This is a genomic window from Lentilactobacillus buchneri, assembly GCF_018314255.1.
Taxonomy (GTDB): Bacteria; Bacillota; Bacilli; order Lactobacillales; family Lactobacillaceae; genus Lentilactobacillus; species Lentilactobacillus buchneri.
The window spans coordinates 1,499,455-1,557,125 of sequence record NZ_CP073066.1 but is presented as its reverse complement, the minus strand read 5'-3'; the positions used below and the strand labels follow the sequence as shown (position 1 = coordinate 1,557,125).

The following is a 57,671-nucleotide window of genomic DNA, read 5'->3' as shown; positions in this document are numbered from 1 at the left end:
TAAAATGCTTTTTCTTAGCACTTGCAACACTTGTAACTCTACTCGTTGGATCCGCTCCAGCCTTAGGAGCTACACCATCATCTTCGGAAGACGATTCATCCCCACAAATTATACTTGTAGCTACATATTCTGTTTCGGATTTGGACAACGATACCTTAAGCAATATACAAAGTTTGCCACTAGAGTATCCCAACATTTCAGTCAGATTACTCAATAATCAACTTCGTGTTGAAATGACCATGCCACAAAATGATTCTGAGCAAGGAACACCTGATTTGCTGAGTTCAAATAAAGATCTCAGTTCAAGCACCAGCGTTGCATCAAGCTCTCCGAATGTAAGAGTACTAGACTATTCAGATGTCATACAGAACATGGATGAAGCAAATGGAGATTCAAATACTCCTAATGGAACATTATTAGGTGCATATCCAGGCCAAAATGTTGGTGACCATGTTTCTACTGGAACCCACGTGCATTGCAATAGATTTAACGGTCCAAAATCTGACCATCGATACTGGAGTCACTCAAGTGCTAAAGGACTTGCTGACTTTGCAGGCAGTGACTGTTATTGGCATCTTGCCGAATATGGGTGTTATGAGTATTCCATGGGACGTTGTGACGGACTCAATCATAAAAATAAAGGAGTTCATGATTGCTCTTCATGGTCGGGTGGATTATTCCATTCAAACTGGCCCAAAACTGCCTGGTACAGATAATATTGCTTTCCCTATCAGTCAACAGAAGGGCATCAAATGTGAGGCCCTTTTGGTGTATCCCCTTTGATCATTTGTTTCGATCCCACAAATCAACTGCCCCGATTGCAATCGCTAGAACCAGCAGCACAACAATGATCGGAAATAAAAAATAATTTCCTGAGATCACCTGCTGAATACCGGGAATCAAATTGACAACGAATAGCACTGCCGCAAGAATTATTAACACGGAATGGCGATATGTAAACAAGCGAACAATTCCACCAACTACGTTCATTCCACCGGCAAATATCAGCCAATAAACAGCGGCCATGCCCTTGGATATTGGTAACGGGCCCAGCGAAAAGATGTTGAGAAAGATCGCAATACCGCCAATTAGAATGAACAATAAGCCAATCAAAATCTGTGATAACTTCCTGCTACTCGTTTCCATGTTATTCTCCCCCAACAGATAAGTATGTTGCTAGAACTGCATCTAACTCATAATTCAGTTATATCGCTAATCTGTCAAAAAACAAGCTCGAGGAACGGAACATCACTTTTGAACTTCAGGTCGCTTTCTACAATCCCAATCAAAAAGACTTTGTTACTGAACGCTAATCAGTTCAGTAACAAAGCCTTTTTAGACTTCATCATTAATGATGCGGATACTGATGCCCAATCTCATACACCATCTCAGGCTCTTGGCTGATCCGAGTGTTCCGGTTCAACCCATCCACCTGTTTTATTTCATCTTCGCTCAACTCAAAATCATAGATGTCAGCGTTCTGCTTGATCCGTTCAGGATGAACTGACTTGGGAATGAATGAATCACCACGTTGAAAATGCCAGCGCAAAATGACCTGGGCGGCTGATTTACCATGCTGATTGGCAATTCTGACAATCACTGGATCATCAAAAATCCGGCCGCGACCCAACGGTGCCCATGCTTGAGTGACAATGTGATTTTCACGGTCGAAATCAATCATAGCCTGCTGTGAGAGGTATGGGTGGACTTCCAATTGGTTGACGACTGGCATCTCATTAGCTTTGGTTGCCAAATACTGCAGATGCAGCATGCCGTAGTTGCTAGTGCCAATCGACTTGACCAACCCCTGCTCTTTAAGGCTTTCAAATGCCCGCCAGGTTTCAAAGAAGTGGGTGTGAATTGGCCAGTGAACCAGTAGTAGGTCCACGTAATCCAACTGCAGTTTCTTCAATGATTCTTCGACTGAAGCAATGGTCTGATCGTATCCTTGATTCTCTTCAGCAACCTTAGTCGTGACAAAAATGTCCTCCCGGGCAACATCCAAGTCTTTGATGGCTTTGCCAACCGCAGCTTCGTTGCCGTACATTTGAGCGGTATCAAACAACCGGTAACCATCATCATATGCGGATTTAACCGACTTAATTAATTCATCTTCATCAGTCATCCGATAAACACCCAGTCCTTCTTGGGGCATCGTATGACCGTCTGCTAATTTGATTCTACTGCCAATATTCTCTTTACTCATCAAAATCCTCCAGTATTAATTAAGATGTTTTAAGATTCTGGCTGGATTGCCGCCAATTAGGACGTTGTCACCAAACGATTTTGTAACCACCGCTCCGGCTGCCACCACAACGTTATCTCCTAATGTGACTCCCGGAACGATTGTCGTGTTGCCGCCAACCCAGAGATTATCTCCTATTGTAACATTCCCAGGATATTCATAATTGGCGATCCGTTCCTTGGCTCCAAGGGGATGATTGACAGAATAAATCGAAGTGTTCGGTCCCAGCATGGCGTTCTTACCAATTGTAATCTTACCAACGTCGATAAATGTACAACCGTAATTGGCAAAAAAGTTCTCCCCGACTGAAACAGTGTAGCCATAATCACATTGAAAGGGGGATTGAATATCCACCTTTTCACCAGTTTGATGAAAAATTTGCTTAATCAATTGGCTCCCTTGCTCAGGATCTTGGCGGGCAACCCGGTTAAATTTATCTACCAGCAATCGGTTACGGTGCCGGTCCGCTGCCAATTCGTCATCCGTATTCAGGTACCGTTCTCCAGCTAACATTTTCTCTTTTTCACTACACATCATCAATTTCCTCCTATATATAAGCGCTATGTACAAAACGAGGTCGAGGCAAACGCAAATTTGTCTCAACCTCATTTTAGTTTTATGAAGTCCCGTCCGAAGCCTCTCGGGGGCTTTGTTGTTGGACTTTATGTTGAGTAATCTCTCGGGGTTACTCGGGTGGTCGTTTTAGGCTACCTAGTCGAAACGTGTTCCCTGGGGCAACAACCTACACCTAAGCCGGTTGTCAACCCCCCAGCTCACACTCTGCTGAAATGTGTTCCGTGAGCCAGATGCTAACTTCTAAGTGCACTTTAATTAAAGTCCCAAACCCAGGGACTTCAATCAAAGTACCCTTAGAAAACGCATCTCCCGGCTCACTTCACACTGTGCTGAAACATGTTCCGAGCAACTGAGGCTAACTTCTAAGTGCACTTTAATTAAAGCCCCAAACCCGGGGACTTCAATCAAAGTACCCTTAGAAAACGCCTCACCCGTTGCTCTTCACACTCTGCTACTTGATATCGTTAAACGTCAAGCCAAACATCGTAGCTAAGTCTTGGAATTGTGTCTCAGTAGCATTGAATGTCAAGACAGTGTGGTGTCCACCACCATCATGGATCCATTGAGTAGCACCATTCTTCAAGCCCATCTTTGGTGTCCACATTTGTTTTGCAACTGGCAGATGTGGAGTTGGCTTTGGAGCCTTGTGACCTTCAACAGCGTAACCGATCATGCGGTATTCATTACCAAAGTCTGAGATGGTAACATCCATTGCGTCACCTTCACGGCCGGTAAATACCAAACGTGCAGGATCTGCTTTGCCACCAATGTCCAATGGGTGAACTTCGACACGTGGCTTGTCGCTGGAAATGCCAGGGTCAACTTCAAGCATATGTGATCCAAGGATAGCTTCTTGACCCTTTTGTAATTCAAGAGTGTAGTCTTCCATGAATGCAGTAGCCTGATTATGAGTCATGATTTTAACTAAGCGGTCAAGGGCAGCTGTCTTCCAGTCACCTTCAGCACCGAAGCCATAACCATCAGCCATGAGCAATTGTGCTGCCAGGCCAGGTAATTGTTCCAAACCATAAAGGTCTTCGAAGTTGGTTGTGAATGCTGAGTAGTTACCTTTGTCTAAGAAGTTCTTGATTCCGAAGTATTCACGGATTTGGTAACGAACTGAGTGCTCGTACTTGTCCTTGTCATTGTCGCCTTGAACAAATTCGTACTTGTCTTGTAATTCCTTGTACTTGGCATCAATATCACTTTCAGAAACAGCGTTAACTGATTCTACCAAGTCGCCAAGTGCGTAGTAATCAACAGTCCAGCCAAATTGGATTTGGGCTTCAACTTTGTCACCTTCAGTAACAGCAACATTACGCATGTTATCACCGAAGCGGGCAACCTTGATCTTGAAGCTTTCGTCATAAGCGACAGCAATATTTTCCCAGTCAGCAATTTCGTCTTGAACTTCTGGATCACCCCAGTAGCCGTAAACAATCTTGTTGTTCTTACGAAGACGAGCATTGATAAAGCCGTATTCACGGTCACCATGAGCACTTTGGTTAAGGTTCATGTAGTCAAAATCAATGGTGTCATATGGAATGTGATCCAAGTATTGAGTTGCCAAGTGGAGTAATGGCTTTTGAAGTAACTTAGTACCACGGATCCAGTTCTTAGCTGGTGAGAATGTGTGCATCCAAGTGATAATTCCGGCTACTTTATCATTGTAGTTAACATCTTTCATTAATTGAGTGATGCTGTCTGCAGTGGTTGCAACCATCTTGAACACGATTGGGTAAGGTAATTTGCCAGAAGCATTTAACTTATCAACCATGTCTCGTGCATCTTTTTCAACGGATTTCAGTTGTTCTTCTCCGTAAAGATGTTGACTACCAGTAACAAACCAAAATTCATAATCAGGTACTTGTAACATAGTTTTCTCTCCTCTTGATGATTTATTATTTTTAGACAAAATGTCTAAAATTGGTTAACTATTTTGTAACGTTTGACGCAACGTCTTCTCCGGCAGCCTTATGAAGGTCAAGTTCGATCTCTTCAAGTGACTTACCACGAGTTTCAAGGAACTTGCTGTGGCATACCCAAATGGCAATTCCACAGATAACTGCGTAGAACAGGAAGGCATTGTCCAAGCCCCATGAGCTAAGCATCATTGGGAAGGTCAATGAAACGATCATATCAGCTGCCCAGTTGGTTGCTGAACAAAGTGATGTTCCCAACCCACGAATGTTCAATGGGAAGACTTCACCAATCAGAACCCAGGTAACTGGTGCCCAAGTTGTTGCATAAAAGGCAATGTAAACGGTCAGTGCCAAGGCACTCACAATAGCGGCAACGTGTGATCCATTATCGAACTTGAGGACGGCGTACATAACGACCAGTGAAAGGCCCATTCCTGCAGCACCAAACTCAAGCATCTTCTTACGATCAACTTTATCCATCAGTAACATAGCAACAACAGTTACGATAACGTTAACAACACCGATTCCGATATGGGCAAGTAATGCGGCGATAACTCCCCAGCCAACATCAGTAAAGATGGTTGGCGCATAGAAGATAACACTGTTACTACCAATAACCTGCTGGAAGATGGCAACGCCAAGTCCAGTAATCAATGCGGGACGAACACCCTTACCAAATAATTCTTTCCAGCCGCCAACTGGTGCTTTGGCAGTTTCTTCAATTTCAGTAAGAGCAACATCAACGGCTTTGGCATCATGCTTGTTGGTGTCCATCAGGACTTCGCGAGCTTCGTCAGTCTTACCAACCTTAACTAAGAATCGAGGACTTTCCGGAAGGAAAAGGGCTCCGAAGAAAAGAATGAAGGCAGGCAATGCAGCGAATCCTAACATCCAACGCCAGCCGGTATACAGATGAGCAAATGAGTAGTTCAAGATGTATGCCAACAAGATACCAATCATAATCATCAGCTGGAACATTGTAGCAACCGCACCATGCATGCTCTTTGGTGCCAATTCATGCAAGTAAGCTGGAATCAATGCTGATGTAATACCAACACCAATACCTAATACCACACGGGTAGAAACAAGTACCCAGAAGTCAGGCGCAAATCCTGATGTTAAAGCTCCAATGAAGAAGATAACCGAAGCCCAGATCAATAATTTACGACGTCCATAAGTATCCAAGAACTTACTTGTTGCCAAAGCACCGATAATCGCACCGATTAATACGGAACTAACAACCCAACCTTGTTGCCATGGTCCTAAGTGAAGTTGCTTTTCAATAAACAGAATCGCACCAGAAACTGACGCAATATCGTAACCGAAGAGCAAACCACCTAAGGCTCCAAACGTATATATAAAGCCATTATTTGTGACCTTTTTCAAAACGAGCACCCCATTCGTATTTTATTAAACCAATTATTGCAAAAACTTTGTGCGCACCTGTAAACGGTTTCTGACATCGCTTACAAAAAGAGTATAAAATATTTATACGCATAAATCAAGATATATTTTATTTGTTAGCACAAAATTTTTCTGGAAAATAAAACACGGACGGGAAATCCGCCGTGCATCACCTCCTTTCAAGCGAAGTGATCTTGGAATTTATTTTCTAAAAGCCGGATTAAATGCTTTTAGTGGAGGCTCGAACAATCAGATCCGAGTCTAAAATTTTTGAACTGCCATCCTTGCCATCCAACATATCTAATAATAGTTGGGCAGCCGTGTGGCCCATTTTTCGTTTTGGATGATCCATCGTGGTCAGCGTTGGATCAATATATTGAGAAATCTGATAATCATCAAATCCCGCAACCGAGATTTGATCCGGAACTTGAATGCCTTCTTTGCTTAACATCCCAATGACTTCAATGGCCAATTGATCGTTATAGCAGACAATCGCCGTCGGCAGGGCATTCATCTCAACCTGAACCCGGGTCTTGATCTTATCCAAGACGTCATGAATGTCATCGCTGGAACGATACATCATGATATCGCCCGAAGTTGAGACGTTGGGATGGGTCTGGTAGGACTTGATGAAACCGTTCATTCGATGGACGCCTTGGAGATCATCTACTTGAAAGACCCCCAAAACCCGTTCATGACCATGATCCAACAAATAGTCGACCAAAGTCTTTTCGGCATCCGTATCGTTGGTTTCAACGTATGGGAAATTTAATTGTGGATAATGGGCGTTAATGAACACCGCCGGCTTGCCGGAATCGACAATCATCTGGTAGACGTCGAGGTTCGGGTTGTCCAAGGTACTTCTGGTTGGTTCAATAATGAAGCCAACCACATCATTGTCCAGCATATTCAATAAGTTATGACGTTCTTTTTCATATTCATCATGGGTATTCCCAATGAGAATCGACAAGCCTTCATCAGAGATCACCTGATCGATGCCGCTGATGATGCTTGGGAAAATATAATTGGCAATGTGAGTTGTGACCACGCCGACGTTTTGATTGGATCGGTCAGAAGAGACCTTATTGTTGATCCAGTCGTTTACATACATACCGCCGCCTTGAACCCGATAAATATAGCCTTCATGCTCCAAGTCGCCAACTGCACGGCGGACCGTGTAGCGGCTGACCTTATACATTGCCATCAACTCGGACTCGGTAGGGATTTTATCGTTAATCTTGTATTTCCCGTTAATGATGTGTGATTTAATGTTCTTCTTGACCATGACGTACTTTGTTTCCATGATGAGATCCCCCCGCGTTCAAATTGATAAGTGTTCTACGTTAACATTAACAAGCCAAAAGTAATGAAGACACAAACGATTGCCCAGATACCAAAATGGTGATTGGGCTTCGTCTGATCTTTTCTGGCGAATTCATACATTGCCATAAAGATAAAAGCAATAATTAATAAATCGGTAATCCCCGATAAAACATACAAAATTGTCGTCATAATATAACCTCTCGAATTTAAATAAAATACTCCAGTAATAAAAATATCATACTTTGAGTAAAATTTATATAGAATTATACGGATAAATTAAAAAATTGGTATTGCATCACCGTACAAAAACATATTATAATACAGATAAAAGCGGTTTCACAACCGTAATTTATTTTCGTAAGGAGAAAGATGCTATGAATACCAAGAAAGAATTGTTCGATAAGTTAGATGGTCAAGACATTGAAAAGTTCACCATTACCAACGATCACAACGTTTCTGTTTCAGCAATTACCTTTGGGGCAACCCTGGAAGAATTCAACGTTCCCGGACCTGACGGCAAACCAACCAATATTTTGGTCAGTGTGCCCAGCAGTGAAGAATTGATGAAGAATCAATACTTCTGCCAAGCAATCGGTCGAACCGCCGGCCGAATCACCAACGGTACTTTCAAGATCAAGGGTCAGGAATACCACGTTGATTCAAACGAAGGCACCACGACTTTGCATGGTGGCCCCCACGGGTTCAACACCCAAATCTGGGACGGATCATTTGATGGTGACACCATCGTCTTCACCAAGCACATCGACTCTTCTGAGGATTCATTCCCCGGCAACATCGACGTCAAGATTACTTTCTCACTCAATAACGATAATGAATTAACCGCTACTTACAGTGCCAAGAGTGACGCCGACACTTTGTTCAACCCAACCCAGCATATGTACTTCAACTTGAGTGAGGGTGACAGCATCAACGGCCAATCACTTCAAATCAACGCCGACAAGTACCTTGAATTGAACAAGGACAAGACACCAACCGGTAAGAAAGTCGCCGTGGATGACACCCCATACGACTTCCGCGATAACCAAAACCTCAAAGTCGGTATCGCCGACATGAAGGCCGAAGTTGGTCACAGTTATGATGAAGTCTTTGAAATCAATGACCATCAAGACGACGAACCAGTCGCAACCTTATCCGATCCCGAAAGTGGCCGCAGCATTTCGATCAGTTCCAAGCGCAATGCATTGGTTGTCTTCACACCGGATGATTTAACCGGCACCAACTATCTCCGCGGAAAAGGCGGCCCATACATGGCAATTGCTTTGGAAGCCCAAAACTTGCCAGACACCCCTAACCACGAAGACTTTGGTGATGTCACCTTGCCAGCTGGTGAAGAAAAGACCTACAGCATTAAGTACAAGGTTGAATTCTAGACCCATCATTAATCAAACATTTCTCAAACAACTCAAAGAGCTCCAGATAAGAACGAAACCGTCCTTATCTGGAGCTCTTTATTGATGGAAAAATTCACTTGTTAGCCAATTGTGCTCTGTGCTTGCTGCTTCTCATATTCACGATCAAATTTTACGAGGTAAATCACACTAGCGACCAGAATGACACCAAAGACGCCGATAATCACCAACCAGTTCGTTGCATCAGGTACTGCGCCCGAAGCAATATCAGGTTGCCAATCAATCAAGAAGTGCAGGGCAATCGGCCAGATCAAAGTATTGGTCGTCACGCGAATCACAACCAACAAGAGGCCTAGCACGACTGTATAAACGACTTGCTGAATCACGCCTTCGATGTTGTCCTGACTCATATTCATCATATGCAGGCCGCCAAACACCAGCGAGGAATAGATGGCAGCTTTGGTGAATTTCAGGGAACGCCGGTGGTTCTTGGCGTTTTGTAGGAAGGCGGAAAACACCAATCCTCGGACCAGACTTTCTTCAAAGAATCCGGCTGTCAGAGCAATCAGAGTGTTAACCACAACGTGTCGGGTCGTCAAAGTGGTGACGACGGTCGCTGGCAACTCTTCCAGTAACAGCATCCCGATCACCGTGGCAGCAAAAATTGCGAACCACACCTTCAAATTAGTGGTTAATTTCAACCGGGTGGTTGTTACCTTATACGTTCCCACCTCCACGTACACGAAGGCAAAGACGATCAAACCATAAACCAGTTGGATCACCGAAAAAACAATTGGTGCCGTATGTTGAAATGCCAGCATCTCAATGACGTAGACAATCAGGAAGAAAATCGCCATCACGATTTGTTCAATCCATGACCGACGGCTTTTGATAATCAATAAAATCACTACTTTCTCAAAAAATGTTGACTACCTGCCGAAATGTTTAAAAGTATCAGCAGGCAGCCCGGTGTAACAGAATCTGCCACCGTTGCGCATGCTGAGTTCCCCCTCGCTTTGCATGCCATAATTAGTAATTACGCAATTTTCTTTCGTGATTTTTATTTTTTTGATCTGAAAGCCAAAAAATCTCCTCAGGCTAAAGGACTTCCTTTAACTTGAGGAGAATTTCATTTGTTTTATTTGAAACAATCGACCGATCTATGAGTCTTAAAGGGCTGCGGCCACATCCCGGACCATTGCCAACTCTTCATTAGCTGGAATTAAGAGGATTCTGGCTGATGAATCTTTGGTGCCCAAGTCGCCGGGCTTTTGCTGCTCGTTAAGGTCGCCGTCCAATTTGATGCCGAAAATTTCCAGCTTCTTAACAACCTGTTCGCGAACCCATTTGTCATGCTCACCAATCCCACCAGAGAAGACGATGGCATCGACACCACCGAGTTCAGTGATGTAGCTGGCGGCATACTTAACCGTTCGGTTGACAAACATATCCAAGGCTAATTTGGCACGGTCATCATCAGAGTCTTCCAAATCACGCATATCAGAGGAAACGCCAGAGACGCCTAATAGGCCGGAACGCTTGTTGAACATATCAATGACTTCTTCAGCACTGGCACCCATTTTCTTCATAAAGAAAGGTACCAAGGCTGGGTCGACATCCCCGGAACGAGTCCCCATCACAAGACCGTTCATCGGCGTGAACCCCATCGAAGTGTCATAACACTTGCCGTCTTTTTCAGCAGCAACAGAAGCCCCTGAGCCCAAATGAAGGGTCACTAATTTAGCGTGGTCATTGCCCAACGCCTTTTCAGCTTCTTGTGTAATGAAACCATGGTTAATCCCATGTTCACCATAGCGACGAATGGTAAATTTCTTGGTCAGTTCATAGGGAATCCCGTAAATCGAATTGACTTCCGGAACGTCTTTAAAGAAGGCACTGTCAAAAATCGCATACTGATCAGTGTCCGGCAAAATTCTGCGGATAATTTCAATGTATTCAGCTTCGACTGGATTATGAATCGGCGCAATATCGCCCAACTCAACAATTTGTGACAAACTATCATCGTCGATTTTGACGACTTTATCAAAGATGTCACTTCCAGCCACAACTCGGTTACCGATTGCGTCAATATCCCGTAAATGATCGATGACGCCAAGATCTTTAAGATTGTTCAACATAATCCCCGCCGAACGCTCGTAATCAATCTTATCTTCTTCGGCTTTATAGACTTCACCGTCGCCATACTTGATTTTGACTTTGGAGCCGGGCATGTTCAACCGCTCAACCTCACCGTCAGCGAGCACCTTTTCTTGGGGCATTTCAAACAATTTGAATTTTAATGATGAACTTCCTGCGTTGACAATCAGAACTTTGGACATAATCAGTACCTCCGTTGTTTTTATTGGATATTTCCATTCGAAATGAAAACGTAACCACAACTAAAAGTATACTATTTGTTAGGAGTTTGTGACAATATTAGCTATTTTAATTTTCCAAAATCACTACCAAATTGGGTGAATCATCGCACAACCAAAAAAGCGCCAATCCATTTCGCGCAACCGGCAGAAACGAATTGGCGCCTCAATCCAATTATTCATCAGTATCTGAAAATTCACGTTGATACTCCGCAATTCCTTCATATTCTTTAGAAAGATCGCGACTGAGCCGCAGATAAATCGGCATCAGGGTTCGATAACGTTTAAAGACGTCCTCGTTTGGTTCATACACGGTTTCCTTGCCCATATACTTCTTAATGTCTTCAAGGTTGTCTTCCAATCCCAAAGCCATTTTGGCAAGAAACATCGCTGCCAAACTACCACTCTCGTAAGATTCAGGAATGACAATATTGTGCTCGAAGATATCGGCCATCATCTGGGTCCAAAGAGTTGACCGCGCGAATCCGCCGGCAGCCAGAACGGCCTTGGGTTCGCCGGTAACTTCTTTCAGTGCCAAGGTAACTGAGTACAGATTGTACATAATCCCTTCCATAACCGCACGAATCATGTGGGCGCGGGTATGCTTGCGATTAAGGCCGAAGAACGACCCGCGGGCATTGGCATCCCATAATGGGGCACGTTCACCGCCAAGGTATGGATGGAAAATTAAGCCATCAGACCCAGCTGGCACCGTGGCAGCAATCTTTGAAAGCATGTCGTAAGAGTCGATGTGCAGCAGTTTTGCTGCTTCAACTTCACCGCCAAACAGTGAATCATGGGCCCAGTTGAGGACAATGCCACCATTGTTGATCGGGCCGCCAACCAGATACTTGCCCTTCATGACTGGGTAGCAGTACAAACGGGCTTTGGGATCCACCCGCGGTTTGTCGACGAAGGTCCGAACGGCAGCCGAAGTCCCGATGTTGATTGCCAGGACGCCGGTTTGAATCGCGCCGACACCAATCGTTGATAATGCGCCATCAGTAGCGCCCATGACAAAATAGACGTCCTTGTCAATGCCAATCACTTTGGCATACTCTGGCTTAATTCCTTGGAATTTATCAGTCGTATCAACCAACTCAGGCAGTTGTTTTTCAGTGAGGCCGGTTTCTTTGAGTGCTTCCTCGTCCCATTGGGCAGAATTCATGTTCAACAGGCCGGTTGCGGCAGCCATTGAGACTTCTTCTTTGAGCACCCCGGTATACTTCCAGATGATATATTCTTTGATGCCCACCCAATAGGCGGCCTGGCCAAAGATTTCCGGTCGTTCATTTTTAAAATAAAGCAATTTGTAGAAAGGTCCCATCGGGTGGATTGGCAAACCGGTTCGTTTGTACATTTCCATCCCGCGGCCATTCTGTTTGTATTCCGCCGCATACTTCTGGGAACGGTTGTCAGCCCACGTCAACGACCTGGTCAGCGGCTTAAAGTCCTTATCCAAGGCAATCAAGCTGTGCTGTTGGGCAGACCAGGAAATGGCAATCACTTTGCCATCCGTTATGTTGGCTTTTGCCACCACTTCCTGCATGGCAGAAACCGTCGCGTTGAAAATCTCATCCGGATCTTCTTCGGCCATATCAGGGGTGTCTTGATAAAGCGGATAGCCCTTATTGGCCTTGCCATAAATATTGCCGTCGGTATCATAAATCAGCGCTTTGGTGCTGGTCGTCCCAACGTCAATTCCAATAATATAATCCATCATCACATTCTCCGTTTCAGGTTCTCGGGTTGTCATTTATATAACCGGAACGCGTTAATCGTCCAAGTTATGAGTCAACTCACGTCCCGGACGTTTGCCGGCAACAATTGCCTTAACATCGCTGACACATTTTTCGCCCATGCCGTGAAGACATTCATAAGTATAAGCAGAAGTATGTGGCGTAACCAGGATCCGGTCGTTCTTCAAGAATGGATGGTCTGCCTTAACCGGTTCAACTTCCATTGCATCGGCAGCGTAGCCGGAGAGCTGACCAGACTTGATGGCGGCGCTGATGGCGTCTTCTTCAACCAGGGCACCACGGGCATTATTACAAATGTAAGCACCCTTCTTGAGGCTCTTAATGGTCTTGGAGTTAATCATATGAAGGCTGGTGTCATCCAGAGAAGCATTCAATGAAATATAATCACAGCGGCTAAGCAAAGTTTCAAGGTCAACGCGTTCAACGTTGTTGTTGGTAAACCATTCCGGTTCAGTTGCCGGATGTGGATCGTTGACTAAGACTGGTCCACCAAAGATACTGAACAATTCAGCAACTCGGCTGCCGATGTTACCACAGCCAATCACACCAAATGTCTTACCACTGAATTCGTTACCCATGAATTGGGCACGGTCTTCATAACGGCCGGCGCGTTCGCGTTCTGATGAAGGAACAACTTGGCGAACCAAGGCCATCAAATTGGCGAGTTCGTTTTCAGCAACGGAATTTCGTTCAACCTTTTGTGGGACGATGGCAACTTGAGTGCCATGTTCTTTGGCAGCGTGTAAATCAACGTTGTTAAAGCCGATTCCGTGACGGGAAATTAACAAAAGTTCATCTTTGTTATCGAAGAATTCTTTGTTAAAGAACGGGGTCACACTGGCAATAATGACGTTAAAGCCGTGAAGCTTTTCAGCTAAAGATTTACCGTCAATGTCGGTTGGCAGCATGAACCGCTTAACAGTCCCAATGCCTTCCAATTCCTTCCAATGCTCTGTGAAGACCTGACCAAAACTATTTGAATTAACAACTGCGATATTGTATTCCATGATGTTCTCTCCTTAATTTTAAATCATAATTGTTGGTGCACTAACATACTAGTTCTGCGATTTGGTTAATCTCGATCAAAGAAATGGAACTGATCGTGGGCATTATTATATGAAATATCTTCAACAATTTTGCCCAAGTAATCTTCGTCATCTGGTGCTTGGCCACGTTCAGCCCATTCACCAATGACATTACATAAGACGCGGCGGAAGTACTCGTGACGTGGATATGACAGGAAACTCCGCGAATCGGTCAGCATGCCGACGAAGTTAGGCAGAAGACTTTCTTCAGCCATGATCGTCAACTGTTTCTTCATCCCGCTGAAGGTGTCGTTAAACCACCAGGCAGCTCCCAACTGCAGCTTTTGAACGCCGTCTTGCTGGAAATCACCCATTCCGGTTGCTAATTCCATCCAGTCATTTGGATTCAATGAGTAAATGATCATCTTAGGGATTTGGTCCTCTTCCTGCGCATCCATCAAGAGTTTCATGAATTGCTGGGCCAAATCAGGCTGGGTTCCCATGGAGTCAAATCCACCATCAGTCCCAAAGCTCTTCAGCATGGGCTTGTTAGCGTTTCGGATGACATTCATGTGGAACTGCATCGTCCAGTTGAATTCTTTGTTCAGATGCATCAGGGCTTCAACCAGCATGGTTTGATACTGGTCGATTTCAGTCTTGGTGAGTTGCTTATTATTGCGGGCTTTGTCGATGATATCGTTCATTTCATCGTCTGAAGCTTTTACAAAGTGGAAGAAGTTGAGACCGTGGTCTGACAATCGGCCGCCCAGGCTTTCGAAGTACTGGAACCGTTGCCGAAGGGCGCCAACCAGGCTCTTAAATGAAGTAATCTTTTTGCCGGAAACTTTTGCAAGTTGGTCAAGATAATCGCCGTAACCGTCATCAGTCAAGTTGAACGCCTTGTCCGGACGCATTGCCGGCAATACTTTGAAGCCATTTTGGTCTTCTTCTTTTTTGAGCAACTTGTGGTACTTCAAATCAGAAGCGGGGTCATCAGTCGTGCAGACAACTTGAACATTTGAACGCTTAATCAAATTGCGTGGTTTAAAATCATCGGTGGCTAACAGCTGATTGGCCTTTTCCCAAATGGCAGGAGCGGTCTTGGTATTAAAGACATCATTAATCCCAAAGAAACGGCGCAGTTCGAGATGAGTCCACTCAAACAGTGGGTTGCCGAGGGCTTTTTCAATCGTGCCGGCCCATGCAAGAAACTTCTGGTAATCATCGCCGTCGCCGGTAATCAAATCTTCTGGCACACCATTTGCGCGCATCAACCGCCATTTATAATGGTCGCCAAAGTTGCCTTCGTTAATCCAAATTCGACTGATGTTCTTGTAATTTTTGTTTTCATAGATTTCCTTTGGATCCAAATGACAATGGAAATCGATGATCGGCATTTTTTCAGCATGATCATGGAACAGCTTTTTGGCCATTGGCGTGGTCAATAAGAAATCATCATTCAATAATGACATGGTTTGTCTCCTTAGTTAATTTGTTTAGCGTACTTTGATAACGTGTCTTCAAGCGTCTTGCGAACTGCACCAACCCCGCTGATTTGTGAGGTAAAGTAGCCTTCCACAACGTCGCCCAGGCCAATTCCATATAAGTCATGACCGAAGATCTTCTGATTGGATAAGATGTCTTTCAAGTGGGCATGAACGTCGGTCTTTTCGCCGAGCTTAATGTCTTGGACCTTTGGTTGGAGTTCTGCCAAGAGTGGATCGCGGCTTGGTTCAAATGGTTTGCCTTGGTCGTCAATGGCCATCAGGTAACGGCACCAAGTTGCGAGAACGAGTGGAATGAAGTGGAGGTCTTTTGGATCACGTTTGGGATCATCAATGTAATGCTGGATGGTGACGCCATAACGGATTGACAGCTTCTGTGACGTGTCGGCAGCGATTCGCTGCGGCATATCCGGAATGTATGGGTTAGGCAGACGCTTGTTCACCAACTGGTCGATAAAGGTCTTGGGGTTGATAACCTTAGGATCCTTAACAACCGGCAGCCCCTCAACGTAACCAATTTGTTTGATCAGGTTCAGCATGTCTGGATCGCTGACTTCTTTGGCAATTGAGTCAAAGCCAAGCAGGCTGCCGTTCACAGCCAACGCGGTGTGCAATGGATTCAAACAGGTGGTAACCTTCATCTCATCGGCATCATTGACGGTGTCGCGATCAGTCAGGGTGACGCCAGCGACTTTGTCCAAGGCTGGCCGGCCATTTGGAAAGTCGTCTTCAATCACCAGATAATGAACTTCTTCAGTGTTGGTGAAGGCAGCGATATTGGTGTGGCCAGGCGTATGGAAAATTTGATAGTCTTCAAAGCCGTCAGCCTTGAGCTTTTCTGAAACGGCTTCTGAAGGATTAGGCGTAATTCGGTCGATCATTGACAATGGGAAGCTAACCTTGTGGTCGTCTTTTAAATAATCAACGAAGGCTTCAGGCACCAACCCGTTTTCCTCCCAGCCTTCAGCGATAGTCAAAACACTTTTTTCGAGTTTTTCACCATTTTGAGAGAAGTTATCAGTGCTCAGTAAGGCCATTGGGTATTTGCCGGCTTTAAAGCGGGCAAACATCAAAGCAGTCAGGGAAGCCATGTTATTCTTGGGGGCCTCTGGACCGTTCTTGATATCATCTTCGATGGCTGGCAATAAGTTACCCTTGCTGTCCCACAAGTTGTACCCTTTTTCAGTAATTGAGAAAGTCGCCAACTGAAGAGCAGGATTTTCAAAAATCTTGAATAGTTTGTTCCAACCATCGGGATTGCTTTGGTCAAAGAACAAGGCATCGGCAACTGAAGCAAATAATTCTTTTTCAAAGTTACCATCCTCGTGGGTAATCACCCGGAGAATTTTATCGTTAAATTTTTTATAGGCGTCTTGGACAACGTCCTTGTCATGCGTTTCAGCAACGACCACGCCGGCATCCAAATCACCGGATTCAAGCAATCGATCGGCAATAGCAGCGTGGAAAGCTCGGAATAAGTTACCGCCACCGAAGTGAACCCATTTTGTGGCGCCCGTTTTTTGTTTAATATCATAAGTTGGAACCTTAATTCCAGCGTCAGCAAACCCCTGTTGATTGTTCAGGTAATCGTCAGTAATTTTTACCATTAATTAAACCTCCTGTATTGCGTTGCGTGAGCCAAACATGAACGTATGCCAGCTGGCTTAAAACAAAATAGTACACCAGTCCGCTGAATACGCTTTCGGTTTTATTATATTCTGATATATCAGATTGTCAATACCCCAGTTTTTTCAAGGATCTTCGTTAACTTTTTCACCAAAATATGCTAATATGATGATATCTAAAGGAGACTTATTATGTTGGATAATATGCGCAGTGACGCTTACAATGAAATTAAATATCGCATCATCCACTTCGACTACGTACCGGGACAGAAGATTTCCGAGAAGCTGATTTCCCAAGAGTTAAATCTTGGCCGAACCCCAGTCAGGGAAGCCATCATCCGTATTGAACGTGAAGGTTTGATCGAAGTGATACCTCAGAGTGGCACCTACATCACTAAAATTGATATGGCAGATGCCAAAAATGCCCGCTTTGTTCGTAGCTGCATTGAGCCCAAGATTATGGTGGACGCCGCTGTCAATATTTCTGATGAGGCCATCGCCACTATTCAGAAAAATTTAGATCAGCAACAGCAGACCGCCCTTAAGAATGAGCCGGATAACTTCTTTGATCTGGACCAGGAATTTCATCACGCTTTTTATAAGGTCGTCGATAAGGATACGGTTTGGAACTGGCTGCAGATTAATAACACCCAGCTCAACCGATTCCGCCGACTACGGTTGAAGGAAACTGAATTGGATTGGGATACGTTAACCAACCAACATACCGCAATTTTTAATGCCGTTAAGAATAAGGATATCGACGATTTGAGCTTCCTGGTTACCCAGCATTTGCATTTGATGCTGCTGGAAAAGCAAAAGGTTGTCGATGCGTATCCGGATTATTTCAAAAATTAGTGTGCGACGAGCAACGGGTGATGCGGTTTCTAAGAGGGCTTTGATTAAAACCCCTGACTTTGGGGATTTAATCAAAGCCCTTTTAGAAGTTAGCATCAGTTGCGTCGGAGCATAGCTCGAAAGCCGAAGGAACCTGTCAATTCCATAACTCCTGCCTACCTATGACAGGATATTCCTTGGAAAAAGATCGACATAAACATGATTGGAAACCAAAGAGAATCAGACCATGATGAACGTTTTATTCATCGTGGTCTGATTCTTTTTTGTACAGTAGGTCCCTGGGTCGTCGGAGCATAGCTCAAAAGCAGAAACCCCAGTAACTTCCACCCCAAAACAGCCTCCCACAGTTCATTTGCCTCAACCCTTACGAATACTATAATGATAATAGCATCACAAGGGGGGGACTCATCATCACTAAGAAACAAAAACCATACCGAAAAACATCGTGGTGGCTGCTAATCAGGTCACTATTACTGTCACCGCTCATCGTTGGTTCTGTTGGCGTCTACGGAATAACTTCGTCAGGTTGGGCTATGCTGCCGGCATTGTTCTTGAACGCAGTCTATTGGTATCGCTACAATCGCAAGAATCAATTTGCCAATTATCATCGCCAAATTTGGGCATTGCTGGTTGCCTTAATTTACTATTTCGGTTCACTGACGGTCGTTCTGGCAGCCGCCCGTTACAGCTACTTAGACACGGCCATCTATTATCCAGCCGCCATCCTTCCATATAACCTTTCTGCCCTATTTTTAGCATGGGGGCTGTTCTACCACAATCTCGGCTGGATGTTTGTCGGTACCTTTTGGTCGGCAGTCTTGGGGATTTTCATTTATCAGTGGCAAGCAAAGGAGCTGCCAAAGCTTCATCGTGGTCAAATCATGGGATTAATCATCATTTTTTTAATCAGCGGTTTGCCGATCTACCAAAATTTTGCAAATAGTCTGAAATATACTGATACATACGGTTCAAACTCGCTTAACTTGAACAAATACCGGCCATTCCGCAATAGCAGATCGCTGGCAAAGTTGAACCACCCAACGTCGGTCAAAATCACTGCCAATTATCCGCGGTTAAACGGTGCAACCGCCCTTTATCCCATGTATTCAGCGATTGCCCAAACTCTGTATCCGAAGGTGTCAACTAAACAAGGATCACAGCTGGTAAGAGTTGACTCAACGCCTAAAGCCTTTGATAGTCTGTTAACCAAAAAAGCTGATGTCATTTTCATGGCCAGTCCGTCAAAGGCCCAATTCAGAACCGCTAAACGACACCACGTTTATTTAAGATTGACTAAAATCGGTACCGAAGCATTCGTCTTCTTTGTGAACCAAAAAAATCCAGTCAAGACGCTGTCAACTGGACAAATTCAATCGATCTATCAGCGAAAAACCATCTTCTGGTCAAGTGTCGGCGGGCGATTTGCTTCTATCCAACCGTTTCAACGGCCAGAAGGTTCTGGCAGCCAAACGGCGATGGAGCAGATGGTAATGAAAAAGCACAAAATGGTCAAGCCCTTACGCTATCAGGAATTTGACGCCATGGACGGCGTGTTTGATGGGGTCGCTGGTTACAACAACCGGACCAATGCGATTGGCTACTCATTTAGATTTTTCGCGACGCAAATGATGCACAACAGACAAGTGAAATTATTGAAAGTCGATGGCATTGCGCCAACTGCAAAGAACATCCGCAATGGGAAATATCCCCTCATCGCCCATTTCTACGCCATTTCACGTGACCAACCATCCAAAAATTCTCAACGGCTAATCAGCTGGTTGAGAACTGATGATGGCCAAACTTTGATCAATCGAACCGGATATGTGGGCCTCAAGTGAGTGACACGCTATAATCAATAATTGAAGGGGGATTATCATGCACAAGAAATTCACGCTGGCCATCCTGGCTGCGGGGCTGCTGACAGGGTCAATCGTTTCAATTCAGTCAACACCGTCCGCCAGTGCCAAAACCAAAATTACCACTAACAAAACATTTAAAAAGACATCATTTCTGACCAACACTCGCAAATCAGTCTACGTTTGGAATGCGAGTTACACCAAGAAGCTCGCCAATCTGAAGAACTACCCACACACTAATCTTTATTCGACAAAGCGGGTCACAATTCGGACGAGCAGCTATTATGGTAGTTATTACTATGTCAAAAGTGCCAACCATAAGATCAAAGGTTACGTTTGGCATGGGAGCTTAGTTCCCGGCTCCTACATTAAAGGTGGCGGCTATCGCTATCCAACCAAACATGTGTTAATGTCGAGTACCCCATACAATAAGAAGGACTGGTCCACTTCCAACGACATCCGTCAAACCGGGCGGGTATTTGGCGTCATGAATGCGACTTCAATGAAGCCATACCTCAAGGTGCCAACCACTAGTCAACAAAAGCAGGTTATCAATTTTCTTAAAAAGAAGAATCCAAACGTTCCCAAGATGATTGAAAATCGCGTTTCTAGAGGGGTCCGCATCTCAATGATGAAACTATATATCAGCGGCCAAACTGTTGAACTGCCGATGATTGAAACGTATCCTTATCATTATTGGATGGACGTTAATTCATTCTATCCAGTTCTCCAACTCTCCAAACTGCCAAATCGAGCAAAGCCGATCAGGACTTACAGCGATGCCAAGACGGTCACAACGGTCTTTGGTTCTCGGACCTACGACTTTGAAGATCCAACCGCCCAATCCACCTCGAATATGGAGGAAGGTCCTATCACCAAGGTATACGGCAACGGCTATGGCCCGAACCATGATCTTTCCCTGGTGGATTGTCGGGATCGCCTACGTTATGTCACAACCAAAAATATCATCAGTATTTCCAACAACCAGCCAACTTTACGCGATGGCATTTGGTACGTGGCACCGTCCTACCAATTTGTCAGCATTGGCGGCCACGAACAAAAGTTAAGGAACTTAATTGATACCTCAAAATCGACTGATTATCGGTATGTGACTCCGAACGGTTTCACCCAATACAAGTACGAGAACAACAGTTGGAATCCCAAATTTGGTCTCAGCTTCGATTTTCAAAAGAACGGTGATGTGAAAGTCACCATCCATCAGCTATCTGGAACACTTAACCATCCAAAAACCGTTGGTGATCCACAAACGATAGCCACATTAACCGGGGCAAATGCCGACGCTGAGATGATGACTTATTTGAATCATTCAGCTGGGTGGTATGATCAGTACTTACAATAGAATCCGATCCAAAAACAAGCGCTCAGAATTTAATCTGGGCGCTTGTTTGCTTTCAATTATAAAAATGAGTTACTTGGCAGCAGCTGTGTTATCTGCTTCTTTAGCAGCGGCAGCTTTGCTTGCTTCATCACCATTAATCATGTTGTATTTCTTTTCATAATGGATCATTGCAAATCCAGCCAGGCCGAAGATTGCAACGATACCAACGAATCCCCACATTGTCATCTTGATAGTACTTGGAAGGACCAACAATGGTGTGAACATTGCTAAAATTCCACAAAGGAAACGTGAAACCCCATTGATAAATCCTTGGATACTTGCACGAATTTCTTCAGGGAATGATTCCTGTGTCCAAACTTTGTAAATAGCTTCACCTGAGAGCATACTTCCAACACCCCAAACGAGCATGAAGGCAACGATCAAGGCAATCGAAGTGGCTCCAAAGATTGCCAGACCACCCATTGCGATCAGTGCAAAGATAACGCCAAGGGTGAACCAAGTATTTCGTTTTGCGGAACCAGCAATCGTTACGTAGAAGCCTAAGATAAACAGCGCAGCGATGTGCAGTCCCAAACCAATACCAGTCGATAATGTCTGTGAGGCACCGGCTTTAACGAACATGAAGGTTGTGAATTGACCGAACGTGTTGGCAACAAAGTTCCAGAAAATGTAGTAGATAGCAATTGCAGCAAATAATCGGATGTAAATCTTGCTTCGTGAACTTCTAAAGAGTACCTGAATAACTGAAGCTTTTTCGGTTGGCTTTTCGTCCAGTTGTGCTTCTTTGGCAGCTAATCGTTCTGCAGCTTCTTTGTGGAGAACACGAATTCCTTTGGTGAATGTCCGCCATACCCAAAGAATCAAAGCAGTGATGGCGAAGAAACCAAACACAATTCGTCCACCAGTAACACTCATCGTAGAAACAACGAAGGCAGCACCAGTTGAAACAAATTGACCAACTTGCCAGAAAATTTGAGTTGAAGCAACCATTTCAGAAGCCATCTTCTGGTTAGGTGCATCCCTGGAAATCACCGTCAACGATACTGGCAGGTCAGTTCCAGAAGCAACCCCACAAATCACAACCCCTGCCAGTAACATGAGATACCCGTTTGCGAAGACACAAATACCGGCACCAATTGCATAAAGGAAATTCACCCAATCAAAGATTGCCACAATCCCAACTTTATCGGCAAATCGACTCCCAAAAATTGATCCAAAAGCAATGGCAAAGGTTAACGCACCGGAAATAATCCCGACTTGACCGTTGGTTAAATTCAGTCCCATCTGCCAGACGGTAATCGTACTTGCCAAACCAACAATAATTCCTGAACCAAGCATCGATCCCAGACCAGCCGAGACACTCAAGTTCCAATATCTTCCTAGATTTTTCATAATCCTGTTCTCCTTATCGTCCATTCCAAGGACGCATCAAAATATTTAACTTACAACAATATTAGTTGGTACGATATGAGATTTGATAATTGCCGGATCCTAAAACAATCTGACCAGTCTTCGTAAGCATCCCCTCCAAATCAGTTCCATTACGATCTTGAATCGTCATTAAATGACTACCATCAGGCAGTATCACTGTTCCCTTTGCATTCATTGGAACGTGGACAGTGACAATCTGTTCATCGGTTCCCACTGTTAGAGTGGCCTTAATAATCCCTTTTGCTGATGGCGTTTCAACGCTCACACGGTGGAGGCTGCCCGGCCGAATTTTGACACTAAAGTTTTCGAATCCCGGCTTGGTTGGGTTGATTCCCATAATCCCTTGCACGATCGTCAATCCGGGGGTCGCTCCCCACGGATGAGACATCGTCATATTAGGTTTATAGTGATTGCTCCAAGCCTCAGGGGCAATCGTCGCCTTCAAAGTATTCAAGATGGCCGCAAACGTCTTTTGATCTTTACGGTCGTCTGGGTTAGTTAGGAGACGTACCGCGTCATCGGCATGACCGCTGTCGATTAAACCTTTGAGCATAAAGTAAATGAAGTAGATACTGCCAACAAATTTGCCATCATTAGCGACAAATCGGCTCATCTTATCGGCCATCTGCTGATCGGTATAAACGCCATAGCACAGTGCATAAGCTGTTGCGTGATGAGATGTATGCTTATTAATCGAAAGGTCTTTATTCATCGAGTCGTAGAAACGACCAGTTTTGGGGTCATACATTCGATTAATTAATTCCTTTTTAATGCGGGCAGCCCGACTTCGGTAATGGTCGGCATCTGCGTGATGCCCAACAACGTCAGCAATTTTACTCATGCTCAGATAAGCGCCATAGAAAATTGCGTTGAATGGTGTATTGTACTCACCTTCGACAAAACCATCGCGTTCAGGAATCGGCCAATCAATCAACCCATCGTTGGTAACAAGGCCAACTTCTTCGTCAAAGTTGTCGTCGCCTTTGGTATTTTTCAAAGATCCTTTAAAGTCTTGTGAAGCGCCGTCAAAACTCTCTTCGTTTTTCCCGCGATTAAGCTTGTAAGTCAAATCAGTATATCGATTCTTCAAGAACTCATCATTACCGGTGTAGAGATAATCCTGCCAAGCCATTTCAATACTGTAGAGCTTGTAATCTTCGGGCCACGTTGGATTATCAATTAAGTAATCCATACTATGGCGATTGAGCGAGTATTTAGATGAAACAACGAAACTGGTATTGCCGTTGACTAACAGATCACCTTCGTACGGCCGTCGCTCACGGGCTTGGGAATCAACGTAAACATCCTGGTTAGTTGCTTTGATCGTATACTTGGACATCTCATATTCGCGGTTGAGTAGGTCATTATCACTGTCAAAGGCGGATTCTTGAGATTCAAATGGTTGCTCAATCGCCCATCCATCAATATCATTTTCATTTAGGTTGCCTTGGAAGCCAACCAGTTCAATATAGCGGAAGTTTTTAACCTGAAGAGTAGTGAATTGATTCTGTCCCTTCACAAACGTCCAGTTTTCAACATAATCGGGGCCAGCTGCTAGATGATGACGAACGTGTCCATCATCTTGGAGCTGCTCACCCATCAAAATCGTGACCCGTTGATTAAGTAGACTTTGAAGATTAACCTTAAGACTTCCAATAATTTCTTTTCCCAAGTCAACCAGGTAATCCTGATCACCTAACTTGATCACCTTTTTACTTGGCTCATGGGTTTCAAATCGCCGGGTATTTTCACTACGGTAAGGAATAAAAACTTCCTCATCGGAAACCATCGATTGTGGATTAACCCATACTGCCGGCCAGTTGTCATCGTTATATTCGACCTCCGACCAGCCTTGTGGGTAGTAGCGCAAATCAACATTTTCAGACACCATGCCGAAATACAAGCTGCGGATTTTTACACCATAATCGCCAAAGGCCGTGCTACCGTCTAAAACGTGCCAATTTTTGTCGGTCACGATTATCTGCTTCTTAGTCCCATCTGTTAGGTAGACTTCGAGTTTGCACCAGAAGGCCTTTCGATTCGACTTGGCAGTTGCCATGACAGAAATGACGTTTTCACCATTGATCAATTCTTCAGTGACATCGTATTTGTTATAGTAAATCCCAGTTTTGTCAGTTCCTTGATAATGGACTTGACGGTGAGCCGATCCAACACCAACGTTGGTACCATTCACCAGCAAATCAAAGCCTTGGATAAACAGTGGCTCATTACCCCTGGAAAATGCGGTGATAACCGCCGTATCAACATCTACCAGGTTAAGATCAAAGCGTGGACTACGAATAAAAACAACGTTTCCTAATTTGGGCAGTTCATTATCCGACTTAGGCCCACGATCTGCCCAAATCCCATGGATCGGCTCTACTTGAGGCTTATCAGTACTGATGAATTTTTCGGGTTGGGAAAAATCACTGATATTGTTGAAATTATCCTTGATCCGAACTTGCCAATAATACAGCTCCCCAGCATCCAAGACCTGCTCAATTTGAGGAATTGCAACACCCGTATTTTCGGAGGATTGTACCCAGCCCGTATCAAAGATATATTCTTGATTGGCCAATTGATGAAGGCGTTTGGAAATCACCACCTGATAGGCCGTTTGTTGGCTATTTGAAATATTGCTGTGATCCCACCAGCTGAATCTTGGGGACTTATCGACGTTGTAAGGAAACCGTAATAAGTTCACGTTCAGGTGAGTAGGAATTAATAATTCTTGTTGATTGTTAGTCATCAATTATTTTCCTCTCTAAAACTTCATTTATCGTCGGGCCAAACTTTGTCATAAGGAACACCGGTTAGATCAGTAACAGTCTGGGCAACCTTTGGCTCAACATCTGCCTTTTTACCACCATTTCGAAGCCTGGTAATCTCTTCAAGGACAATTTGATGTGTCTGTTTGTTAAGTTTGAAGGTCAAAGCTTCCAACAATGCCAGGATAATCAGTCCGCCAGTCCCAAAGAGCAGGATCGCTGCAATGGCGTGCTGAGCTTGAGGCGACTGGCTGGCGGCATTCTTGGCAAAGCCGTTACTGTCCAAAATAAATCCAACTGCAATCGTTGCGACAGCGACAGTTGATTTACGAGTGAAACTCATGACAGCCGCAAAGACACCGGCACGTCGACGTTTAGTGACAATTTCATCCAAGTCGGGAATGAATGGAAAGACGTTCCACGGTGTGAATTCCAAGGTTGCCCGCCCAATTTGATAGAACAGTGAAATGAAGAATAAAATCAAGATCACATGGTTGGTGACGTGCAGCTGGAATATCAGATAGTAACCCACAAGCATCAACAGCATTAACCCGTAACCGACTTCATACAAGAACTTCGGTCCGTATTTGACCATTCCAAATCCGGCAACGATTGTAACGACCAACCCAATTAATGACAGTGATAGCATGTTGGCTGCAACCGTCGCTGAAAGTCCCAGACAATAAATGCAGAAGTAAGCAAACACAGTGTTGAAGGTATCTTTTCCAGTAAACGAGAATAAATAGATCAACAGATGCTTTCTGAAGCTCTTAATTCGAAGCGTTGACCCATAGTCACACAGGAGTCCCCAGAAGCGATGAAGCAATGAGCCTTCATTGACTGAATCTTTCTCAAGCTCTGCGCGCATTTGAGGAGTAACTGGTTTTTCCCAAGTAACCGCGTAACAAACGTAAACGCCAATTGCAAAAATAATCGCAAATAACGTTCCGTTTACTAAGAACGGGATGGGGCTATGCTGACCCATGATGGCAAATAATTGTCCCGGAATAAAGGTTGCCAAGAAAGTTGCCCCAGCCGAGATGAACATTCTAGCAGATGATAATTTGGTTCGCTGATTATAATCATCCGTCATTTCATTTGGTAATGTTTCATAGGGAATCATCATCGCACTGGAAATGACTTCAAAAATCATATAAGTGGCGAAGTAATACCAATAATTCATCCCTGCGATCCACAGCGTAATGTAGAGCAACATAAGTGGCGAACCGATTAGTAAGAAGAAGTGCCGGCGACCAAATCGTTGCCCCAACTTCGTCTTATAAAAATTATCGGTCAGACTCCCCATCAATAAACTACAGATTGCGTCAGCTACCCGGGCGGCACCAATAATTGAGGCCCCTTGAACGGCAGTTAAATTACAATATGATGTATAGAAAAATAGCATCCACGCACCGATGATGGTCATCGAACCACCACCGACAAAATCAACAATCCCATAACCAATCCCACGCCAGACGGTGATCTTTCGTGGGGTATAAACTTTACTTTGTTTTGCCATTGCTTAAATCTCCTATTCTGAATTCGTTAACTAAACGAACCTCGTAACCTCCTTTGCAAAAACAGTTATCTGGTATATCAATCTGATATATCAACTGTATTAAGGTTATCTTGTGAACCCAGATCGGTCAATAAAGCGTTTACAATCTCTATAATAAAAATTTGGTATATCGGGGGTAAGCCTTGATATGTAGGGAATTATTCGTGATTTGAGAAATTATTCAGTTAGCAACAGATATGTACATTTGATACATAAACTAGGCAGAAAGCGATACGACTTCACAATCTTTTTTTGACTCTTGAACAATCCGAGCTATTTTCTGGGTAAATGAAAAGGCGTCTGCTTAACACCGTTATTAGTTTACTAAAAACTAGTAAATATTGGTAAATTAGCGGTTAAACAGACGTCTTAATTCGTAAAACTATTTAGTTTGAATTTTCTTTCCGACTTGATCCAGGTGCCATTTTGTAGTAACTGATATATTTCTTATAGAAAAAGGTCCGGTTTTTAATCCCTACCTCCTTGATAATCTTGGAAACTGGTAGAGTAGTTGACTTAATTAGGATATTAGCGTTGATCAGCCGCTGCTTTGTGAGAACATTTGAGAATGTATCACCCACCTCTTTCTTAAACAGGTTACTCAAGTAGTTTCGGTTGTAGTCGTACTTCGCAGCTAATTTTTCAAGAGAGGTATCCTTATAATTACCGTTAATTTCTTTGAGCATTTGGACAGCAATCTCCTGAGATTTTGACATTGGCTTATTCATATCTACTTTGTAGTTACGTACCAGCTGAGCAATCAAAATCGAAAGATAGGAGCTGATGATGGTATCGGCAAAGTCTCGCTGTAAATAGTATTCCTCAATGATTCGATCCAAGGTCTCTTGAACCTCGCTCTCATCTTCGTGCCCAAAGACCAAGTAATGAATCGGACTGTCATCGCCGATTCGCCGATTCAATAAAAATTCGTACAAAACGCTTTTACTACTTCGCAGGTCGCTTAACAAATCCAGGTTGATTTCCTTGTCGCGGAACAAGACATTAATTAATAGGTCATTGGTTCCTAGATAACCAACTGAATGTTTGCAACCAACATCAAGGAGTAAAACATCCCCCTGCTCCAAGTGAATCTGTTGTCCCTCAACAACCTCATCACAAGAACCTCGGAGCATATAGTTAATTTCCAAAAAAGTATGAGCATGAGTTGGGTACGGCGCATACCGATTATGCTTACTCACGTAAATGCTCTTATTCTTGAACAAAGCATCACTGATGATCGGCGTTTTTTCCTGTTCAGATAAGGTTGTATCATAGACATCTATTGGCAGATCATTATGAAATTCCAGGCTTTTCAATTGTTCTTTTTCCAGCTTCGTCGGCTTCATGAGTGTATTTAGAATGGTATCAAGCATATTATTCGTTCCCCTTCAGGTGATATTGCTATCCTATGATAACGCATTCAAAAGAATTAACATATTGATATTGTCAACGAACCTCTTTCTTATGTAAGAAGAAAATCGACATTTATTATATAAGTATCATATATACAGCCCGGTCTATTAATTATCTGTTTTGAAAAGGCAATTGCAAAACGTGTCACTTTAATTATGTATCATTTGTACATCTGTATTTGAAAACAACATTTTTTAATATAATCTATTAAAAATAACAAATGTTTCTCTTGTCTACATATTGGACGTGCTATTCAAGCCAGTTTTTGAGGATAGCTCCTACAGCCCTGACTCCCAGCTTTACTGTTATCTAGCGGAAACGTGCGCCTGCAGCCCAACCCCTAACGTATAAGAAAAGAAGGCCAACAATGAACGAGTTCATCATTGACCTTCTTCTCTTATACACCTGTATCTTCACTATTACCTAGCGGAAACGTGCTATTCAAGCCAGCTTTCTCCGCTTAACCAAATAACGGGTAGTAATGTGCACAACCCGCACATTACTACCCGTTATTCCGTTAATGCTTTAATACTGAATTACCTCAGCCTTTGAGGACAGCTCCTACAGCCCTGACCCCTACCGTGTAACACAAAAAAGCCAACGATGGACAAAGAACGTCCATCATTGGCTTTTCCGCGTTACACTCCGGGGTCAACCCGGGCTTAGTCGCTCACTTATTTTTTCATATCCATCGCATGGCCACCGAATCCGTGACGCAATGCTGATACGACTTTACCTGTGAATGTATCTTGTTCCATTGAACGGTTACGGGCGAATAATGCGTCCGTGATAACTGGAACTGGGATGCCTTGCTTGAGGGCTTCTTGAACAGTCCACTTACCTTCACCTGATGAGAACATCTTGCCGCTGATTTGGTCCAAGTTAGCATCGTTAGCGAATGCTTCTTGTGCCAATTCCATGAGCCAGCCACGGATAACTGATCCGTTAACCCAAACTTTGGCAACGGCTTCGTTGTCATAGTCATATGGGCTGTGGTCCAAGACATCGTATCCTTCACCGATGGCTTCCATCATACCGTATTCGATACCGTTATGAACCATCTTCAAGTAGTGACCTGAACCTGGCTTGCCAGTGTAAAGGTAGCCGTCTTTTTGTGAAATACCGTCAAATAATGGCTTGATGTGCTCGAAGGCTTCGGCACTGGTACCACCGATCATGAAGTTACCACCGTTGAGGGCACCGTTCTTACCGCCTGAAGTACCACAGTCGAAGAAGTTAATGTCTTTGTCTTCGGCAATCTTACCGTGACGAATTGAATCTTGATAGAATGAGTTACCACCATCGATCAGGTAGTCGCCCTTTGAAAGAAGGCCAACCAGTTCAGTAACAGTTGAGTCAGTTGGCTTGCCTGCTGGAACCATGATCCAAACAGTGCGTGGTGCGTCCAACTTGCTGACAAGGTCAGCGTTGCTTGATGCAGGAGTTGCGCCTGCTTCTTGAGCCAATTTGATGTTTGCTTCGTCCAAATCAAATGCAACAACTTCGTTACCGTTACGGATCATGTTCTTAACCAGGTTAAGACCCATTTTTCCGAGACCAATCATACCAATTTGCATAAGTATTGTACCTCTTTCGTCTTATATATTAGTTAGTTACTTGTCTACGATGCTTATTATATATTTTGAAAAGAATTTTCGCAAGCATTATTGATAATTATTTTCAAAAAGTGCGATATTCTTTAAAAATATCATGAAAGCCCTTTCTAAATGCCGACATGTTGGGGTTCTATATGAAAATCATTTTTAACCCGGATGCCCGTTGAATAACCTCATTGTTGAAAATGCTTTACATATTTGATTTCAACCGCCGCCAGATGGCAGTCCCAGTCAGCCCCAGCAGTCCGACAATCGTCAGCAATGCTCCGGCTAGTAGTCCTCTGATGTGATAGTTAAAGGCAATTTGGTGCCTACCAGGCGTCACACGGACACCCACCAAGCCGCCAGCAACCTTTTTAATCGGCCGCTGGTGCCCATCAACTTTGGCCTGCCAACCTTTATCAAATGGAATGGTCAACACCAGTGTTTGAGCTCGTTTGCCAACCGTTACATGCCCCTTGAAATGCGCACCATGTTCATTGAGCTGGCTTGGGTTTTGCAATTTAAATTTATGGTTGTCCTGATAGTTTTCAACCTGCCTGAGTTTGGCGAGATCGATTCCGCCCAGATCGCCGGCAACGTGATGCAGTTCCTTGGTTGAATGAATCGTCAGGGTTGAAATTTGACCCTTTTGCATATATCCCATCGGAATCATTTCCGTCCCCAAGCCACTATACAACTGAGAAAGTTTTTGGCCATTGATATAGAACGACACGTTTATCAATCTGACCCGTGGAATGTATAAATAATGCGGTCCGGTGGTGTTAGCCCAGAACTTGACTTTATATTCAAAATAGTCGCGATGAACGAACTTGGCACTGCTAATGGTTGTTGGCGCGTACACATACTGACGTTGGTTCCCCGCCGTTGCTTGAACAAAATCATTCAAGTTGTCAAAGGCTTGGCCCCGTTTCAACTTGAGGTCTTCAATCTGTCGGTTGGCCATAAATCCCAGCCCAGACGTTCGTTTTCTAACCGTTAAATGATTCCCATAACGTCCCAGGACATCATAATACTTCAGACCAAAGAAATAGTTGGTAATCGCCGTTCCGCCCAGCATATCAATCCGGCGAATGTTGCGGGTCGAAAATCCCAAGTCGCCTAAAACATGGTGAGTGTGGGCATTCAAAGTGGAACTATACGAACTGATGCCATGATTTCGGTATAGGAATGAATCGTTATACCCGCTATAGGGCACCTTGAACAAATCTCGGAACGGTTTATCAATAATCAAGAAACGATAGAAGCCATCATCTGATTGATATCGCTTTTCAACGCTCCCGATTAATCTGGTGGATTGCGCGTAAGTCCGTTCAAAAGCCTTTTGGTTGCCAAGTGGGGCTTCATCGGTGGCAATCATAAAGTTCAAGCTCAACTCAAATGCCAAGACGACACCCAAAAAGATTCGACTGGTCCACCGCTGCCTGCCAACGCCAATCATGGCAATCGTCGTCAGAAAAATCAGGCCGACCACGAAGGCAAAGATGATGTTGCGGACAGAAAGTTGGGGAATATCAAAACGAAATTCCATTAATTTTTGCCCTTCAATATTGGCAAAAATATACCCAATCAAAATCGCTGCTCCAAGGCCGACCGCCGAACGAATCAACAACTTCTCTTCGGCAAACATCCCCTGCAGATAACCCTCATAGGTCACCATGATGATCGCAAAGCTGAACAGAAAGACCATTCTAAACGGAAACCCAGCCGGCTGCTGCATCATGTGCCAAATGGTATTTAACGGTAAAAACCACATCCCAACAAAGATACCGCCAATCAAGATACCGGCAGCCTGCTTATCGCGCTGACTAACCAGCTTGGTGAAGAAGTAGACAATCGCTCCGATGATAAACAACGAGCCGGTGAAGAAACTGGGATTATGTACCAGCCGGCCGGCGAAATCATTGCCACCGACGCCGAGATTGACCGGAAAACTGAGTCCAAACGTTCCTTTGAACAGAAAGTTGGCGGCCAGTAAGTCCTTCTTCCCAGTAGCCATCATCGCGATGGCAGTGGGGATCAGAATCACGGCAACACTCATCCCAGCTAACAATGAATACCAAATAAACCAACTAATCTTTTGCCAATTGGCCTTCAGGTTTTGGAAAAATGGCAATGAATAGGGTTGATTCTTTTTAAGTAAGTAGGCCATATACAGAACATTGAAGATGCAGATGATGTATCCCATGTAGAAGTTGGTGAAAATAATCATGATCAAACTAACAACATATAGCGCAGGGTTCCCGTGATAATAGAGTTTTTCCAATCCATAGACCATCACCGGCAGCCAGATCAAGGCATCCAGCCACATCAGATCATAAAAGTACATGGCCACAAAACCGCACAAGCCGTATGCCAGGCCGCCATAGACTGCCATCAAGTCATAGTTTTGATATTTTTTAGCCAAGAAAACACTCATGGAAATGGAACACAAAATCAATTTGATCCAAATAATCAAATCAATGGCGATCGGCAGCTGAGCCGTTCCAAACAGCATGATGATTAAATTAAGTGGGCTCAACAAATAGTAAGCATAGATTGGCACCAAGCTGTCGCCAATCGACATCAAAAAGGAATACCCAGAGAAGCTGAAGTGGGCCAGCTGGTGCTTTAATTCAGCGAAGAACTGCAGGTATTGCGTCGACAGGTCACTGACCAGTAGATTGTGGCTGCCAAACGGGGCAATTCCAATCACCACAAATAAGGCACTGACCAACAAAATTGGAATCAGCACCGCCAAAATATAAAACGATCGTTTTGTCTGACGACCACGTTGTGACAGCATATCCGTCCACCTCAAATTTGATTTTCGATGCGCCGAAAATCGATTTCGAACTTGAATTCAGTTCCAATTATAACTGTTTGCTTGGATAAATCTTTCATTAGAGGGATTGATTTTAGGAACTATTAAAAAACGTCAATCTTTTGTTACACTTGACCCCCTTAACCTGTAACAAAGCAGCCGATTGCACTGAATTTGTCCTGTAATGCGGGCAAATTGACAAATATATCCAATAAATTAGCCGCTTTTTTCAAATTAGATTACCGTAACCATTGCCGTCACCACGCGACTCACACAAATACGAAGAAAGTGTGAAATTTTTCTTAACATTTATGAAACAATCCTGATACTGGTTGGTAGCATTCATTTCATATAATTGTTCTTGTAAGTTTTTAGAGGAGGACTATTCATGACATTGAAATTTAAAAAAATAGCCGGCCTATTAATGGGTGCCCTGGCAGCATTTACTTTTGCGACAAACGCATCAGCTGCCAAGACAAAAATTGCTGATGTTTCTCAGTATCAAGGAAGCATCAACTGGAGCAAAGCCTCCAAGCAATTAAAATTTGCGATCATCCGGGTCCAACACGGTGACACCGGCGATGCAGATTTCAGAATCGATACTCAAAAAGATATCAACGCTAACGGCGCATATAAATATAAAGTACCATTTGGTCAATATGGTTACGCAGAGTTCAGCAGCGTGGCCGATGCCAAAAAAGAAGCCAAGGACTTTTACAAGCGATCAAGTTCCAAAGCACGTTTCTACGTTTTGGACAACGAACATCGAAAAGGTAAGGGTTCGGAACAATCCTACGTCAACGCTTGGCTGGCACAGATGAGAAAGTTAACCAATAAGCCTTTGGTTTACTACTCATATCAAAACTACGTCAACGTTCACAAAATCAACTATTCCAAGTTTGATGGATCATGGATTGCAAATTATTCCGCTAAGCCAAACGTTTCAACCGACCTTTGGCAATACACTTCAAAGGGAAGCTTAAGCGGAATCAGCGGCAACGTTGATTTGAGCAAGGTCGTCGACAGCTCAACTGTTAATTCCTGGCTCAAGACTTCATCAGCCGATGCGGCTAAGCCAACCTACTTCACATCACTACCAAGTGATAAAGAAGTCACAGCTTCCAAAAACATCTATCAATATCACGATGCTAATTTCAAAACTCGGGTTTCAAAGATTACTGCTGGCAAGAAGCTTTCAGTTAAATCAATCACTCGTTCAAACGGCGGCGCTTATCGCTTCCAACTCACTAATGGAAATTACATCACAGCTAATAAAGCATACGTAACTGACTAATTTAACTAAACGACGAAATATAAAGGAGTACTCATCTTGTCACACAGTATTATTAAATCAGCTTTAAAACCATTATTGTTGCTCGCAGCCTTATTCGCATTCGCTGTATCTGCTTATACTTCAGCTAATACAGCCAGTGCAAGCTCTTCAGACCAATCATATTCAAAGGTCTTGAAGGTTGCCAAGAAACATCTCGGTGCCAGCTATGTTTACGGTGCAGTTGGTCCTACTCACTTTGATTGCTCAGGTTTCACCAAGTACGTTTATAAGCACTCAATTCAGAAGTCAATTCCAAGAACTGCCCAAGCACAATACAACGGTACCAAGAAAGTTTCAAAGAGCAACATCAAAAAAGGTGATTTAGTATACTTCGGCGGCAGCAAGCACAGCATCTCACACGTTGGTATGTACATTGGTAACGGTAAGATGATCGATTCACAAAACCGCGGTGTGATTACTGAAAAAGTTTACTCACCCTGGTGGCATGTGGTTGGCTTTTCACGCCCAGCTACTTTGAGTTACGATGACTAATCTATTTATATCAATCGTTAGATAGGAAAACGGATGTCCGGGTGGGCATCCGTTTTTTTAGTTTGTGGTGTTTGGTTGTGATTGATGCTTGAAAGTAATTTGCTTTTCTATAGTGAAAACGTGCTCCCAGAGCCAGCTTTCTCCGCTTAGTCCGATAACGGCAGTCAACGCAAAACGAGCGTTGACTGCCGTTATCACACTAATGCTCAAAAGCTAACCGGCTCTTGTCGCACTCTTAGAAGCTGAATTTGTCAACCACTTCAAAAGTAACATTCTCATTAGCCTTAAGTAATTTCGCAACTGGGCAGGTATCCAGTGCTTCGTCGACCATTTGTTGTGCCTGTTCGTTATCTAATTCATGGAACAGAATTTGACAGCGCACCACAAATTTATAACCGGTAGTATCCTTCAAGTTATCGACTGCAGTATGAATAACTGTATCCGGTTTGAGATTATGTCCCCGCTCCACTAAACCGATGGTTGCGTTAAAGCAGGTACTCAACGCAAAGCCGATAAATTGCTCAGGGTTGGTTCCTGGACTGTTAATCAATGAACTGCTTACGCCAAGAGCTAATCCTTCGTTGCCCCGGACGAAACTTTCACCAACTAATCCATGTTCATTAACAACTTCAGTATGATAAAGTGATCCGTCAACAGCCATATATAATTCCTCCTATTTAACAAATCCAATCCTTCATCCAACAACTTAATGATATGTGATTTAAATCGGTAAGTCCATCCAACAGCACTTACAATTGTTAACGCTTACTATAGTAATTATTTCCCCATTCAGGTCACTTTTTTGATACACTGGACGTTGGCGCAAAAATTCGAATGAAAGAAGGTCAACTACATGCCCGCAAAAGAAATGAATTTAAAATGGCTGATCATTGGGGCCATGTTCAGTAGTGTCGGGATGAGCTTTGTCTGGCCGTTAACCAGTGTGTACCTGCACGATCGGCTTGGTGTTTCACTCACCCTGATCGGAGTTGTCCTGTTGTTTAACTCCCTTGCCAGTGTGCTTGGCAGTTACCTTGGCGGGTACCTATATGACCGCAAGAACCCCTATCATCTACTGATTGGTGGCGTTGCCGCAACCACGCTGACTTTGATTCTGCTGGTCTTTTTCCATGGTTGGCCGGCATTTGGAATCATCCTATTTTTCAACGGGATTTCCGGTGGCTGGAACGTGGCCGTGGTCAACTCCATTGGAACCAGTATTCAATCTCAAGATAGCCGCTATGTTTTTAACATGCTATACTTCGCCCAGAATTTGGGAATCGTTATCGGGACCTCTTTGGTCGGCTTCATCTACAGCATCAGTGTAACTTTGATGTTCGTTGTCGCCACGGCTTTGTTCGTCGTTTTCCTGCTCATCGTTCTGGTCAAATTCAAACCGGCTGCCAACAAATCACGTAAAAAAGTTTCCGACACCGAAAAGACCACTTGGAGCTCCAAAAATTTGCCAAAGCCCAATGCCATTATGCTGTTTGCTTTTTTCCTGTCATTATTCATTATTTGGATCATGTACCAGCAATGGGTCTCCAACCTGTCGGTCTATATGACCGGTATCGGCATCCCGCTGCGCAACTACAGCTTCCTGTGGACGATCAACGGTGGCGTGATTGTCATCAGTCAAATCATCATCAATTGGATTTCCCGCTACCATGAAAACATGATTTTTGAAGTCTTTCTCGGCGTTTTCTTGATGTCGATGTCGTTTGTCGTGCTGATTTTTGCCAAAACCTACCCCTTCTTCGTGCTGGCAATGGTCACTTTGACAATTGGCGAAGCGACTGCCCTGCCGACTATTCCAGCGTTGGTTAACACGCTGACCCCGGTTGAGGCCAAAGGACGTTACCAGGGACTGATTCAATCCTGGGCCTCCGCAGGCCGGGCGTTGGGGCCGCTGTTCGGTGGTTTGATAATTGAGATGTCTTCGTACACCGCCCTGTTTATCATCGCCACCAGCGCCGTTTTATTAGTCCTGATGGGGTTAATTGTCTTGTGGAACACCCTGCACCGAAATCTGGTCATGTATCGATGAGTTTTGACCAATAATCTGGATGTATAAAAAAGAGCTTGCTGACAATATCTTGTCGCAAGCTTTTTTTGATGCAAATTTTTAATTACTTTTACCCAGTTGGCTATGACGAATCCCATAACTGAAGTAAAGAACCAGCCCAAAGGCGAACCAGATGCCAGAAGCAATCCACGTCTCAGCCTGCAATTGTGACAGCATCAGCATGCACAACAGACCGGAAACGATTGGCAATACTGGGTACCATGGCACTTGGTAGCCATGGTGGTTTTGAATTTCTTTGTTCCGTCGTAATGGAATAATCCCAAATGAAACGAACAGAAAGGCAATCAACGTCCCAATGTTAACCAGGTTGGTTAGTTGCTCCAGCGGCACGAAACCGCCCATGAAGGCAATGATGATTGTAATGGTAATCATACTATTTCTGGGACTGCCCTTTTTATCAAGCTTGCCCAGGAATTTTGGCAGGAGACCATCGCGGCCGATGGAATAAATCAACCGTGATGAACTGTAGATCATCGTGACCATCATGGTGAACATTCCAGCTAGGGCACCAAGGGAAATAATCCCGGCAACCCAGTTCAAATGAACAAATTGCAAGGCAAAAGCAACCGGATCAGAAACGTTTAACTTGGTGTAAGAAACCATCCCGGTCAAAACGATTGACACCCCGACATAAAGGATCGTTGCAACAATCAATGTCCCAATAATTCCAATCGGCATGTTCTTCTTAGGGTTCTTCACTTCAGCTGCGGAACTGGAAACCGCGTCAAAACCAAGGTAGGCAAAGAAGACGGCAGCGGCTCCGCCAAGCACACCACCGTGGGCACTATGCCAGCCAAATGGTAAAAATGGATGCCAATTTGATGGCTTAATGTAGAATAGGCCAACTACGATGAATAACAGGATAATACCAATTTTAACAACCACGATGATGTTGTTGAGCCGAACCGATGAACGCATCCCTTGGTTCAACATCCACGAAATCAGCACCACAATGATGATGGCAATCAGATTCCCATACGTCCCCTGACTTGGGACGAACGGCCCGGAGATCGCTTTTGGAAAGCCGATGTGAAAGCCTGCCAAAAACGACTGGAAGTAGGCGCCCCAAGCACTGGAAACCGCAGCTACGGCTAAGACATACTCCAGAATTAACGCCCAGCCGAGGATCCAGCCAATGATTTCACCAAAGACCAGATTCCCGTAAGAATAGGCACTTCCGGCAACCGGCAGGGCCGAAGCAAATTCTGCGTAACACATGGCGGCAGTTGAACAGACAATTGCAGCAACGATGAATGAAATAATAATACCAGGACCGGCTTTGGTTGCGGCAACCGTCCCGGGAAGAATAAAAATACCAGTACCAATCACGGCACCAATCCCCAGGGCAATCAGATCAAAGGCTGACATAGTCTTAATGAATTTCTTGTCAGTCTCAAGATAACGATCTAATTGCTCTCGGCGAAAAATACGAGCTAATAATGACATAAACGTGCCTCCACAGTTAAATGAATTCTTGATTAAAATACTTATTCTATTTTAACTTTTCAACCTGTATAAAGTCAATTTCATTCCCTTGATGTAACCGATTTATCGAAAAATAATTGCATATTTAATCGAAGTCGCCAAAGAACCATTCACTGCGAAATTATTGTATCCTTGTATTAAAGAGACTTCGAGGGGGGACGAATTTGAAAAAGAATCGGCTGGAAGCATTCACTGACGCCATTGTCCCGATTATCATGACCGTTCTGGTCTTGGAATTAAATCCACCAGAAAAGCTCAGCTGGCATGGATTCTGGGGAATTCGCGAAGAGCTGATGTCCTATGCGATTTCATTCTTCTTACTGGCAATCGTTTGGGGGAACCATCATCACATGTTCTTACTGGTCAAATCAATTGACGGCTTTGTGATCTGGTCAAACACCGTTTTACTATTTTTCTTATCGTTTGTGCCGTTTACGACTGCAATTGTTGACAATGATCCCAACAGCCTGTTTGGCTCCCAACTTTACACGCTGTTATTCATCTGTATTAATCTTTCGTGGAACCTGCTGCGAGTGAGTTTGGTGCGGGCCAACAAGTCAGTCAAGCCGCTGGTCGCATCGCTTAAACGAGATCCAAAAAGTATTTACACGCTGGTCGCATTCATCGCGGTCTTTCTCATCTCATTTTACTGGCACGAGTTTGGGATGATCGGGACATTTATCGTCATGTTGCTTTGGGTGATGCCTTATCGGAAGATTGAGGATGCCGCTAAGCGGATTTGAACTTGAATGTGCTCGGTGACTATTTAAAACACAGAAAGAGCCAAGGTAACGCTGCTTGTTAGCGATACCTTGGCCCTTTTTTACACCTCAAAGCTACCTATCCGAATTGTGGAATAACAAGCAGCTTCCAGAGTATAAGCGCTTGTTATTCCAAACTCTGCTTTGTTAGATCCTTCAATTCAATATTACTATCCATAATCCCACTCTCACCACTCAAAACAACTTGATTGTTCTTGTAGTCGAGTTTCATATCTTCATCGAGGTAAATCTTGCTGTAACCCTTGAAGTACCAGTCGCCGGTATTGGCTGATAATTTTGCGTCATAATCCGGTACCTTGGCGTCCTGGTCAACGGCAATCACGTCATAGCTGGTGTCCAACGAGCAAACGCCAACTTTCGAGAATGGCCCGACGCCATCGTCAAAGCTGAGCAACAGCTTGCTATTGGCAGGAAAGACTTTCTTGAGTTGTGTTAATGCTGCATCTGTAATTGTTAATTTCATTTTCTCACCTCTCTTCCTTATCCTAAACTTCTGAGCCGGAAAGTCAATTAGATTGTACACAATCCTTTTGATTTTTCATCAACTTCATTACCTGTTATGATATTGTCGAGGTGATTAAATGACAAATCAAATGAACGCCGTCGTGATTAACGATTACGGCGATCGAGATCAACTAACTGAAACCAAAATGCCAATTCCTAACATTAATGATGATCAACTCTTAGTAAAAGTTGTCAGTATCGGGGTCAATCCGATTGACTGGAAAACTCGTAAAGGCCTGAGGAAAGCACGCTACCCATTTGATTTTCCCATTATTTTGGGACAAGAAATGGCTGGTGTCGTCTCAAAAATCGGTGCCAAGGTGACGGGTTTCAAAGTCGGTGATGCCGTGATCGGCTATGGTACGCCCAGCAACCGCGGAACCTATGCGGAGTTTTATGCGATTGACGCGGATCAAGCCGCCCACAAACCGATTACCGTCTCCTTTCAAGAAGCTGCTGGGCTGGGACTTGCCGGCACAACTGCTTGGCAGGCTTTATTTGATGCCGGGCACCTCAAAGTTGGCCAAACTGTCTTAATACTGGCCGGCTCAGGCGGTGTCGGTTCCATGGCAATTCAACTCGCCAAACACATCGGCGCTCACGTCATCACGACCACGAGCGCTGCCAACGACAATTATGTTAGAGGACTTGGCGCTGATAAAGTCATTGATTACAAAACACAGGATTTTGCCAAAGTCTCACCAGAAGTTGATTTAGTCTTTGACACATTAGGCGGTCAAAACCAACTAGATGCTTTCAAAGTCGTCAAGCCTGGTGGGCGCATCATTTCGATTGTTGAAACCACTGATCAGGCAGAAGAACTCAGTCAAAAATATGGTGTGTCATTTGAAAAAATCAACGCCCATCCCGATAAAGACGTGATCACCACTCTAAGCAATAAGCTCGGCGCCGGCAAACTCAAAGTATCGATTGCGACTCAGCTCAAGTTCAATGCCGAGAATGTCCGCGAAATGCATAAACTCAGTGAAACAGGGCATATAGTTGGAAAATTAATCTTGAATGTTTAGTCCCAATCAGTGCGAAGTCAAAACGATCAAGCCATCAGTATAAACAATTGATGTTTTGCCGATTTGTTCATAAAAATTAGCAAAAAAAGAAGGTCAACCGGATTTCTCCAGTCGACCTTCTTTATTACGGCACCTACCAAAGTAGATGGACTTCTTGGATTCCACAATCCGCTAAAGTCAAACACCAGCAAATCTGTGCCTTAAATTGTGTCCCGCTCGAATTCACATTAATCGCTTGCGCAACAGCATAAATGCTGTGTGATTTCTCGACTCATCGCATACAAGTATTATGCCACGTTTCCATGAAAACATCAAGGCATCTTTCATTGGCCTACTTTTCTTCAGGCTGCTTTTCAAGGTTTTCTTTGACCATATCCAAATGCTCAGCCACCCAGTTGTTCATCTGATCCAAGTAGTTGGCGACGTTGCCCACGTAGTCATCGGCACTGGCGACCTCATCAATCCGCAAACTGGATTTATTGACCCACGGTGAACTGATCACCAGGTACACATTCACCGGCAATGTCTCTTGATCCTGCATCATTTTACTGATAACTTTGGCATCTTGGAATGGTAAATTGATCAAGTTGGTTTCCAAACGAATCGCAACATCTTCATCGGATGCCTTGACCTCGCCATATGCAAGCTTACCTAAGTTCAGTTGTTCCTCAACGTAGTCATACACCGGCTGCATCACTTTGGCCGGATCTTTCATGATGTCGTCGAGCTTCTTGGTGAAAGATTTGCCTTCAATCTTTTCATTAACCAAATCATCCACGAAACTTGCTGCATCTTTTTCCAAATTAGTCACCTATCTTCTTAATCCTTTTTGCTTGTTAATCCGCCGTTGAAATGTATCGTGTTGAAGCACTGCTCTCAATCTGAACGCCAAGATATACCAATAGACGTTGACGACAATTCCAAATGCGGCAACCGCCGACACAAACAGCTTGACCAGAATCGTCGCGTCACTATTCAGGAACATCGTCGAAATCATCCCCACGAAGCCAACCGAATAAATGGCGATCACCACTGCCAGCAGATAATAGCTGATTTTAACCCGTAGTGCGGCCAAAATCAACGTGGCCGCGTAAAAGGCGATCGCAATCCAAGTCACCTGCAATGCTTCTCCAGTCGTGGCCGGTGCTTTCAGTGCCATGAAAGGCAATGTCATCAACCAAGTCACTGCCAGGAAAACCACCAACGAGATGATTGCCCAGAAAATGGTCTGCTTTTCTTCTTTTTTCATTTAACGTTTTACCCTCCAGAATTCCAACAAAAAAAGATAAATTCGATGATGGAATTTATCTTTTTATTACCAGTTTTAGTGTACCTTATTAAAGCGGTTTAGAAAAGCATATCAAAGAAATCATCACGAGAAATTCCGGTGAAGTACTGGTTCAAATCAACGTCTTTCAAGGCATCTTCGAAGTCTTTACGTTCGAAACGAACACCCTTTAATTTGTCGGCAACTTCAGTTGAATCTTGTGGGCCAAAGTAATCCCCAAAGAATTTAACGTTGGATACCTTGCCGTCATCAACTTGCAGACGGGCATCAATGGTTCCGTTAGTGAAGTGTTGACGCTTCTTAACGGTGAATTCTGGTGAATTGCCATATACCCAATCCCAGTTGTTGTAGTAATCATCAAAAATCTTATCGATGCCCTTTTGATCGTCATCGGTTAAATGATATTCCTTGTCCTTGATCTGGTCGAGGTCATCCACGTGGAACAACTCTTTCAGTAAACGATCACGGAATTCAGGAGTGGTTAAGTCTTGATACTTCGGTGACAAGTATGGTTTCAAGTTGGTAACCCGTGAGCTGACTGACTTGATTCCCTTTGACTTGATCTTGTCTTCAGGAACGTCCAAAGCCTTTGGAATGACTGACAAATCAACATCCAGCATCAATGTACCGTGGGAGAACGTCTTGCCGCCCTTGGTGTACATTGCATTGCCGGAGAATTTCTTGCCGTCAACCAAAATGTCGTTACGGCCACTAACTTCAACGGACTTAGCGCCCATGTCGTGAAGCGCGTCAACGATTGGTTGAACGAATGACTTGAAGTCACCAAACTCTTCACTGTCACTGTCAACCACGAAGCTGAAGCAAAGGTTGCCTAAATCTTGGTAGACAGCCCCACCGCCGGAAAGACGACGGGTAACAACAATTCCGTGTTCATCAACATATTTTTTATTAATTTCTTCAAGAGTGTTTTGATTACGGCCAACGATGATACATGGTCCTTCAATGTAGAATAAAAGTAACGGTTCATCAAATTTTATCTCGTTCATCAAATACTGTTCAGTAGCCAAATTGCGCCTGATATCATTGGATTTCATGACATAATAGTACATAAAATAACAGCCTCTTTTCATTTACTTGATCAACTTGAATATTAGCACGTTAGGAAAGCGATTACAATCACAAGCAAAAAGTTGAAAATTTTAATTGATTACAAGCATCCAAGAGAATGGTATAGTTTAGGTAAGGACAATACGAATACGGGGTGATTGACATGCAACAGCAAAAATATGAAAATGTCTTGGTACCGGTAGATGGCTCAAAAGCAACCGAAAAAGTGCTGAATCGAGCAATTGAGGTAGCTCGGGACAACGATGCCCATTTGGATATCTTAAACATTTTGGAAGTAAACCAATTTAACCAAACTTATGGAAGTGCTGTAAGTGGGGACGTTGTTTTCAAGTTAACTGAAAATACGGACGATCAGCTAAAGAAATATCAAAAGAAGGCTGAGGACGCCGGCGTCAAAAGCGTCGACATCCACATCCGATTTGGCAACCCGAAACCAATCATTGCACGTGAATTTCCTAAAGACCACAACAACGATGTTATCGTGATCGGCTCCACCGGCCTAAGCGCCGTTGAGCGGTTGATTATCGGCTCGGTTACCAGTTATGTGACCCGAACCGCTAAATGCGATGTTTTGATCGTTCGACCAAAAGACAAAGTAACACCAAACAAATAACAAAAACAGCGTGTGGGCGGCGGCAATTATGTCGACGCCTTTTTGCTATCAACGATTAAGGACAATGAAGATGAAAGATATTCAGTGGTGTTTTAATGAGACTGTACCGGAAGCCATGAACGGCCGTCCCTTAAAGGCGCTTTTAAGTAATTATTGGCAGCTGCCCAAGCATCTGGTTTACAGTATTCGCCATGCCGAACGAGTGCTGGTAGACGGCCATTATCAGCCGGTAAATTTCCCGGTTAAAGCCGGCAGCCAAGTCCAGCTGACTTTTGTGCCGGCTGATTTTGCCAGACCATTTCCAAATGTCACGGCTGATTCAGCGGCCACGGTCGCGATTCTCTATGAAGATCAAAATTTAGTCGTCATGGATAAGCGGCGCGGTGATAAAACCCATCCCAACCAACCTGGTGAAGTTGGGGCGACGATTAACCATTTGGCGGCTTATTTGGCAACCGAAAAGACCGTTCCCTACATGATTCACCGATTAGATCAGGAGACCAGTGGGGCGATTATTTTCGGCAAAAATCCGGTGGTCGTGCCAATTTTGGTGGCCAACATCGCCAACAAACAAATTAAGCGGACTTATTTGGCCTGGGTTGAGGGAACCGACTTACCTGATGAAGGCACAATCAATCTGCCAATCGGCCGTGACCCAGATGACAAACGTAAACGAAAAATCAATGGGCCTCACGCGGCTCCTGCGTTAACGCGTTATCGCGTACTGCGCAAACAGTCCGGGTACGCACTCGTCCAGATTTCGCTGGAAACCGGGAGAACTCATCAGATCCGGGTTCATTTTGCCGCGCTTGGTCACCCTTTAGTTGGGGATCCGCTGTATAATTCAAGTAATGGTAGCCCTTTCTTGATGCTGCATTCTTGGAAGGTTGATTTATTAATGCCATTCACTAAACAACGAAAATTAATTGAGGCACCCATTCCGGATCATTTTATCAAGTTTGAGCAAGAATTATCCCGTCATTAACCGTGCCTTAGAGAGGAGTCGAATATGACAGAAACACATTTATCCAGTTACTCGGCAACTGAATTATCAGAATTAATCCGCCAAGGGAAGTTGGATCGGGTAGCACTGGTCCAGGAACTAATCGATACCGTGGAGCAGAACAATCCAAAGCTCAACGCAGTCACTACCTTATGGGGCGATCGCGCTAAAAAGATGGCCAGTCAATTTAACGATACCGGCCAACCATTTGCCGGGGTGCCCATTTTATTAAAGGGCCTTGGCCAATCCTTCAAGGGTGAACCTGATACCGGCAGCTCAATGCTGCTCAAGGATTACAAGTCAAACATTACCAACAACTTCGTTCAAGCTTTCTTGAAGGCCGGCCTCATCCCAGTCGGTGAAACCAATGCGCCAGAATTTGGGTTCAAGAACGTCACCGACTCAAGATTATATGGTGATGCTCACAACCCGTGGAATACCGATTATCAACCCGGCGGCTCCTCAGGTGGTTCGGCAGCTGCAGTCGGCGCTGATTGGCTGCCAATCGCTGGTGGAAATGATGGCGGCGGTTCAATTCGAATCCCATCATCATTCTCCGGCACCATTGGCCTCAAGCCAACTCGTGGCCGGGTACCAACCGGCCCAGGCGAGTGGCGGGGTTGGCAAGGCGCATCAATCAACTTTGCGATTACCCGGGATATGAATGACACCGCCCGCTTACTGGATGCCATATCGACTGTCCAGATGGCCGCCCCATTCCAAGTTCCACTTCCAGCAGCCTCTTTCACTGAAACCTTGAACAGCCTGCCCAAGACTTTGACAATTGCTTATTCCACAGAATCGCCAGTTGGGACGCCGGTTTCCGACGAGGCCAAACAAGCGGTTATGGATGCCGTTCAGTTTTTGACAGATGAAGGATACGATTTGATTCCGGCAGACGCGCCCATCGACGGTGTCGGGTTAATGAAAAGCTACTATTTGATGAACGCTGGTGAAACAGCAACGATGTTTGCCAACATGCACCTCAAAGATGACGTCATTAAGGAAAACGTTGAACCGTTGACCTGGGCGCTCGGTTATGCCGGGCGAGCAGTGACGGCCGTTCAGTACAGTCAAGCACTGACTTTTTGGGATAATATCGTCAGTGATATGGATGCCTTCCAGCAGGAATTTGACCTTTACCTAACGCCAACAACTGCCCATCAAGCACCCCGAATCGATCAACCATTAGTCTCAGCTGAGAATTTAACTAAAATGAAGCACATTGAAGAATTAAATCCAGAAGAACAAATGCAGTTGATTTGGGACCAATGGCTGCCTGCCCTGACCTTGTCGCCGTTCACTCAGCTGGCGAATATCAGCGGCCAACCAGCCATCAGCCTGCCAACCTATGTCGGAGAAAATGGTCTACCGCTGGGAATTCAATTCATGGCCAGAAAAGGTCGTGAAGATCTACTCCTACAGATGGGCAAATTCTTCGAGGATAATCAAAAATTTCATTTACTTAAGGACTAATCAGTTTCACAACATTTGAGGAGGAGATCGCATGATTAATATTCGCAAACTAATCGGCTTACTGACAATTACCGGGGCACTCGGTGTTGTTTCAATCACATCCTCAAATCCAGTCCTCGCCAAACATAATCCAAAAACCACCGCAATTAAAAAAGCAACCAACCAGCCGGCCAACCAAAACGCCTTAACCAAGGGAAATGTTCCCAAGCTTTGGTCGCAAGGCTATCAAGGCCAGGGAATGGTGGTTGCGGTCATCGATAGCGGCGTGCAGAATAATCAGGAATTTCAACTATCTAGTAACACCACAGCCAAAATTTCTAAATCCCAGGCCCAAAAGTTTATCGCTCAAAGGGGTTACGGCAAATACATCAGCCCGAAGATTCCCTTCGCCTACGATTACGTCAACAATAATAACGATGACAGTTCCGCAGACAGTGTTTCCGGTTTCCATGGTCTAATGGTCGCCGGCGTTGCCGCAGCAAACGGTGTCGCACGAAGGAGCAAAGCCAAATTTGTCCAAGGAGTGGCTCCGGAAGCCCAGATTCTCAATCTGAAAGTCTACGGTGGTTTCTCTGATGAATCACCAAACGACGTTGCGCGGGCGATTTATGATGCGGTTGATCTCGGGGCAGATGTGATTAACATGTCCCTGGGGATCGGCGTCGGTAATGAATCACTCAATGATCAGGAACAAGCGGCCGTGAAATATGCGACCGATCACGGTGTTTTTGTGGCTGTCGCCGGCAGCAACTATGGGCATGCGGGCAGTATCACCACCGATTATAATGAGCAATCCAATTCAACGATTACGACTTATGAACCGGCTAACTCTGGCACCATCAGCGATCCTGCCATTTCACCATTTGCCACCACGGTTGGCGATGAAAACACCAAGCAGGGTGACAAGAGCGAGATGGATTCTTTCTCGGCTTGGGGGCCGACACCGGATTTTAAGTTAAAACCGGATGTCAGTGCGCCTGGGCAGCAAATCGCCGTTTTGGATCAAAATAATCACTTTACGACCAACACCGGGACCTCATTTGCCTCGCCGTACATTGCCGGTTCGGTAGCTCTACTCATGCAGAAATTTAAAAAAGATCAGCCAACGTTAACTGGTGCCAAACTGGTTGAGGCAGTCAAAGTAGCTCTGATGAATGCCGCCCAACCAATGGCCAACGACAAATTCAAAGGAGAACTGATTTCACCCCGGCTTCAAGGTGCCGGTCAGGTGAATGTCACCAATGCCGCTAATCTAAAGGCATCCGCCGCCGATCCAAGTGGTAACCAAGGATCAATTTCATTGAAAACAATTGGCCAAACCACCAAGTTCAACGTTGCCCTGACCAATCACAGCTCAGAGCCGTTAACCTACCATATCAACACGGCAAATGGGCCGTTTACAGAAAGCCGAAAAACCAACAATCATAATGTTGGGCCGGTTCATGACACTGCGATCCCTGGTGCCACACTGCAATCCGCCAATGATACCGTCACCGTTAACCCCGGCAAAACGCAGCTGGTTCCTTTTACCCTCGATTTGGGCAGCCAAGCTAATTTGAATAGCGTCGCTGAAGGTTATCTAACTTTTGAAAATGCCGATTCAAATCAAAATTTGACGGTTCCCTATTTCGGCTACTATGGGGATCCAACTGATGAGCAGGTTGTCGATAAACCCGCCAATCAGGCTGACAGTATTTTCAACGGTGGCTACCTAATGGACACTCAGGATATGCCGCTGGGATTGAGTGACCGAACCTCTCTGGCCAGTTGGTTGAACACCTTGAAGGATCCGGACGAACTGCGAGACGATATGCCGGAAAAAATCCAATCCGACAAGGTGGCCTTCTCACCCAATGGGGACGGCCATTCCGATGCCATCAGTCCATACGTGTTCACCACCCAGAACCTCCAAAACGTCACTGCTGAGATTACCGATGCCAGTGGCAAGGTCATCAGAACCGTCGACAATGAAACCAACACCCAGAAATCAATTGAAGAAGCCGGTTCCGGCTACATTGACGATTTAACCCTTTCGCCTTCGATGCGCTTGAACCCCAAGGCATTGAATTGGAATGGGATGACTTATAATCAGTCAACCGGTAAGATGACGGTGGTTCCAGATGGTCAGTACCACTACGTCTTACAAACCACCAATTTCAACGATGGCGCCAAGCAGCAGCAAGAATACAGTCTTCCGGTCAAAGTCGACACGGTTGCGCCAAAGATTACCAAGGCAACTTATCGGAACGGCCGACTGGCGGTGAACTACTCCGACGTTGGGGTTGGCTTTACTTCAATATCGACACTTGCCGTCCAAATTGGTCATCAGTCTGCAGGCGTCAGCTTGAACAATTCTGGCCAATCAAATACCGGCAGCCTGGTCTACAAACTGTCGGAGGCCAAGCAACGCGCACTCAAGCAAGCTAAAGGCAAACTAAAGATGACGTTGGCCGACGTTGCCGGTAACCAAACCAAGCGTTCGATCAAAGTCAGTCCAAAGATGTATAACCACGTTCAAACGTCATCAACCCCTGGTTCCAAGCTTGTCTGGACATTGAAAACCGATGACTTGGAATCAATGATGAGTCACGATAAGTATGCGGTGACCACCCGTTTCTCACCAACTAAGGGGATTACATTTAAAGGGTTAAACGACAATGACTTCACCTTAATCAACGCAGCCAGCAACGTGTATGATCCGCAGACCCATCAACTAACGATTGCTGGGAAAGCGGCTAACCCGAAGTCGAAGTTAACCATTTTACGCAGCCCCAACCAAAATGCGAAAATTAACCAAGTGAAAATTTCAAAAACTGGGTCTTTCAAATTTGAGATGCCAATTAATCCAACGACCCAGCAAGGGATCGGCTACATCCTAAAAGTACCCAAGAAGCATCAGTGGACAACGGCCAAAGGTACTCTCGTGGTTATTGCCGACACAACCGCCCCTACGCTGAATTTATCGATGCCTGACAATGTTTCCGAAACCTCACAGAACCACTATCAATTAACAACTTCGAATGATCAATTCACCATCAGCGGTACTGTGAATGATAACGTTGATGGCTATCGCCTCTTGATCAATGGCAACAATCTTTTCCATGAGCAAAATAACGCGGGTTGGGTGAACCACCAAGATTTGGGTGCCAATCCCAATCCCCACAGTCCTCATCAATTCACTCAGACCTTTAACCTGAATCAGGGAACAAATATCTTCCAGGTTTCTGCCGTTGATGAGACTGGTAATCAAATCACAAAAACAATTACCGTTACCCGCGAGTAATTCTCAAATATATATGTATCAAAAAAGGAGCTCGAAATCATTTCTGATTTCGAGCTCCTTTAAGGTTTTAGTAAGCATTAAGTCGTAATGAAATTACTTCTTAAGGCCTTCCCACTTCCAGTCAACAACTTCTGGAAGATCAGTACCTTCTTGACGGATGTAAGCATTGTGCTTATCAACCATGTCGTTCATACGTTGGATGAAGTAACCACCCTTAACAGTGTAAGCTGGAATATCTTGAACAGCTTCCTTTGCAAGGTCGAAACGATCCAATTGGTTCAAGACACGCATGTCGAATGGTGTAGTGATATCACCATTTTCACGGTAGCCATGAACGTGAAGGTTATGGTTGTGACGATCGAAGAAGATATCCTTGATAAGGTCTTCGAAGCCATGGAATGCGAAGATAACTGGCTTGTCAGTAGTGAACAAGTTGTCAAATTCTTCATCACTCAAACCACGAGGGTCAACCTTAGGTGAACGAAGCTTCAAGAGATCAACAACGTTGATGAAACGAATCTTCATTTCTGGGAATTCCTTGTTCAAGATTGAGATAGCAGCCAATGCTTCCAAGTTAGGTTCTGAGCCTGCGGCAGCAAAGACAACATCTGGTTCTTGACCTTGGTCAGTTGATGCCCAATCGATGTAGCCAAGACCATTCTTAACGAGGTTTTGAGCTTCATCCATTGTGTACCATTGACGACGTGGGTGCTTTGAAGTAACGATTAAGTTAATCTTCTCGTAAGTTCTAAATGCAACATCACCAACAGCTAACAATTCGTTAGCATCAGCTGGAAGATACTCACGGATGAATTCAGGCTTCTTCTCAGCTAAGTGAGTTAACATACCTGGATCTTGGTGGGTATAACCATTGTGATCTTGCTGGAATACTGTTGAAGTATCAACAAAGTTCAATGAAGGATATTGCTTTCTCCAGTATTGTTCTGAAGCTTTACGTAACCACTTGAAGTGTTGAGTCAACATTGAGTCAACTACTCGTCCGAATGATTCGTAAGTAGCAAAGAATCCATGACGACCAGTCAATACATAACCTTCAAGCCAACCTTCTGCTTGGTGTTCTGAAAGTTGTGAATCGATAACACGGCCGTGGTTTGAAAGATCTTCATCAAATGGTTCGTGAATGTCTTCCATCCATTGACGCTTAGAGTCATCAAGCAAGCTGTAAAGACGGTTTGACTTAGTTTCGTCAGGACCGAATCCACGGAAGCTGGTAGGGTTAAGTTCTGCAACCTTTTCCAACCAGTTTGACCATTCAATCATATCTTGCTTCTGAGTTACACCACGATCGAATTTAACTTCGAAGTCGCGAACATCAGGGAGCTTCAATGGTTCTGGTTTGATACCACCGTTAGTGATTGGGTTAACTGACATCCGCTTGTCGCCCTTAGGTGCAACTGCACGGATTTCTGGTTTAACAGTACCATTTTCATCAAATAATTCTTCAGGCTTGTATGACTTCAACCAGTCATTCAGCAAGTCTTTGTGTTCCATTGAACCTGCGGCAACAGGAATTGGAACTTGGTGAGCACGGAATGAACCTTCGATAGGGTTACCATCGAGATCCTTCTTAGGACCAGTCCAGCCTTTAGGTGAACGGAAGATAATCATTGGCCAGTTAGGTAACTTAACGTTATCTGGTGTTTCGTTTTCACGAGCATTCTTTTGAATTGACTTAATCTCTTCAATAACATGGTCAAGGGTCTTGGCAAATTCTTCTTCAACCTTGGCATGGTCTGTATCAGCAGTTGCTTCAACAAAGTATGGATCCCAGCCCATTCCTTTAAAGTAACTAGTTAAGTCTTCGTCACTCATACGTGAAAGGATAGTAGGGTTTGAAATCTTGAAACCGTTCATGTTAATGATAGGAAGAACAGCACCATCAGTAATTGGGTTGATGAACTTGTCAGAGAACCATGAAGCAGCCAATGGGCCGGTTTCTGATTCACCATCACCAATTTCAACAGCAGCGATTACATCTGGGTTGTCTAAGATAGCACCGGTACCATGTGAAAGTGAGTAACCAAGTTCTCCACCTTCATGGATTGAACCTGGTGTTTCTGGTGCGGCATGAGAAGCAACTCCACCTGGGAATGAGAATTGCTTGAATAATTTAGCCATACCTTTTTCATCTTGGCTGATGTTTGGATAGATATCTGAGTAGCTACCGTCAAGATATGAGTTGGAAACCATAACTTGGCCACCATGACCTGATCCTTCGATGTAGAACATGTTCAAATCGTATTTGTTGATAACACGGTTCAATTCTGCATAGATAAGGTTTTGTGATACGATAGTTCCCCAGTGACCAATAGGCTTAACTTTAACGTCTTTGGCTTCAAGAGGTCGCTTAAGTAATGGGTTGTCGCGCAAGAACAACTGACCTACTGAAAGGTAGTTAGCGGCACGCCAGTACTTGTCAACAAGTTCCAAATATTCTTTGGAATCGTAATCTACTGTCATTAATTAACACTCCTTCTTCGATTTAGCAACAAACTTCTGTATAGAATGTCCGTAAAATTCACCAACTGTTTCTTGATCAATTTACATCACTAATACTAAACGATATTTTCAAAAAGTCAACCTTTTAGAAAATTGATACGGTCCAATATTTAGTGGGCGAAAATCCTATACTTATGTGCCATTATGGACGCTAACAAATATTTAGTCCACTATTATTAATATTTTGTAACAAAATTTTCGAACATTTTACTCACGTATTTTTCCGTTTGAAATTGACGGCCACTTGGACGATAAACAATAGAACAAAAATCGCCGTTGTGATCCAAAATGTGAATCGCATTCCAAAAATGAATGCTTCTGGTTGAGCAACTGGATAATCAATGGTTGAGTGGCCGAGATTCATACTGATACCAGTAAATAGCAGGATGTTTGCGAAAATCGCTCCAACTGTCATCCCGGTATTCCGCGAGAACCCCAGCAGTCCACTGGCAACGCCCAGCTGATCTTTTGATACCGAGTTCATAACCAGCACGTTGGTTGGTGCTTGAAACAGGCCGTTGCCCAAGCCAACAAAACCAAGCCAGAGACATAAGATCAATAGAGGTGTTGTATGGTTAACGCTCGCCAACCCCGCCTGACTTATGATGAGCATCGCCAAGGAAATCGCCGCAATCCGGTGTGATCCGAATCGGTCGCTGAGCCACCCGGCAAACGGTGAGACGATAATTTGAATGATGGGAAAACTGATCAAAATCAAGCCGGCCAGGTCGGTGGTGATGAATCGATTCTGCTCCAAATAGATTGGTTCGATGATGTTGACGACAAAATTAATTCCATAAACTAAAATCGTCGCAACAGGCTCAGCGAAAAATCAATATTGCTGAATAAATGAAAATTCATGACCGGATCGGCTGCCCGTTTTTCCAAATAAATAAAGATAATCAGTAAAATGATTGTCGCAATCATCAAGCTGAGAAAAATCAAACTCATGAAACCAACTTGTTGACCTAAAATGAGGCCCATAAATAAACTGCCGGCCATAAAAATCAAAACCAGCATCCCCCAAGCGTCGATTTTACCAGCAGTTGTTGCTTCAGCTTTCGGCAGCACAATTTGGCCAAGGATAATTGCCGCGATCCCGACCGGCACGTTGACCCAAAAGATGTAGTTCCAGGGAAGGTAAGTTAGGATGAGGCCGCCCAGACCCGGTCCGGCGATACTCCCAAGGGCGACCACCGAACCAAAGCTGCCAAGTGCCAGTCCCCGCTGTTCTTTAGAAAAGGTCTCGGTGATAATTCCGGCGTTGGTGCTCAACGTCATGCTGGCACCCAAAGCTTGAATTCCCCGCATGATCAAGATCCAGACAAACCCCAGATTGATGCCGCAGAATAGGGAAGCGATAGTAAAAATCACGGTGCCAATCTTAAAAACCCGGGCTTTGCCCAACATGTCACCCAACTTGCCAAATGGCAATAAGAACATGCACGTCACAATTAGGTAACTTGAGGCCACCCACGTCACTTGGGCAGTCGGCACCGCCATTGCTCGGGACATGACCGGCAATGCAATGTTGACGATGCTGCTGGTGAGTGTCGACATGAATGACAATAAGACGACGGCGGTGAAAATCCACCATTGATTTTGCTGATTGACTTGCCTGGCCATGCTGCGTGCCTCCTCCCGAAGATTCAAAACTTTCATCTATAGGATAGGCTTTTTCAGTGGCGTGGTTGGAAAATTTGCTCACAAAAATACTGCAGGAATCACTGTGTGACTCACTGCAGTAGAATAAAGATTTAATGAAACATATGTGACATAACTTCGGTGCCCATTGGCGTGGCAACAATCGCCGCAAAGATCAGTAGTAAGATGCCGATGACCATGAATACGCCTTTAACTGCTGGGCGATTTTTTTGTCTCAGACCATAGATTAAAATGAGTAGGCCTAGGATTGCGATGATTAGCATGATGTAGAACCCCGTGGGATCACCTTCTTTTGGTTGAGTGGTTCTGGGTGTTGGCTTTTTGCTCTTTTGAAAATATCTTTTACCGAGCCGAAATGGGCTCCGACGGGCCAGATGCTAACTTCTAAACCCGCTTTGGTTCAAACCCAAACCCGGGGTTTCAACCAAAGCTGGCTTAGAAACCGCATCTCCCGGCCCTCGTCGCCCTCTGCTACTTATCCTCATCCAAATTCACAAAGGTATTATAATTCAAATACTTATAATGAATGCGCATATTTGAAACTTCAAACGGCGTGCCATCATCCAAGAAGAAAATACCTTCCATCACGCCAACTGGTTCGACCGGCTTCAAGCCCAACAACTGCTGGTCTTCTTTGGTCGATGGATCCGCTGTGATGGTCATAAATGACTTGGTAACCGAGTTGCCGGTTGCGTCTTCAAAATAGTTGAAGATTGAGCCCTCCACTCGTTCGCTGTTGAGTTCCGGCGCCACTCGAATTGGGATATAGCCGAGTTCAATCATGAATGGTTTGTCGTCAAACGATCGCAGCCGCTTAATCTCGTACACAAATTCACCCGGATTTAAAAACAATTCGGTTTGAAGCTCTTCGCTTGCGGGAACGACCTTAAAATCCAACAACTTAATTTTAGGCGTCTGACCATCACTCTTAAAGCTGTCAGTAACCCCCAGGTTGGATCCCTCGTATTGAAAAATCGTCTGATTCTTCTGATATAGCGGGTTAATAAAGGTTCCAGAACCCCGCTTTTTAAAAATAATGCCTTGGTTTGCCAAAACATTCAACGCGCGTTTAATTGAACTGCGGCTAACACCATAGGATTCGCTGAGGCTTCGTTCATCCGGCAGCTTCTTTGAGGCAAATTCATTGGCCTGAATGCGCTCCTTCAAATCCTTCATGATATTGCGATATACTAAATCAGCCATTTGTGCTCCTTATTAAATCGTTAAATTGATCTATTATCAATAAAGTATAACAGATTATCATCTTTTGTTCAGACAGAATCGTTTTGCCGATTGTGCTAAAATATCCCTGAGGTGTTATCAAATGTCAAAAAAGAAGAAAAATAAAGTTCATAAAACATTAGTCGAACAAATTCTCGATAAGCACAAAATTCCTTTTGAACAGATGGAATTTCCCACCCACAAAGAAGGCGACGTCGAACAAATCAGCGTCGACCACGTGGATACTGACGAGCACCAGATTTTTAAAACTCTGGTCTTCTCCGGCAAAACCACTGGCCCGGTTGTCGGTGTGGTTCCGGTCGACGAACACTTGGACGAAAAAAAGCTCGCCAAAGTTTCCGGCAACAAGAAAGTTAATCTTGTACCGTTGAAAGACTTGTTGAAGACGACCGGCTACCAGCACGGTGCCAACACGCCAATCGGGATTTGGGAAAAGTTCCATTACCCCATTTATGTCGACCAGGAAGCCAAGGAGATGGGGGAAATCATCGTCTCATCTGGACAAATCGGCCGTTCAGTTAAGGTTGACTCCCAGCAGATGGTCGACCTGATCGGCGGCAAATTCGCCGACATAAAGGAATGATTGAATGCTCAAAGATATTCTAACAAATATTGGTTTGGTACTCGGATTAATGATCGGAGTACCATTTCTTTTTATCTATCTATTGTCATCCATCAACCACGGCACCAAGCAACGGATTGCCAATCAATTTGGTATTGGCGGACAAATCGGCTTTGGCTTTCTGGGGATTATCATTCATGAAGCCAGCCACTTATTGGTAGCGTTAGTCTTTGGCCACCATATTGATCAGTTTCGCTTGTTGCGAGTACCAACGGCAGACAATAATACCCTGGGATACGTCCACCACACTTGGAACAAACGCAATCTCTACCAAAATATGGGTAATCTATTCATCGGCGTCGCGCCCATCTTTGGCTGCTGTTTATCTGTCCTGCTGCTGGCAAAATACTTCATCCCCGAAGTCTACCAATCATTGATGACGACTGCTGAACAGCCGCTGAGTCAACTAATCGTGGTGCTGCCGACTTTTAACTGGCTTTCGATGGGCTTATTTCTGATAATTGCTGCCAACATCTGTATTGGTGGTTTTGATTTGAGCCCCGCCGACTTCGACAATTCCAAACAGGGATTCTGGCAGGGGGTCATCTGCTTAACATTACTGGCCGTCATCATCTCGCTCACCCCACTCCAAGCGCCGTTTTTCAGCTTACTAATCCGTTTGACGGTGATTATCGTGGTCATTTCACTATTTAATTTACTGATTTCAATCGTGATGAACCTGATTTTTCGGTTTATTTAGTGCCATTCCATTCGTCGACAAATTCGCCCACAAAGTCTTGCATGACCTGTTGGCGGTGTTCGGCGATTTTTTTGGCGGTTGGCGTGTTCATCTGATCTTTGAGTTTGAATAATTTCTCGTAAAAATGGTTAATGACCGTCCCGCGCTTACGGTATTCAGCCTTATCCATTCCCGTCCGCGGCATAATCCGTGGATTATACATAATTTCACCGAAGTGGCCGCCAAAATAAAAGGTCCGGGCAATCCCAATCGCGCCAATTGCGTCAAGACGGTCGGCATCCTGAACGATCTGCCCTTCAATCGACAAGTGGTGGTGGGTCTTCAGATTGGCACTGTAGGACATGTTATCAATGATTTCGAATACTTGCTTAACAAACGCCTCATCATAACCAACGCCAATCAATTCATCAGCAATTGCCTTGCGTTTGGCAGCCGGATTGGTGGTGACTTTATCATCACTCACGTCATGCAGGTAAGCCGCAATGATTACCAATGACTCATCAGCATCCTCACCTTTTAAAATCAACTTGGCCAAACTGACCACCCGCTCAATGTGCGTGTAATCGTGGCCAGTGGTTTCGTACCCAAGCTCCTTTTGAACAAACCCGCGGATTTGTCTTAGTCCATTAATCATTTGAAAACCCCTTTTAAATATTTATCAAGATGCTAAAAATCACTCGAAGAATCAAAATCCCCCAGAATAACTGCCAATAGCGCAGATATGTATGTTTAAGCGATGCGAACCAGGTGACGAAAAACGTCCACCAGTGGACCCGACTGCGATTTTGGCCATAAAAGTCGCTCATTTCTGCAATCATCACGAAAAGCAACAAGTGCAGCATCATCAACAGAAGCAAGTCGATGACGTAGGCTGTCGCCAAATACCATCGAGCACCACTTGAAGCAATCTGAAATGATGAAGCGACCAGGGAACCCAGTCCGGCAACATTTAGCGCCCCAGCCAAACTTAACCAAACAGATGAGAGAATGTAGGTCGGAATCAGTGATAGCAAAAGCAGCGGCAGGATCAGCCGGGTATCACTGACCAGCTCTTGGGCAGTTATTGAGGGAATCGCACCGATTAATGACCGAATAGATGGCATAACCTGAATTTCACTAGCACCAAATTGAAACCGCGTACCCAAAAAGAAGACGACTGCCGCAACTGCCCAAACAATCACAAAAAAGTTCTTCCGGTAGGCTGTCGCGATCGAGACCAGCTGTGTTTTAAGATTGGAACGAGTATTCCCCAATTTGAAATCCCCCTACTTTATTCAAACAACTATTAGTATACCCTTGCACCGTCAAAGCTGAAATAGCCGTGCTAGAAACGGTTATTCTCTGCTCAACCACAAAAAGCCGTCAATCCGAGAATGCTCATGGATTGACGGCTTCATTAAGCATGTCACTTTATTGAATTGAATAGACTGACTGGCCCTTCAAGGCCGCCTTATAAGCTGCAACTGCCAAGTTGACCTGGCCGACGCCATACAACTGACTAGTGGCATTTTTAATCGAGCCGGTTTTGTTCACATACGTCAACATAGCATACAACGGAGTTGCCTTTTGTCCAGCGTGCATAGCTGTGCTGTTAACATATTTTTTGGTGCTTGACCCATTCGCCAGGGCAATGATCGCCTCAGCCGTTGAATTGGCATTTGGGGTGGTCT

The 57,671-nt window shown here is 44.4% G+C and carries 47 protein-coding genes and 1 pseudogene (1 of these 48 running past the window's edge); 16 read left to right on the top strand and 32 right to left on the bottom strand.

Going from position 1 to position 57,671, the window contains the following annotated elements; genetic code table 11:
- The first annotated feature begins 140 nt into the window (after nt 1-140).
- The gene (locus KE627_RS07335; RefSeq protein WP_136861078.1) at nt 141-716 is read left to right on the top strand and encodes a hypothetical protein; all 576 of its coding nucleotides are present in this window, start codon (nt 141-143) and stop codon (nt 714-716) included.
- A 67-nt stretch (nt 717-783) separates the two neighbouring features.
- On the opposite strand, the gene KE627_RS07330 is transcribed toward KE627_RS07335, so the two are convergent.
- The 7 genes from KE627_RS07330 to KE627_RS07300 form a co-directional block, all read right to left on the bottom strand.
- Nucleotides 784-1,146: a hypothetical protein gene (locus tag KE627_RS07330; protein WP_013728867.1), complete on the bottom strand. Its 363-nt coding sequence runs from the start codon at nt 1,144-1,146 to the stop codon at nt 784-786.
- 202 nt (nt 1,147-1,348) lie between these two features.
- On the bottom strand, nt 1,349-2,206 hold the full coding sequence (locus tag KE627_RS07325; protein WP_013728868.1) for an aldo/keto reductase: 858 nt from the start codon (nt 2,204-2,206) through the stop codon (nt 1,349-1,351).
- A 15-nt stretch (nt 2,207-2,221) separates the two neighbouring features.
- The gene (locus tag KE627_RS07320) at nt 2,222-2,782 is read right to left on the bottom strand and encodes a sugar O-acetyltransferase (RefSeq protein WP_041805762.1); all 561 of its coding nucleotides are present in this window, start codon (nt 2,780-2,782) and stop codon (nt 2,222-2,224) included.
- Nucleotides 2,783-3,272: 490 nt separating this feature from the next.
- Nucleotides 3,273-4,697, bottom strand: a complete 1,425-nt coding sequence (gene araA, locus KE627_RS07315; protein WP_013728870.1) for an L-arabinose isomerase — start codon at nt 4,695-4,697, stop codon at nt 3,273-3,275.
- A 58-nt stretch (nt 4,698-4,755) separates the two neighbouring features.
- Nucleotides 4,756-6,129 (bottom strand): sugar porter family MFS transporter, encoded by a 1,374-nt coding sequence (locus KE627_RS07310; protein ID WP_041805764.1) that lies wholly within the window; start codon nt 6,127-6,129, stop codon nt 4,756-4,758.
- Nucleotides 6,130-6,367: 238 nt separating this feature from the next.
- Nucleotides 6,368-7,450: a GntR family transcriptional regulator gene (locus tag KE627_RS07305; protein WP_013728872.1), complete on the bottom strand. Its 1,083-nt coding sequence runs from the start codon at nt 7,448-7,450 to the stop codon at nt 6,368-6,370.
- A gap of 35 nt (nt 7,451-7,485) precedes the next feature.
- Nucleotides 7,486-7,659, bottom strand: a complete 174-nt coding sequence (locus KE627_RS07300; protein ID WP_013728873.1) for a hypothetical protein — start codon at nt 7,657-7,659, stop codon at nt 7,486-7,488.
- Between the two features lie 185 nt (nt 7,660-7,844).
- Between KE627_RS07300 and KE627_RS07295 the strand changes: the two genes are divergently transcribed.
- Nucleotides 7,845-8,861: an aldose epimerase family protein gene (locus tag KE627_RS07295; RefSeq protein ID WP_013728874.1), complete on the top strand. Its 1,017-nt coding sequence runs from the start codon at nt 7,845-7,847 to the stop codon at nt 8,859-8,861.
- Between the two features lie 101 nt (nt 8,862-8,962).
- Here KE627_RS07295 and KE627_RS07290 read toward each other — a convergent pair whose 3' ends face one another.
- From KE627_RS07290 to KE627_RS07265, 6 genes are all read right to left on the bottom strand, one after another.
- Nucleotides 8,963-9,748, bottom strand: coding sequence for a CPBP family intramembrane glutamic endopeptidase (locus KE627_RS07290; protein ID WP_013728875.1), 786 nt, complete (start codon nt 9,746-9,748; stop codon nt 8,963-8,965).
- 261 nt (nt 9,749-10,009) lie between these two features.
- A complete protein-coding gene (locus KE627_RS07285) occupies nt 10,010-11,179 on the bottom strand; it encodes an acetate/propionate family kinase (protein WP_013728876.1) in 1,170 nt (389 codons plus the stop codon).
- A gap of 211 nt (nt 11,180-11,390) precedes the next feature.
- Nucleotides 11,391-12,935 carry a gluconokinase gene (gene gntK / locus KE627_RS07280; protein ID WP_013728877.1) on the bottom strand — a complete coding sequence of 515 codons (1,545 nt, stop codon included), beginning with the start codon at nt 12,933-12,935 and terminating at the stop codon, nt 11,391-11,393.
- A gap of 54 nt (nt 12,936-12,989) precedes the next feature.
- The gene (locus tag KE627_RS07275; RefSeq protein ID WP_013728878.1) at nt 12,990-13,982 is read right to left on the bottom strand and encodes a D-isomer specific 2-hydroxyacid dehydrogenase family protein; all 993 of its coding nucleotides are present in this window, start codon (nt 13,980-13,982) and stop codon (nt 12,990-12,992) included.
- A gap of 65 nt (nt 13,983-14,047) precedes the next feature.
- Complete coding sequence (uxaC, locus tag KE627_RS07270; protein WP_056938696.1) at nt 14,048-15,472, bottom strand: glucuronate isomerase; 1,425 nt, start codon at nt 15,470-15,472, stop codon at nt 14,048-14,050.
- 11 nt (nt 15,473-15,483) lie between these two features.
- Nucleotides 15,484-17,112 carry a mannitol dehydrogenase family protein gene (locus tag KE627_RS07265; protein ID WP_013728880.1) on the bottom strand — a complete coding sequence of 543 codons (1,629 nt, stop codon included), beginning with the start codon at nt 17,110-17,112 and terminating at the stop codon, nt 15,484-15,486.
- 210 nt (nt 17,113-17,322) lie between these two features.
- Between KE627_RS07265 and KE627_RS07260 the strand changes: the two genes are divergently transcribed.
- From KE627_RS07260 to KE627_RS07250, 3 genes are all read left to right on the top strand, one after another.
- Nucleotides 17,323-17,985, top strand: a complete 663-nt coding sequence (locus KE627_RS07260) for a GntR family transcriptional regulator (protein ID WP_013728881.1) — start codon at nt 17,323-17,325, stop codon at nt 17,983-17,985.
- A 533-nt stretch (nt 17,986-18,518) separates the two neighbouring features.
- Nucleotides 18,519-19,823, top strand: coding sequence for a PstS family phosphate ABC transporter substrate-binding protein (locus KE627_RS07255; RefSeq protein WP_082602304.1), 1,305 nt, complete (start codon nt 18,519-18,521; stop codon nt 19,821-19,823).
- A 37-nt stretch (nt 19,824-19,860) separates the two neighbouring features.
- A complete protein-coding gene (locus KE627_RS07250) occupies nt 19,861-21,201 on the top strand; it encodes a hypothetical protein (RefSeq protein WP_013728883.1) in 1,341 nt (446 codons plus the stop codon).
- A 69-nt stretch (nt 21,202-21,270) separates the two neighbouring features.
- Here the strand turns inward: KE627_RS07250 and KE627_RS07245 are convergent, their stop codons facing one another.
- From KE627_RS07245 to KE627_RS07220, 6 genes are all read right to left on the bottom strand, one after another.
- On the bottom strand, nt 21,271-22,593 hold the full coding sequence (locus tag KE627_RS07245; protein WP_013728884.1) for an MFS transporter: 1,323 nt from the start codon (nt 22,591-22,593) through the stop codon (nt 21,271-21,273).
- A 61-nt stretch (nt 22,594-22,654) separates the two neighbouring features.
- Nucleotides 22,655-25,381 (bottom strand): family 78 glycoside hydrolase catalytic domain, encoded by a 2,727-nt coding sequence (locus KE627_RS07240; RefSeq protein ID WP_056938694.1) that lies wholly within the window; start codon nt 25,379-25,381, stop codon nt 22,655-22,657.
- Nucleotides 25,382-25,404: 23 nt separating this feature from the next.
- A complete protein-coding gene (locus KE627_RS07235; protein ID WP_013728886.1) occupies nt 25,405-26,919 on the bottom strand; it encodes an MFS transporter in 1,515 nt (504 codons plus the stop codon).
- Between the two features lie 425 nt (nt 26,920-27,344).
- On the bottom strand, nt 27,345-28,331 hold the full coding sequence (locus KE627_RS07230) for a helix-turn-helix domain-containing protein (protein WP_013728887.1): 987 nt from the start codon (nt 28,329-28,331) through the stop codon (nt 27,345-27,347).
- 714 nt (nt 28,332-29,045) lie between these two features.
- A complete protein-coding gene (gene gnd / locus KE627_RS07225; RefSeq protein ID WP_013728888.1) occupies nt 29,046-29,948 on the bottom strand; it encodes a phosphogluconate dehydrogenase (NAD(+)-dependent, decarboxylating) in 903 nt (300 codons plus the stop codon).
- 229 nt (nt 29,949-30,177) lie between these two features.
- The gene (locus tag KE627_RS07220) at nt 30,178-32,772 is read right to left on the bottom strand and encodes a YfhO family protein (RefSeq protein WP_056938693.1); all 2,595 of its coding nucleotides are present in this window, start codon (nt 32,770-32,772) and stop codon (nt 30,178-30,180) included.
- Between the two features lie 406 nt (nt 32,773-33,178).
- Here KE627_RS07220 and KE627_RS07215 point away from each other — a divergent pair, with 406 nt between their 5' ends.
- Together KE627_RS07215 and KE627_RS07210 are read left to right on the top strand one after the other, a co-directional pair.
- Nucleotides 33,179-34,084, top strand: coding sequence for a DUF5776 domain-containing protein (locus KE627_RS07215; protein WP_013728890.1), 906 nt, complete (start codon nt 33,179-33,181; stop codon nt 34,082-34,084).
- A gap of 36 nt (nt 34,085-34,120) precedes the next feature.
- A complete protein-coding gene (locus KE627_RS07210) occupies nt 34,121-34,615 on the top strand; it encodes a C40 family peptidase (RefSeq protein ID WP_013728891.1) in 495 nt (164 codons plus the stop codon).
- Between the two features lie 235 nt (nt 34,616-34,850).
- Here KE627_RS07210 and KE627_RS07205 read toward each other — a convergent pair whose 3' ends face one another.
- Nucleotides 34,851-35,276: an OsmC family protein gene (locus tag KE627_RS07205; protein ID WP_013728892.1), complete on the bottom strand. Its 426-nt coding sequence runs from the start codon at nt 35,274-35,276 to the stop codon at nt 34,851-34,853.
- A 192-nt stretch (nt 35,277-35,468) separates the two neighbouring features.
- Here KE627_RS07205 and KE627_RS07200 point away from each other — a divergent pair, with 192 nt between their 5' ends.
- Complete coding sequence (locus KE627_RS07200; protein WP_013728893.1) at nt 35,469-36,662, top strand: MDR family MFS transporter; 1,194 nt, start codon at nt 35,469-35,471, stop codon at nt 36,660-36,662.
- Nucleotides 36,663-36,740: 78 nt separating this feature from the next.
- Here KE627_RS07200 and KE627_RS07195 read toward each other — a convergent pair whose 3' ends face one another.
- Nucleotides 36,741-38,147 (bottom strand): APC family permease, encoded by a 1,407-nt coding sequence (locus tag KE627_RS07195; RefSeq protein WP_013728894.1) that lies wholly within the window; start codon nt 38,145-38,147, stop codon nt 36,741-36,743.
- A 203-nt stretch (nt 38,148-38,350) separates the two neighbouring features.
- On the opposite strand from KE627_RS07195, the gene KE627_RS07190 reads away from it, so the two are divergent.
- Nucleotides 38,351-38,929 carry a TMEM175 family protein gene (locus KE627_RS07190; RefSeq protein ID WP_013728895.1) on the top strand — a complete coding sequence of 193 codons (579 nt, stop codon included), beginning with the start codon at nt 38,351-38,353 and terminating at the stop codon, nt 38,927-38,929.
- A gap of 145 nt (nt 38,930-39,074) precedes the next feature.
- Here KE627_RS07190 and KE627_RS07185 read toward each other — a convergent pair whose 3' ends face one another.
- Nucleotides 39,075-39,431 (bottom strand): iron-sulfur cluster biosynthesis family protein, encoded by a 357-nt coding sequence (locus KE627_RS07185; protein WP_013728896.1) that lies wholly within the window; start codon nt 39,429-39,431, stop codon nt 39,075-39,077.
- Between the two features lie 118 nt (nt 39,432-39,549).
- Here KE627_RS07185 and KE627_RS07180 point away from each other — a divergent pair, with 118 nt between their 5' ends.
- On the top strand, nt 39,550-40,500 hold the full coding sequence (locus KE627_RS07180) for an NADP-dependent oxidoreductase (protein ID WP_013728897.1): 951 nt from the start codon (nt 39,550-39,552) through the stop codon (nt 40,498-40,500).
- A gap of 331 nt (nt 40,501-40,831) precedes the next feature.
- On the opposite strand, the gene KE627_RS07175 is transcribed toward KE627_RS07180, so the two are convergent.
- The 3 genes from KE627_RS07175 to lplA form a co-directional block, all read right to left on the bottom strand.
- Nucleotides 40,832-41,311 (bottom strand): hypothetical protein, encoded by a 480-nt coding sequence (locus tag KE627_RS07175; protein ID WP_013728898.1) that lies wholly within the window; start codon nt 41,309-41,311, stop codon nt 40,832-40,834.
- Nucleotides 41,312-41,749 carry a DUF5391 family protein gene (locus tag KE627_RS07170; RefSeq protein ID WP_013728899.1) on the bottom strand — a complete coding sequence of 146 codons (438 nt, stop codon included), beginning with the start codon at nt 41,747-41,749 and terminating at the stop codon, nt 41,312-41,314.
- A 98-nt stretch (nt 41,750-41,847) separates the two neighbouring features.
- Complete coding sequence (gene lplA, locus KE627_RS07165; RefSeq protein ID WP_013728900.1) at nt 41,848-42,858, bottom strand: lipoate--protein ligase; 1,011 nt, start codon at nt 42,856-42,858, stop codon at nt 41,848-41,850.
- A 161-nt stretch (nt 42,859-43,019) separates the two neighbouring features.
- Between lplA and KE627_RS07160 the strand changes: the two genes are divergently transcribed.
- From KE627_RS07160 to KE627_RS07145, 4 genes are all read left to right on the top strand, one after another.
- The gene (locus tag KE627_RS07160; RefSeq protein ID WP_013728901.1) at nt 43,020-43,490 is read left to right on the top strand and encodes a universal stress protein; all 471 of its coding nucleotides are present in this window, start codon (nt 43,020-43,022) and stop codon (nt 43,488-43,490) included.
- Nucleotides 43,491-43,560: 70 nt separating this feature from the next.
- Nucleotides 43,561-44,475, top strand: a complete 915-nt coding sequence (locus KE627_RS07155; protein WP_013728902.1) for an RluA family pseudouridine synthase — start codon at nt 43,561-43,563, stop codon at nt 44,473-44,475.
- 24 nt (nt 44,476-44,499) lie between these two features.
- Nucleotides 44,500-45,969 (top strand): amidase family protein, encoded by a 1,470-nt coding sequence (locus tag KE627_RS07150; protein WP_013728903.1) that lies wholly within the window; start codon nt 44,500-44,502, stop codon nt 45,967-45,969.
- 31 nt (nt 45,970-46,000) lie between these two features.
- Nucleotides 46,001-49,252, top strand: a complete 3,252-nt coding sequence (locus tag KE627_RS07145) for a S8 family serine peptidase (RefSeq protein ID WP_013728904.1) — start codon at nt 46,001-46,003, stop codon at nt 49,250-49,252.
- A gap of 93 nt (nt 49,253-49,345) precedes the next feature.
- Here the strand turns inward: KE627_RS07145 and KE627_RS07140 are convergent, their stop codons facing one another.
- The 4 genes and pseudogenes from KE627_RS07140 to KE627_RS07125 all read right to left on the bottom strand — a co-directional run bounded on the left by KE627_RS07140 (nt 49,346) and on the right by KE627_RS07125 (nt 54,640).
- On the bottom strand, nt 49,346-51,733 hold the full coding sequence (locus tag KE627_RS07140; RefSeq protein ID WP_056938692.1) for a phosphoketolase family protein: 2,388 nt from the start codon (nt 51,731-51,733) through the stop codon (nt 49,346-49,348).
- 250 nt (nt 51,734-51,983) lie between these two features.
- Nucleotides 51,984-53,398: pseudogene (locus tag KE627_RS12520) on the bottom strand (MFS transporter).
- A 131-nt stretch (nt 53,399-53,529) separates the two neighbouring features.
- Entirely contained in the window at nt 53,530-53,700 is a 171-nt protein-coding gene (locus KE627_RS07130) for a hypothetical protein (RefSeq protein WP_153107032.1), read from the bottom strand.
- Between the two features lie 208 nt (nt 53,701-53,908).
- Nucleotides 53,909-54,640, bottom strand: a complete 732-nt coding sequence (locus tag KE627_RS07125; RefSeq protein WP_013728907.1) for a GntR family transcriptional regulator — start codon at nt 54,638-54,640, stop codon at nt 53,909-53,911.
- 121 nt (nt 54,641-54,761) lie between these two features.
- Between KE627_RS07125 and ybaK the strand changes: the two genes are divergently transcribed.
- Both ybaK and KE627_RS07115 read left to right on the top strand, forming a co-directional pair.
- Entirely contained in the window at nt 54,762-55,262 is a 501-nt protein-coding gene (gene ybaK / locus KE627_RS07120) for a Cys-tRNA(Pro) deacylase (protein WP_013728908.1), read from the top strand.
- Between the two features lie 4 nt (nt 55,263-55,266).
- A complete protein-coding gene (locus KE627_RS07115; RefSeq protein ID WP_013728909.1) occupies nt 55,267-56,001 on the top strand; it encodes a hypothetical protein in 735 nt (244 codons plus the stop codon).
- Here KE627_RS07115 and KE627_RS07110 read toward each other — a convergent pair.
- The 3 genes from KE627_RS07110 to KE627_RS07100 form a co-directional block, all read right to left on the bottom strand.
- The gene (locus KE627_RS07110) at nt 55,994-56,635 is read right to left on the bottom strand and encodes an HD domain-containing protein (protein WP_013728910.1); all 642 of its coding nucleotides are present in this window, start codon (nt 56,633-56,635) and stop codon (nt 55,994-55,996) included. The two genes, KE627_RS07115 and KE627_RS07110, sit on opposite strands and share 8 nt — an antisense overlap.
- 13 nt (nt 56,636-56,648) lie before the next feature.
- Nucleotides 56,649-57,254, bottom strand: coding sequence for a hypothetical protein (locus KE627_RS07105; protein ID WP_013728911.1), 606 nt, complete (start codon nt 57,252-57,254; stop codon nt 56,649-56,651).
- Between the two features lie 157 nt (nt 57,255-57,411).
- Nucleotides 57,412-57,671, bottom strand: partial view of a prenyltransferase/squalene oxidase repeat-containing protein gene (locus KE627_RS07100; RefSeq protein ID WP_013728912.1) — the end only. Its footprint extends 787 nt past the window's final position; only the last 260 of its 1,047 coding nucleotides appear in the window; the start codon falls outside the window, past its right edge; its stop codon occupies nt 57,412-57,414.

Excerpts from the sequence above, each read along its gene's own strand:
- KE627_RS07330 (WP_013728867.1), bottom strand. The coding sequence starts at position 1,146 with ATGGAAACGAGTAGCAGGAAGTTATCACAGATTTTGATTGGCTTATTG.
- KE627_RS07325 (WP_013728868.1), bottom strand. The coding sequence starts at position 2,206 with ATGAGTAAAGAGAATATTGGCAGTAGAATCAAATTAGCAGACGGTCAT.
- KE627_RS07320 (WP_041805762.1), bottom strand. The coding sequence starts at position 2,782 with ATGATGTGTAGTGAAAAAGAGAAAATGTTAGCTGGAGAACGGTACCTG.
- araA (WP_013728870.1), bottom strand. The coding sequence starts at position 4,697 with ATGTTACAAGTACCTGATTATGAATTTTGGTTTGTTACTGGTAGTCAA.
- KE627_RS07305 (WP_013728872.1), bottom strand. The coding sequence starts at position 7,450 with ATGGAAACAAAGTACGTCATGGTCAAGAAGAACATTAAATCACACATC.
- KE627_RS07300 (WP_013728873.1), bottom strand. The coding sequence starts at position 7,659 with ATGACGACAATTTTGTATGTTTTATCGGGGATTACCGATTTATTAATT.
- KE627_RS07295 (WP_013728874.1), top strand. The coding sequence starts at position 7,845 with ATGAATACCAAGAAAGAATTGTTCGATAAGTTAGATGGTCAAGACATT.
- KE627_RS07285 (WP_013728876.1), bottom strand. The coding sequence starts at position 11,179 with ATGTCCAAAGTTCTGATTGTCAACGCAGGAAGTTCATCATTAAAATTC.
- gntK (WP_013728877.1), bottom strand. The coding sequence starts at position 12,935 with ATGGATTATATTATTGGAATTGACGTTGGGACGACCAGCACCAAAGCG.
- KE627_RS07275 (WP_013728878.1), bottom strand. The coding sequence starts at position 13,982 with ATGGAATACAATATCGCAGTTGTTAATTCAAATAGTTTTGGTCAGGTC.
- uxaC (WP_056938696.1), bottom strand. The coding sequence starts at position 15,472 with ATGTCATTATTGAATGATGATTTCTTATTGACCACGCCAATGGCCAAA.
- KE627_RS07265 (WP_013728880.1), bottom strand. The coding sequence starts at position 17,112 with ATGGTAAAAATTACTGACGATTACCTGAACAATCAACAGGGGTTTGCT.
- KE627_RS07260 (WP_013728881.1), top strand. The coding sequence starts at position 17,323 with ATGTTGGATAATATGCGCAGTGACGCTTACAATGAAATTAAATATCGC.
- KE627_RS07255 (WP_082602304.1), top strand. The coding sequence starts at position 18,519 with ATGCTGCCGGCATTGTTCTTGAACGCAGTCTATTGGTATCGCTACAAT.
- KE627_RS07250 (WP_013728883.1), top strand. The coding sequence starts at position 19,861 with ATGCACAAGAAATTCACGCTGGCCATCCTGGCTGCGGGGCTGCTGACA.
- KE627_RS07245 (WP_013728884.1), bottom strand. The coding sequence starts at position 22,593 with ATGAAAAATCTAGGAAGATATTGGAACTTGAGTGTCTCGGCTGGTCTG.
- KE627_RS07240 (WP_056938694.1), bottom strand. The coding sequence starts at position 25,381 with ATGACTAACAATCAACAAGAATTATTAATTCCTACTCACCTGAACGTG.
- KE627_RS07235 (WP_013728886.1), bottom strand. The coding sequence starts at position 26,919 with ATGGCAAAACAAAGTAAAGTTTATACCCCACGAAAGATCACCGTCTGG.
- KE627_RS07230 (WP_013728887.1), bottom strand. The coding sequence starts at position 28,331 with ATGCTTGATACCATTCTAAATACACTCATGAAGCCGACGAAGCTGGAA.
- gnd (WP_013728888.1), bottom strand. The coding sequence starts at position 29,948 with ATGCAAATTGGTATGATTGGTCTCGGAAAAATGGGTCTTAACCTGGTT.
- KE627_RS07220 (WP_056938693.1), bottom strand. The coding sequence starts at position 32,772 with ATGCTGTCACAACGTGGTCGTCAGACAAAACGATCGTTTTATATTTTG.
- KE627_RS07215 (WP_013728890.1), top strand. The coding sequence starts at position 33,179 with ATGACATTGAAATTTAAAAAAATAGCCGGCCTATTAATGGGTGCCCTG.
- KE627_RS07205 (WP_013728892.1), bottom strand. The coding sequence starts at position 35,276 with ATGGCTGTTGACGGATCACTTTATCATACTGAAGTTGTTAATGAACAT.
- KE627_RS07200 (WP_013728893.1), top strand. The coding sequence starts at position 35,469 with ATGCCCGCAAAAGAAATGAATTTAAAATGGCTGATCATTGGGGCCATG.
- KE627_RS07195 (WP_013728894.1), bottom strand. The coding sequence starts at position 38,147 with ATGTCATTATTAGCTCGTATTTTTCGCCGAGAGCAATTAGATCGTTAT.
- KE627_RS07185 (WP_013728896.1), bottom strand. The coding sequence starts at position 39,431 with ATGAAATTAACAATTACAGATGCAGCATTAACACAACTCAAGAAAGTC.
- KE627_RS07180 (WP_013728897.1), top strand. The coding sequence starts at position 39,550 with ATGACAAATCAAATGAACGCCGTCGTGATTAACGATTACGGCGATCGA.
- KE627_RS07170 (WP_013728899.1), bottom strand. The coding sequence starts at position 41,749 with ATGAAAAAAGAAGAAAAGCAGACCATTTTCTGGGCAATCATCTCGTTG.
- lplA (WP_013728900.1), bottom strand. The coding sequence starts at position 42,858 with ATGTACTATTATGTCATGAAATCCAATGATATCAGGCGCAATTTGGCT.
- KE627_RS07160 (WP_013728901.1), top strand. The coding sequence starts at position 43,020 with ATGCAACAGCAAAAATATGAAAATGTCTTGGTACCGGTAGATGGCTCA.
- KE627_RS07155 (WP_013728902.1), top strand. The coding sequence starts at position 43,561 with ATGAAAGATATTCAGTGGTGTTTTAATGAGACTGTACCGGAAGCCATG.
- KE627_RS07150 (WP_013728903.1), top strand. The coding sequence starts at position 44,500 with ATGACAGAAACACATTTATCCAGTTACTCGGCAACTGAATTATCAGAA.
- KE627_RS07145 (WP_013728904.1), top strand. The coding sequence starts at position 46,001 with ATGATTAATATTCGCAAACTAATCGGCTTACTGACAATTACCGGGGCA.
- KE627_RS07140 (WP_056938692.1), bottom strand. The coding sequence starts at position 51,733 with ATGACAGTAGATTACGATTCCAAAGAATATTTGGAACTTGTTGACAAG.
- KE627_RS07130 (WP_153107032.1), bottom strand. The coding sequence starts at position 53,700 with ATGCTAATCATCGCAATCCTAGGCCTACTCATTTTAATCTATGGTCTG.
- KE627_RS07125 (WP_013728907.1), bottom strand. The coding sequence starts at position 54,640 with ATGGCTGATTTAGTATATCGCAATATCATGAAGGATTTGAAGGAGCGC.
- ybaK (WP_013728908.1), top strand. The coding sequence starts at position 54,762 with ATGTCAAAAAAGAAGAAAAATAAAGTTCATAAAACATTAGTCGAACAA.
- KE627_RS07115 (WP_013728909.1), top strand. The coding sequence starts at position 55,267 with ATGCTCAAAGATATTCTAACAAATATTGGTTTGGTACTCGGATTAATG.
- KE627_RS07110 (WP_013728910.1), bottom strand. The coding sequence starts at position 56,635 with ATGATTAATGGACTAAGACAAATCCGCGGGTTTGTTCAAAAGGAGCTT.